Annotated in this window: 50 protein-coding genes and 1 pseudogene (1 of these 51 running past the window's edge); 31 read left to right on the top strand and 20 right to left on the bottom strand. The window is 70.0% G+C overall.

Annotation, left to right across the window (positions count from 1 at the left end; all coding sequences use genetic code 11):
* Window positions 1–590: the beginning of a SpoIIE family protein phosphatase gene (locus ABZT04_RS38945; RefSeq protein WP_356063521.1), read on the bottom strand. The gene continues 838 nt to the left of window position 1, outside the view; only the first 590 of its 1428 coding nucleotides appear in the window; it begins with the start codon at window positions 588–590; its stop codon lies off the left edge, out of view.
* 539 nt (window positions 591–1129) lie between these two features.
* Between ABZT04_RS38945 and ABZT04_RS38940 the strand changes: the two genes are divergently transcribed.
* Window positions 1130–3400, top strand: coding sequence for a M4 family metallopeptidase (locus ABZT04_RS38940; protein ID WP_356063518.1), 2271 nt, complete (start codon window positions 1130–1132; stop codon window positions 3398–3400).
* 866 nt (window positions 3401–4266) lie between these two features.
* Here the strand turns inward: ABZT04_RS38940 and ABZT04_RS38935 are convergent.
* Window positions 4267–4482 carry a hypothetical protein gene (locus ABZT04_RS38935; RefSeq protein WP_356063515.1) on the bottom strand — a complete coding sequence of 72 codons (216 nt, stop codon included), beginning with the start codon at window positions 4480–4482 and terminating at the stop codon, window positions 4267–4269.
* 199 nt (window positions 4483–4681) lie between these two features.
* On the opposite strand from ABZT04_RS38935, the gene ABZT04_RS38930 reads away from it, so the two are divergent.
* Together ABZT04_RS38930 and ABZT04_RS38925 are read left to right on the top strand one after the other, a co-directional pair.
* Window positions 4682–5095 carry an SsgA family sporulation/cell division regulator gene (locus ABZT04_RS38930; protein ID WP_356063513.1) on the top strand — a complete coding sequence of 138 codons (414 nt, stop codon included), beginning with the start codon at window positions 4682–4684 and terminating at the stop codon, window positions 5093–5095.
* Between the two features lie 139 nt (window positions 5096–5234).
* Window positions 5235–7259 (top strand): phosphocholine-specific phospholipase C, encoded by a 2025-nt coding sequence (locus ABZT04_RS38925; RefSeq protein ID WP_356063510.1) that lies wholly within the window; start codon window positions 5235–5237, stop codon window positions 7257–7259.
* On the opposite strand, the gene ABZT04_RS38920 is transcribed toward ABZT04_RS38925, so the two are convergent.
* Together ABZT04_RS38920 and ABZT04_RS38915 are read right to left on the bottom strand one after the other, a co-directional pair.
* Window positions 7249–8274 carry a Gfo/Idh/MocA family oxidoreductase gene (locus tag ABZT04_RS38920; protein ID WP_356063507.1) on the bottom strand — a complete coding sequence of 342 codons (1026 nt, stop codon included), beginning with the start codon at window positions 8272–8274 and terminating at the stop codon, window positions 7249–7251. The genes ABZT04_RS38925 and ABZT04_RS38920 overlap by 11 nt on opposite strands.
* A gap of 78 nt (window positions 8275–8352) precedes the next feature.
* On the bottom strand, window positions 8353–9453 hold the full coding sequence (locus ABZT04_RS38915) for a chemotaxis protein (protein WP_356063504.1): 1101 nt from the start codon (window positions 9451–9453) through the stop codon (window positions 8353–8355).
* A gap of 87 nt (window positions 9454–9540) precedes the next feature.
* Between ABZT04_RS38915 and ABZT04_RS38910 the strand changes: the two genes are divergently transcribed.
* The 3 genes from ABZT04_RS38910 (at window position 9541) to asnB (ending at window position 14394) form a co-directional block, all read left to right on the top strand.
* Window positions 9541–10971: a basic amino acid/polyamine antiporter gene (locus tag ABZT04_RS38910; protein WP_356063501.1), complete on the top strand. Its 1431-nt coding sequence runs from the start codon at window positions 9541–9543 to the stop codon at window positions 10969–10971.
* A gap of 30 nt (window positions 10972–11001) precedes the next feature.
* Window positions 11002–12264 carry an arginine deiminase gene (locus tag ABZT04_RS38905; protein ID WP_356063498.1) on the top strand — a complete coding sequence of 421 codons (1263 nt, stop codon included), beginning with the start codon at window positions 11002–11004 and terminating at the stop codon, window positions 12262–12264.
* Between the two features lie 288 nt (window positions 12265–12552).
* Window positions 12553–14394 carry an asparagine synthase (glutamine-hydrolyzing) gene (gene asnB / locus ABZT04_RS38900; protein ID WP_356063496.1) on the top strand — a complete coding sequence of 614 codons (1842 nt, stop codon included), beginning with the start codon at window positions 12553–12555 and terminating at the stop codon, window positions 14392–14394.
* Here the strand turns inward: asnB and ABZT04_RS38895 are convergent.
* The gene (locus tag ABZT04_RS38895) at window positions 14383–15972 is read right to left on the bottom strand and encodes an alpha/beta hydrolase (protein WP_356063493.1); all 1590 of its coding nucleotides are present in this window, start codon (window positions 15970–15972) and stop codon (window positions 14383–14385) included. The genes asnB and ABZT04_RS38895 overlap by 12 nt on opposite strands.
* A gap of 316 nt (window positions 15973–16288) precedes the next feature.
* Between ABZT04_RS38895 and ABZT04_RS38890 the strand changes: the two genes are divergently transcribed.
* Window positions 16289–16975, top strand: a complete 687-nt coding sequence (locus ABZT04_RS38890; RefSeq protein WP_356063491.1) for a chaplin — start codon at window positions 16289–16291, stop codon at window positions 16973–16975.
* Between the two features lie 77 nt (window positions 16976–17052).
* On the opposite strand, the gene ABZT04_RS38885 is transcribed toward ABZT04_RS38890, so the two are convergent.
* Entirely contained in the window at window positions 17053–17571 is a 519-nt protein-coding gene (locus ABZT04_RS38885; RefSeq protein WP_356063488.1) for a GNAT family protein, read from the bottom strand.
* 378 nt (window positions 17572–17949) lie between these two features.
* Here ABZT04_RS38885 and ABZT04_RS38880 point away from each other — a divergent pair, with 378 nt between their 5' ends.
* The gene (locus tag ABZT04_RS38880; RefSeq protein ID WP_356063486.1) at window positions 17950–18726 is read left to right on the top strand and encodes a GNAT family N-acetyltransferase; all 777 of its coding nucleotides are present in this window, start codon (window positions 17950–17952) and stop codon (window positions 18724–18726) included.
* Between the two features lie 57 nt (window positions 18727–18783).
* Complete coding sequence (locus ABZT04_RS38875) at window positions 18784–19599, top strand: NAD(P)-dependent oxidoreductase (RefSeq protein ID WP_356063483.1); 816 nt, start codon at window positions 18784–18786, stop codon at window positions 19597–19599.
* A 126-nt stretch (window positions 19600–19725) separates the two neighbouring features.
* Here ABZT04_RS38875 and ABZT04_RS38870 read toward each other — a convergent pair whose 3' ends face one another.
* Both ABZT04_RS38870 and ABZT04_RS38865 read right to left on the bottom strand, forming a co-directional pair.
* Entirely contained in the window at window positions 19726–20607 is an 882-nt protein-coding gene (locus ABZT04_RS38870) for a GNAT family N-acetyltransferase (RefSeq protein ID WP_356063480.1), read from the bottom strand.
* 101 nt (window positions 20608–20708) lie between these two features.
* Complete coding sequence (locus ABZT04_RS38865) at window positions 20709–20972, bottom strand: GlsB/YeaQ/YmgE family stress response membrane protein (protein ID WP_355902626.1); 264 nt, start codon at window positions 20970–20972, stop codon at window positions 20709–20711.
* A 231-nt stretch (window positions 20973–21203) separates the two neighbouring features.
* Between ABZT04_RS38865 and ABZT04_RS38860 the strand changes: the two genes are divergently transcribed.
* On the top strand, window positions 21204–22634 hold the full coding sequence (locus ABZT04_RS38860) for a hydrolase (RefSeq protein ID WP_356063477.1): 1431 nt from the start codon (window positions 21204–21206) through the stop codon (window positions 22632–22634).
* Here ABZT04_RS38860 and ABZT04_RS38855 read toward each other — a convergent pair.
* Window positions 22621–25371 carry an exo-beta-D-glucosaminidase gene (locus tag ABZT04_RS38855; RefSeq protein WP_356063530.1) on the bottom strand — a complete coding sequence of 917 codons (2751 nt, stop codon included), beginning with the start codon at window positions 25369–25371 and terminating at the stop codon, window positions 22621–22623. The two genes, ABZT04_RS38860 and ABZT04_RS38855, sit on opposite strands and share 14 nt — an antisense overlap.
* Window positions 25372–25473: 102 nt before the next feature.
* On the bottom strand, window positions 25474–26658 hold the full coding sequence (locus ABZT04_RS38850; protein WP_356063475.1) for an ROK family transcriptional regulator: 1185 nt from the start codon (window positions 26656–26658) through the stop codon (window positions 25474–25476).
* A gap of 164 nt (window positions 26659–26822) precedes the next feature.
* Here ABZT04_RS38850 and ABZT04_RS38845 point away from each other — a divergent pair, with 164 nt between their 5' ends.
* On the top strand, window positions 26823–28277 hold the full coding sequence (locus tag ABZT04_RS38845; protein WP_356063472.1) for an APC family permease: 1455 nt from the start codon (window positions 26823–26825) through the stop codon (window positions 28275–28277).
* A 310-nt stretch (window positions 28278–28587) separates the two neighbouring features.
* Here the strand turns inward: ABZT04_RS38845 and ABZT04_RS38840 are convergent, their stop codons facing one another.
* A complete protein-coding gene (locus ABZT04_RS38840; protein ID WP_356063470.1) occupies window positions 28588–29127 on the bottom strand; it encodes a hypothetical protein in 540 nt (179 codons plus the stop codon).
* A 25-nt stretch (window positions 29128–29152) separates the two neighbouring features.
* Between ABZT04_RS38840 and ABZT04_RS38835 the strand changes: the two genes are divergently transcribed.
* Complete coding sequence (locus tag ABZT04_RS38835) at window positions 29153–29914, top strand: phosphotransferase (protein WP_356063467.1); 762 nt, start codon at window positions 29153–29155, stop codon at window positions 29912–29914.
* Between the two features lie 104 nt (window positions 29915–30018).
* The gene (locus ABZT04_RS38830; protein WP_356063464.1) at window positions 30019–30789 is read left to right on the top strand and encodes a metalloregulator ArsR/SmtB family transcription factor; all 771 of its coding nucleotides are present in this window, start codon (window positions 30019–30021) and stop codon (window positions 30787–30789) included.
* Window positions 30790–30823: 34 nt separating this feature from the next.
* On the opposite strand, the gene ABZT04_RS38825 is transcribed toward ABZT04_RS38830, so the two are convergent.
* Together ABZT04_RS38825 and ABZT04_RS38820 are read right to left on the bottom strand one after the other, a co-directional pair.
* Window positions 30824–31264 carry an SPW repeat protein gene (locus tag ABZT04_RS38825; protein WP_356063461.1) on the bottom strand — a complete coding sequence of 147 codons (441 nt, stop codon included), beginning with the start codon at window positions 31262–31264 and terminating at the stop codon, window positions 30824–30826.
* A 94-nt stretch (window positions 31265–31358) separates the two neighbouring features.
* Window positions 31359–31967, bottom strand: coding sequence for a sigma-70 family RNA polymerase sigma factor (locus ABZT04_RS38820; RefSeq protein WP_356063458.1), 609 nt, complete (start codon window positions 31965–31967; stop codon window positions 31359–31361).
* A 103-nt stretch (window positions 31968–32070) separates the two neighbouring features.
* Here ABZT04_RS38820 and ABZT04_RS38815 point away from each other — a divergent pair, with 103 nt between their 5' ends.
* The gene (locus tag ABZT04_RS38815) at window positions 32071–33033 is read left to right on the top strand and encodes a MerR family transcriptional regulator (RefSeq protein WP_356063456.1); all 963 of its coding nucleotides are present in this window, start codon (window positions 32071–32073) and stop codon (window positions 33031–33033) included.
* Window positions 33034–33036: 3 nt separating this feature from the next.
* Here ABZT04_RS38815 and ABZT04_RS38810 read toward each other — a convergent pair whose 3' ends face one another.
* Window positions 33037–34410: a deoxyribodipyrimidine photo-lyase gene (locus ABZT04_RS38810; RefSeq protein ID WP_356063453.1), complete on the bottom strand. Its 1374-nt coding sequence runs from the start codon at window positions 34408–34410 to the stop codon at window positions 33037–33039.
* 80 nt (window positions 34411–34490) lie between these two features.
* Window positions 34491–36020, bottom strand: a complete 1530-nt coding sequence (locus ABZT04_RS38805; protein ID WP_356063451.1) for an SDR family oxidoreductase — start codon at window positions 36018–36020, stop codon at window positions 34491–34493.
* A 174-nt stretch (window positions 36021–36194) separates the two neighbouring features.
* Here ABZT04_RS38805 and ABZT04_RS38800 point away from each other — a divergent pair, with 174 nt between their 5' ends.
* Window positions 36195–36374, top strand: a complete 180-nt coding sequence (locus tag ABZT04_RS38800) for a hypothetical protein (protein WP_356063449.1) — start codon at window positions 36195–36197, stop codon at window positions 36372–36374.
* 16 nt (window positions 36375–36390) lie between these two features.
* Here ABZT04_RS38800 and ABZT04_RS38795 read toward each other — a convergent pair whose 3' ends face one another.
* Window positions 36391–37302 carry a LysR family transcriptional regulator gene (locus ABZT04_RS38795; protein ID WP_356063446.1) on the bottom strand — a complete coding sequence of 304 codons (912 nt, stop codon included), beginning with the start codon at window positions 37300–37302 and terminating at the stop codon, window positions 36391–36393.
* Between the two features lie 137 nt (window positions 37303–37439).
* Between ABZT04_RS38795 and ABZT04_RS38790 the strand changes: the two genes are divergently transcribed.
* From ABZT04_RS38790 to ABZT04_RS38760, 7 genes are all read left to right on the top strand, one after another.
* On the top strand, window positions 37440–37523 hold the full coding sequence (locus ABZT04_RS38790) for a putative leader peptide (RefSeq protein WP_350966533.1): 84 nt from the start codon (window positions 37440–37442) through the stop codon (window positions 37521–37523).
* 120 nt (window positions 37524–37643) lie between these two features.
* The gene (gene sfnG / locus ABZT04_RS38785) at window positions 37644–38765 is read left to right on the top strand and encodes a dimethylsulfone monooxygenase SfnG (RefSeq protein ID WP_356063443.1); all 1122 of its coding nucleotides are present in this window, start codon (window positions 37644–37646) and stop codon (window positions 38763–38765) included.
* 31 nt (window positions 38766–38796) lie between these two features.
* Window positions 38797–40014: an acyl-CoA dehydrogenase family protein gene (locus tag ABZT04_RS38780; RefSeq protein WP_356063440.1), complete on the top strand. Its 1218-nt coding sequence runs from the start codon at window positions 38797–38799 to the stop codon at window positions 40012–40014.
* Between the two features lie 77 nt (window positions 40015–40091).
* Window positions 40092–40646, top strand: coding sequence for an NADPH-dependent FMN reductase (ssuE, locus tag ABZT04_RS38775; RefSeq protein ID WP_356063437.1), 555 nt, complete (start codon window positions 40092–40094; stop codon window positions 40644–40646).
* Window positions 40647–40651: 5 nt separating this feature from the next.
* Entirely contained in the window at window positions 40652–41872 is a 1221-nt protein-coding gene (locus tag ABZT04_RS38770; RefSeq protein ID WP_356063434.1) for an SfnB family sulfur acquisition oxidoreductase, read from the top strand.
* Between the two features lie 34 nt (window positions 41873–41906).
* On the top strand, window positions 41907–43049 hold the full coding sequence (locus tag ABZT04_RS38765) for an LLM class flavin-dependent oxidoreductase (RefSeq protein ID WP_356063432.1): 1143 nt from the start codon (window positions 41907–41909) through the stop codon (window positions 43047–43049).
* 102 nt (window positions 43050–43151) lie between these two features.
* On the top strand, window positions 43152–44030 hold the full coding sequence (locus ABZT04_RS38760; RefSeq protein ID WP_356063429.1) for an oxidoreductase: 879 nt from the start codon (window positions 43152–43154) through the stop codon (window positions 44028–44030).
* A 19-nt stretch (window positions 44031–44049) separates the two neighbouring features.
* On the opposite strand, the gene ABZT04_RS38755 is transcribed toward ABZT04_RS38760, so the two are convergent.
* From ABZT04_RS38755 to ABZT04_RS38745, 3 genes are all read right to left on the bottom strand, one after another.
* Complete coding sequence (locus ABZT04_RS38755) at window positions 44050–45084, bottom strand: acyl-CoA dehydrogenase family protein (protein ID WP_356063426.1); 1035 nt, start codon at window positions 45082–45084, stop codon at window positions 44050–44052.
* Window positions 45085–45176: 92 nt separating this feature from the next.
* On the bottom strand, window positions 45177–46874 hold the full coding sequence (locus ABZT04_RS38750; RefSeq protein ID WP_356063528.1) for a hypothetical protein: 1698 nt from the start codon (window positions 46872–46874) through the stop codon (window positions 45177–45179).
* Between the two features lie 212 nt (window positions 46875–47086).
* Window positions 47087–48169, bottom strand: a complete 1083-nt coding sequence (locus tag ABZT04_RS38745) for a substrate-binding domain-containing protein (RefSeq protein ID WP_356063424.1) — start codon at window positions 48167–48169, stop codon at window positions 47087–47089.
* Window positions 48170–48286: 117 nt separating this feature from the next.
* Between ABZT04_RS38745 and ABZT04_RS38740 the strand changes: the two genes are divergently transcribed.
* The 9 genes and pseudogenes from ABZT04_RS38740 (at window position 48287) to ABZT04_RS38700 (ending at window position 56474) form a co-directional block, all read left to right on the top strand.
* On the top strand, window positions 48287–48751 hold the full coding sequence (locus ABZT04_RS38740; RefSeq protein WP_356063421.1) for a MarR family winged helix-turn-helix transcriptional regulator: 465 nt from the start codon (window positions 48287–48289) through the stop codon (window positions 48749–48751).
* An 84-nt stretch (window positions 48752–48835) separates the two neighbouring features.
* On the top strand, window positions 48836–49201 hold the full coding sequence (locus ABZT04_RS38735; RefSeq protein WP_356063418.1) for a YciI family protein: 366 nt from the start codon (window positions 48836–48838) through the stop codon (window positions 49199–49201).
* Window positions 49201–50397 carry an RNA polymerase sigma factor gene (locus ABZT04_RS38730; protein WP_356063415.1) on the top strand — a complete coding sequence of 399 codons (1197 nt, stop codon included), beginning with the start codon at window positions 49201–49203 and terminating at the stop codon, window positions 50395–50397. The genes ABZT04_RS38735 and ABZT04_RS38730 overlap by 1 nt, the downstream gene beginning before the upstream one ends.
* Window positions 50398–50503: 106 nt before the next feature.
* Window positions 50504–51832: pseudogene (locus ABZT04_RS38725) on the top strand (aldehyde dehydrogenase family protein); the annotation flags it as partial.
* 58 nt (window positions 51833–51890) lie between these two features.
* Window positions 51891–52256: a metalloregulator ArsR/SmtB family transcription factor gene (locus ABZT04_RS38720; protein WP_356063412.1), complete on the top strand. Its 366-nt coding sequence runs from the start codon at window positions 51891–51893 to the stop codon at window positions 52254–52256.
* 10 nt (window positions 52257–52266) lie between these two features.
* Window positions 52267–52914, top strand: a complete 648-nt coding sequence (locus tag ABZT04_RS38715) for an SRPBCC family protein (RefSeq protein ID WP_356063410.1) — start codon at window positions 52267–52269, stop codon at window positions 52912–52914.
* A gap of 68 nt (window positions 52915–52982) precedes the next feature.
* Complete coding sequence (locus ABZT04_RS38710; RefSeq protein WP_356063407.1) at window positions 52983–54077, top strand: NAD-dependent epimerase/dehydratase family protein; 1095 nt, start codon at window positions 52983–52985, stop codon at window positions 54075–54077.
* Window positions 54078–54161: 84 nt separating this feature from the next.
* Window positions 54162–55526, top strand: a complete 1365-nt coding sequence (locus tag ABZT04_RS38705) for an RICIN domain-containing protein (protein ID WP_356063404.1) — start codon at window positions 54162–54164, stop codon at window positions 55524–55526.
* 42 nt (window positions 55527–55568) lie between these two features.
* Window positions 55569–56474, top strand: coding sequence for an aldo/keto reductase (locus ABZT04_RS38700; protein WP_356063401.1), 906 nt, complete (start codon window positions 55569–55571; stop codon window positions 56472–56474).
* 13 nt (window positions 56475–56487) lie between these two features.
* Here the strand turns inward: ABZT04_RS38700 and ABZT04_RS38695 are convergent, their stop codons facing one another.
* Window positions 56488–56946 carry a pyridoxamine 5'-phosphate oxidase family protein gene (locus tag ABZT04_RS38695; protein ID WP_356063398.1) on the bottom strand — a complete coding sequence of 153 codons (459 nt, stop codon included), beginning with the start codon at window positions 56944–56946 and terminating at the stop codon, window positions 56488–56490.
* Window positions 56947–57137 lie beyond the last annotated feature (191 nt).

The raw sequence follows: 57137 nt of genomic DNA, 5'->3' as shown, positions 1-57137 counted from the left end.
CCGTCCGCGTCGAGCACGGGCTCGCCCATCATGTGCACGGTCCGTACGGCGCCGTCGGGCCGTACGATGCGGAACTCGCCGTCGATGGGCTTCGCGTCGACCAGGCAGTCGGTGACCATCGCGGTCAGCCGCGGCCGGTCCTCGTCGAGGATCAGGGACGGCAGTTCGTCGAGGGTGAGCGGGGGAGCGGCCGGGTCGCGGCCGAGGATCTGATACAGCTCCCCGGACCAACTCGCCTCGTCCGTCAGCAGATTCCACTCGGCGCTGCCGACCCGGCTGAGCAGTGACTCCTGCCGGGCCGCCTCCGGTACGGCAGTTGGCGAGAGCGGCGGCTCGACGGACGCCACCACGGACGGCGGGCCGTCCCGCAGTTGGCCCAAGTGCTCGTCGAGGTCGCTGAGTTGATGCAGCGCCAGATCGCACAGTGCGCGCTGCCACCGCTCACGCGGGTCCGAACCGTCCTGCTGCGCGTCCCGCCGTACGGCGTCCACGTCGCCCATGAGTCGGCGCGCCTGCGATATCAGCGCGTCGACCGAGCCGCGCGCGGGCGGCTGGGCCGCCGGGCGGTCCGCAGAGAGATGGGACGGCATGACGCACTCCGATGCGGGGACGGTACGACCAAGGCGGATGGAGGGACCGGTTACGACTGTCGCACAGCCTGCGACGCCCTGTAAGGGATTTGGCAACACCCGATCCGGTGGTGCTTCTGGCATATGCCAGCGTCTTCGCGGGCGGTTTGCGCCGAGCGAGTGGCGTAGCTGTCCTGGTGAGGCAAGTCCTGGACGCCGTACGTGAGTTGAGGGGTTGGATACCCCCTCCGGCCACCACTCAACCACCTGTTCGACGGCCCTTTGTTCAAGCAGGTCGCGCCGCCTGATGCCCGGCCGAAAAGTGTCGCCCAGGTGCGTGAACCGCAGTACGCAGCCGCCATTTTGAGCCGTTGCTTTGTTGTAGCCATGACAATCCTGTGGGTGTGATGCCACTCTGCTGTGCATCACGCTCACCGAGCGTTCACATTCCCCTCACCCTTCCACCTCTTTCACCCGCGCGCCGCCGGACGGCCCCACCACGGCCCGACCCGCTCTCCAGGACTCGACCGAGTCCGACCACCCCACACGAGGAGAACGCTTTGACCCGGCATGACCGTTATCCGCACCACCCCAGATACACCGCGGCCCTCGTGCTCACCGCGGTGGGCACCCTGCTGGCGGCCGGTATGCAGACCGGCGCCGCCTCCGCCGCCCCCGGCGACCACACCCCGACGAAGATCCTGGCCACTCCCCGGGCCGGAGCGGCCCCGGCCGCACTGACGCCGACGAAGCGCACCGCCCTCCTCAGGAGCGCGGGCGCGGCCGTCGGGGCCACGGCGAAGAGCCTCGGCCTCGGGGCCAAGGAGAAACTCGTCGTCAAGGACGTCGCACAGGACGCCGACGGCACCACCCACACCCGTTACGAGCGGACGTACTCCGGGCTGCCCGTCCTCGGCGGCGACCTGGTCGTCCACGCCAAGAGTGGCCGCCTCACGGTGTCGAAGGCCGCGACAGCGGAGCTGACCCTGCCGGACACCACCCCGAACGTGTCGTCGGCGACGGCGCGGACCAAGGCACTTGCCACCGCGGTGAAGGCGGGCGGCGAGCAGGCCAAGGCCGACGGCGCTCCGCGACTCGTCGTCTGGGCCGCCGGGACCAAGCCCGTCCTCGCCTGGGAGGCGGTGGTCGGCGGCTTCCAGGACGATGGAACCCCCAGCGAACTGCACGTGATCACCGACGCCGACTCGGGCAAGGCCCTCTTCCGCTACCAGGGCATCGAAACCGGCACCGGCACGGGCCAGTTCAACGGAACGGTCCCGCTCAGCACCACACTCTCCGGCTCGACGTACCAACTCGTCGACGGCGACCGCGCCGGACACCGCACCTACGATCTCAACCAGGGCACCTCGGGCACGGGCACCCTGTACACGGACGACAACGATGTCTGGGGTGACGGAACGCCGGCCGACCGGCAGACCGCAGGTGTGGACGTCGCCTATGGTGCCGCCGCCACCTGGGACTACTACAAGGATGTGTTCGGCCGCAACGGCATACGCAACGACGGCGTCGCCGCCTACAGCAGGGCCCACTACGGCAACAACTACGTCAACGCCTTCTGGTCCGACACCTGCTTCTGCATGACCTACGGCGACGGCTCGGGCAACACCCATCCGCTGACGGCGTTGGACGTGGCCGCGCACGAGATGAGCCACGGCGTCACCGCCGCGACCGCCGGCCTCACCTACTCCGGAGAGTCGGGTGGCCTCAACGAGGCCACCTCGGACATCTTCGCCGCCGCGGTGGAGTTCCACAGCGACCTGCCCGCCGACGTCCCCGACTACCTGGTCGGCGAGAAGATCGACATCAACGGCAATGGCACACCGCTGCGTTACATGGACAAGCCCTCCAAGGACGGTGCGTCCCGCGACTACTGGAGCTCGACACTGGGCAGCGTCGACGTCCACTACTCCTCGGGCCCGGCAAACCACCTCTTCTACCTGCTGTCCGAGGGCAGCGGCGCGAAGACCGTCAACGGCGTCGCCTACGACAGCCCCACCTACGACGGACTTCCCGTCACCGGCATCGGCATCGAGAACGCCCAGCGGATCTGGTACCGGGCGCTCACCACGTACATGACCTCGTCCACGAACTACGCCGGCGCCCGCACCGCGACACTCCAGGCCGCCGCGGACCTCTTCGGCACCTACAGCCCCACCTACCTCGCCGTGGCCGACGCGTGGGCGGCGATCAACGTCGGCAGCCGGATCGCCCTCGGCGTCAACGTGGCCCCGATCCCCGGCCAGCTCAGCGGAGTCGGCCAGGCCGTGTCCCTGCAGACGGCGGCGTACACCACCAACTCCGGTGCGGGCCTGACCTATTCGGCCACGGGCCTGCCGGACGGCCTGACCATCGACGACACCGGCCTGATCTCCGGCATCCCGACCAGCCTCGGGACCAGTGACGTCACGGTGACCGTCACCGACGCCACGGGCGCGACCGCCACCGTCGCCTTCACCTGGCGGGTCGCCAACATCTACGGCAGCACCACCCGCGTCGACATCCCCGACGCGGGCGCGGCGGTCGAGTCCCCGATCACGGTCACCGGCCGCGACGGCAACGCCTCGGCCGCCACCCAGGTCTACGTCAAGATCGTCCACACCTACCGTGGCGACCTCAGCGTCGACCTCGTCGGCCCCGACGGAACCGTCTACCCGCTCCTCAACCGCACCGGCGGCTCCGCCGACAACGTCGACCAGACCTTCACCGTCGACGCCTCCGCCCAACCGATCTCCGGCACCTGGAAGTTGCGGGCGCAGGACCACGACGCGCTCGACGTCGGCTACATCGAACAGTGGCAGCTCACTCCGTGAACCGGCCTGCGTAGCCCGGTAGTTCACGGGCACCGTCCCGCAGTTCACGACTGAACGACCAGTCCGAACCGGCTGAGAGGCGAGCCCGCACCAGAGTGAGCCTCTCAGCCGACCGGACGGACCTGCTTCTCCAACGCGGCGTCCCGGGACGGGTGTTGGGCCGCGTCGCGACACCCTCTCGCCGAGCAGCACCGCGCAGGCCGCGACGGTCATCAGGCCGCCGGTGAGGAACGTGCCCCGTACCTCCGCGAACGCGATGTCCGCGCGGCCCGGTGCGCAGTGCAGCATCGCGTGCTGGGGCGTCATGAAAACGGGACCGAGTGCGCCGCCCATGAGGACCAGGAACGCGACCGCTGCCACCGGGTTGCTACCGGCGGCGTACAGCCCGAGCATGCCCACCGCCTGGGTGGCCACTGCGGTGCCGAGGGCGGCCTGTGGGAAGCGGTCCAGTACTGCCCCGGTGACGCTCACGCCGACTCAGGCAGGCACCGCCGGACACCATCAACAGGACGCCGATCGCACCCTGTTGGAATCCGCTCGCACCGCCGAGGAACTTCACGACATAGGTGAATCCCGTGAACGCGCCGGTGGCGGACAGGATCCCGGCCGCCAGTACGGTCCCGAACCGGCGGGCGTCGGGGCGGGTTCTGTAGGCGGCCTGTTCCTCGTCCGGACGTGAGTCGGGAGCAGGACGGCGATCGTCTCCAGGGACACGTACCCGAGCGCCGCCGGTACGGCGATCGGTGCCGACCAGCCGTCGCGGTGGCCCAGCCGGGTACCGGCGGGGACGCCGAGCACGAGGGCCAGCGAACCCGCGACGGACAGCGCCCCGAGCACCCGCCCGCGGACCCCGGGAGCGAACAGACCTACCGCGACCGGTCCCATAGCGGCCCAGAACAACGCATGGGCCGCGCGGTCAGCAGCCGTGCCGCGAGGAGCGGCCAGTACGAGGTGGCCGATGCCGCGACGAGGCTGGACACGACGAACGCGGCCAGCGGTCCGGTGAGCACATGGCGGCGAGGCACACTCAGGGCCGCAAGCGCCGCCGTCCTGCGCCACATGGCCGGTCGCCCCTGCTCCATGGCCCCATCCATGTGCTCACCCCACATGTCTCACCCGCCCGACTGCAAACGGGATTCACCAGCAGCCCCACACCACGGCACCAGCATGACGCAGGTCACATCAATTCATTCGCGGTTCCGCGTAATGCGAGGGGCACCTGCGTGGTCGTACAGGCACACGGCAATTCGGCCGACCTCACGCCCGCAGGGGAGACCGCCCATGGACATCACTCTCGAACAGCCCACCCGGGCCCGGCTGATCACGGCCGACGACACGGAGCTACCCGTGTCCGCCACGCTCCGCTATCTCGCCTCGGACCCGCTGGCCGTGCACCTCGACTTCCCGCCCGAGGTGTCCCTCGACGGTGAGGGTGTCACCTGGACCTTCGGCCGGGCGCTGCTGGAGGAGGGGCTGCGCAGGCCGGCCGGTGGCGGTGATGTGCACCTGTGGCCGTGCGGCGGAACCCGTACGGTGCTGGAGTTCCACTCGCCGTTCGGCCTCGCCCTGCTCCACTTCCACACCCCGGAACTCCGCCGCTTCCTGCTGCGCACCTACGACGTGGTGGCCACCGGGCAGGAGGACATGGACGCGGTCGTCGACCGGGGGCTGAGCGCCCTGTTCGGCATCGTCTGAGCCCAACTCGGCGTCCCGGCGGCGGCTTTGACCTTTATTCACCTCCATCTCACCGACCAGGTATGGACCTTGATGAAGGCTCCGTGCAGCCTTGCGCCCGGTGTGCCGCTAGGGCACTCCTGTGACGAGGGCGGAGCGCATGACACCGATCAGCCGAAGAGGCTTCGTGGGGCTGGGTGCCACCGTGGCGGCGGGCATGGCGACGGGCGCCGGCGCACGGCCCGCGATCGCTGCCCAGCGGACGGCGACCGGCACGATCTCGGACGTGAAACACGTGGTGATCCTCATGCAGGAGAACCGCAGCTTCGACCACTACTTCGGGCGCCTCAAGGGCGTCCGCGGCTTCGACGACCGCAGTGGCATCACGCTGAGCGGGGGCTATCCGGTCTTCAACCAGCCGAACGGCGGCGGCCGTCAGTACCCCTGGAAGCTGAGCGCCACCCCGGCCGCGGGCGGCCAGGACGGCGAGACCCTAGCGCAGTGCAACGGCGATCTGCCGCACTCCTGGTCCTCACAGCACTCCGCGTGGAACAAGGGCCGCCTCGACAACTGGGTCTCGGGCGTCGGCAACGTGCGCTCGCTCGGCTACCTCGACCGCACCGACATCCCCTTCCACTACGCGCTCGCCGACAGCTACACCGTCTGCGACGCCTACTTCTGCTCCACCCTCAGCGCGACCGGCCCCAACCGCACCTATCTGTGGAGCGGCAAGGTCGACTCCTCCAGCTACGACGGCGGTGACGAGTCCGGCCTGACCTGGCAGACCTACGCCGAGTCACTGCAGAACGCCGGGGTGACCTGGAAGGTCTACCAGAACGCGGCGGACAACTACGGCGACAACGGCTGCGCCTACTTCAAGAACTTCGCCAACTCCAAGGCGGGCAGCCCCCTTTACGACCGCGGCATGTCCTCCGTCCCGGCCACGACCGGTTCGACCCCCGACGACATCGCCGCCGCCATCAAGGCCGACGTCGTCGCCGGTACCCTGCCGCAGGTCTCCTGGGTCGTCCCCAACCAGGCCTTCTCCGAGCACCCTTACGCCCCGCCCGGCGACGGCGCCCACTTCATCGGCCTCGTCTACCAGGCCCTCGCCGCCGACCCGGACGTCTTCGACTCGACCGTGCTGTTCCTCAACTACGACGAGAACGACGGCTACTTCGACCACGTCCCGCCACCCGTCCCGCCCGCGGGCACCGACGGCGAGTTCCTCAACGGCGTGCCGTACGGCTTCGGCTTCCGTGTCCCGATGATCGTCATCTCGCCCTGGACGCGCGGCGGTTGGGTTTCCTCCGAGGTCTTCGAGCACACCTCGGTCCTGCGCTTCCTGGAGACCTGGACCACGGCCCTGGGCAAGCCCGCCGCCTGCCCCAACATCAGCACCTGGCGCCGAAAGGTCAGCGGCGACCTGACGGGCGTCTTCGACTTCGCCCACCCGGTCTACGGCTCCGTCGCGCTCCCGGCGACCGGCGTCATCGGCCTCTCCACCTGCGGCCCGCTGCCCAACCCGGTACCGACGAACAACGCCCTGCCGATACAGGAGACCGGTACTCGGCCCGCCCGCGCGTTGCCGTACCAGCCGGGCGGGTACCTGGATCACCTGGAGTTCGGGTCGAGCGGCAAGATCCTCGCCTGGTTCGCGATGTCCAACCAGGGCGGCGCCGCGAGGAGCGCCGCCCATCTCTCCATCCACCCCAACGCCTACCGCGACACGACCCCCTGGCAGTACACGGTCGACCCGGGCGGCACCGCCTCCGACTACTTCAACATCGGTACCGGCTACGGCGGCGGCAAGTACGACCTCTCCATGGTCGGCCCCAACCGCTTCCTCCGACGCTTCCAGGGAGACGCCACGAAGGCGGGCAAGTCCGTTGAGGTGAGCACCCGTTACGCCGTCGAACCGGGCACCGGCAAGCTCGCGATCTACTTCAGGATGGCCAACTCGGGCTCCGCGTCGGTGAAGTTCACCATCACCTCCAACCACTACCGCGGTGACGGACCGTGGACCTACACGGTCGCCGCGGGCGCGTCGACGGAGGACTTCTTCAACGCCGTGGCGTACCAGAACGGTTGGTACGACTTCACGGTCACCGTCGACTCCGACGCGAGCTGGTCGCGCCGGTTCACCGGACACCTGGAGTCGGGCACGGCGAGCGTCAGCGGCTGACGTCGGTGTACAGATCCGGGCGCGGGGCGAGTTCGACGGTCACCCGGCCGCCGCTCTCCAGCGCCCGGACCCCGGCCTCGGCGACGGCGGAGGACGCGTAGCCGTCCCAGACGCCGGGGCCGGTGACGCGCCCCTGCCGGGTGGCGTCGACCCAGGACTGCACTTCCCGGTCGTAGGCGTCCGCGAACCGCACGAGATAGTCCAGCGGTACGTCCTCGTGCACGCTGCCCCATGTGGTGACGGCCATCGTGCGGTCCTCGCCGATCCGGGCGCTGCCCGCCTCGCACACGGCCTCGCAGCGCACCTGGTAGCCGAAGCCGGAGTTGACGAACACCTCGACGTCGACGAGGGCGCCGCCGTCGGTCTCGAAGAGCACGAGCTGCGGGTCGATCAGACCCTCCGGTGCGTTCGCCGACGGGCGCGGGCTGAGCACGGTCACCGCGGTCAGCTCCTGGCCGAGCAGCCAGCGGGCCGCGTCGATCTCGTGCGAGACCGAGCTGTCGATGAGCATCGCGGAGGTGAAGTAGGGCGGCGAGGACACATTGCGGTGGGTGCAGTGCAGCATCAGCGGACGCCCCAACTGCCCGTCGTCCAACAGGGACTTGAGCCGCTGGTACTCCGCGTCGTAGCGTCGCATGAACCCGACCTGCGCCAGCCGTCGGCCCAGCCGCGCCTCGGCCTCCACCACCCGGAGCGCTCCGGTGGAGTCGGGCACCATGGGCTTCTCGCACAGCACCGGCAGCCCGCGGGCGAAGGCGGCGAGCAGTGCCTCCTCGTGCGCGGGACCCGGCGAGGCGATGAGCACCGCCTCGACCCCGGGGGCGTCGAGCGCGGCCACGGCGTCCTCGTGCACCGTGACCGCGTCCAGACCGGCCACCGCCTCCTTGGCGCGCTCGGTGTCCGGGTCGGCCACCGCGGCGACCCTGGCGCCGCTCACCACCTGGTCGAGGCGTCGTATGTGGTCGGCTCCCATATGTCCCGCACCCAGCACGGCCACGCCCAGCAGGTCACCCACGTGTGCACTCCCTCTCCGTCGACGATCACGCCGTAGCGTACGCCGGAGGGGAGGAGCGGCCTCGGGAGCGCGAGGGTCTCAGTAGCGCAGCACGCCCGCGATACCGTCCGCGTCGTTCAGGGTGCCGTCGGGGACGAAGCGGACGTCGGCGCCGGTCTCCAGGCACTGTTCGACGATCTCGTCCACGATGTCCTCGCGGGCGTCGAGGTCGTCGCTGTCGGCCGGAACCAGATGGGCGCCGTGGTCGTCGCGGACCGTGACGCGGTAGTTCTCCTCGACGGCCAGCAGCCGGACCCGGCCCTCCCGGGCGTTCTGCCAGACCTCGTCGACGCCGGCTGCGAACTCCTTGCGCCCGCGCGCCGATTCGAGCTCCCGGGTCACGGTGACGGTGCTCTTGCGCGCCTCGGCGTCGACCAGTGGCCGTACGGCCTGCCACACGGCGTCGGGTGTGCCGTGCGCGAGGCCGCCGTGCGGGACGGGCACGGCGGCCTTCGTGGCGCCGCCGACCTCGTGCAGTGCGGACAGGGCCGCCTGGTCGCCGGTGATGTAGAGCGGCCGCCGGTGCTCGCGCAGGATCCGGCCCATCGCGGTGTCCGCCTCACGCAGGAAGTGGCGGGTGTCCTCGTCGCGGAAGGTGCTCGGCAGGTCGCCGATCCGCTCCTGCCGCTCGGCGTCGAAGTTGTCCCGAGTGTCGCGGGCCAGCGGGAAGCCGCCGATGCGCTCCTCGGTGACCCGGTCGACTCCGCCGTTCCACAGAGTGATGCGGTCGGCGGAGACCGACAGCACCCAGAACGACCGCTCGGAGGCCCGCGCGGAGACGAGATTGCGGGTGAGGAACGTGTCGGAGAGCACCACACGTTCGGGCACCGACCTGGCGAGGGACCACACCTGGTGCTCACCCGGTGCGGCGAAGATCACCAGCCCGTCCTCGGCGTGCGTCAGATCGACCTCCCCGAGGGCCTGGTCGAGTTGCCGGACGACGTCGATGCGCCGCTCCCGGGGGACCGCGGGATCGGCCTCCAACTGCTTCTTGGCCTCGGCCACCACATTGCGCAGCCGGACCGGATCCTGGGCGTTGTCGGGCTCGCGACGATGCGTCGGCGTGAGCACGGAGACCGCGGGGTAGGGACGCGGGCGCCGCAGCTCGGTGAGGGTGGCGGGACTCAGTGCGTGCTCCATAACAGCACGATAGGGCCGATTCGCGGATGGGGCATATGGGGGAAGCCCACCAGGCAATGGGGATAATTGGTTGCTAACGTCCCTCGGGTGACGCAAGCCGCCACCACTACCGAGACCCGGACCACGGCCGCCAAGCTGAGCCTGCCGACGTTGACCACCATGGTGGTCGGCTCGATGGTCGGGGCCGGGGTGTTCTCGCTCCCGCGCAGGTTCGCGCAGGAGACGGGTGTGGCCGGCGCCCTGATCGCCTGGGCCGTCGCCGGCACGGGCATGCTGATGCTCGCCTTCGTCTTCCAGACCCTCGCGGTCCGCAGACCCGACCTGGACGCCGGTGTCTACGCCTACGCCAAGGCCGGGTTCGGCGAGTACCTCGGTTTCTTCGCCGCCTTCGGCTACTGGGCCAGCGCCTGCGTCGGCAACGTGACGTACTGGGTGCTCATCATGTCGACGATCGGCACGATCGCACCCGCGCTCGGCGAGGGCGACACCGTCCTCGCGGTGGTCCTCTCCTCGGCCGGGCTGTGGCTCTTCTTCCTGCTGATCAGCCGCGGGGTGAAGGAGGCGGCGGCCATCAACCGGATCGTCACCGTCGCCAAGGTCGTGCCGATCCTGGTCTTCGTCGTCCTCGCGCTCTTCTACCTCAAGCCCCATGTCTTCGCCGAGAACTTCGGTGGCGCCGACTACGCGGGCTCCCTGTTCCAGCAGGTCAAGGGCACCATGCTGGCCACCGTCTTCGTGTTCCTGGGCGTCGAGGGCGCCAGCGTCTACTCCCGGCACGCCCGGCGCCGCGAGGACGTCGGCCGCGCGACCGTCCTCGGCTTCCTCAGCGTCTTCGCCGTCTTCGCGTCGGTGACGATCGTGTCGTACGGCCTGATGCCGATGGGTGAGATCGCCGAACTGCGCCAGCCCTCCATGGCGGGCGTGCTGGAGCACGCGGTGGGCACCTGGGGACAGGTCTTCGTCAGCGTCGGGCTGATCGTCTCCGTGCTGGGCGCCTATCTCGCCTGGACGCTGATGGCCGCCGAAGTACTGTTCGTGGCCGCCAAGGACGACGACATGCCGCGCTTCCTGAAGAAGTCCACGGCGGCCGACGTGCCCGTGCCCGCGCTGGTGATGACCACCCTGCTGAGCCAAGTCGTCCTGGTCGTCACCTACTTCTCCGACGACGCCTTCAACTTCGCCCTGGACCTGACCAGTTCACTGACCCTGATCCCGTTCCTGCTCGCGGCCGGCTTCGCCGTACGGATCGCGCTCGCCGAAACCCGGGCCAGACGCGGCGAGTTGGCGGTCGCCGTGCTGGCCACGATCTACACCGCGTTCCTCATCTACGCGGCCGGCTTCAAGTACCTCCTCGTCTCGCTCATCATCTACGCGCCCGCCACCTTCCTGTTCGTCAAGGCCCGCAGGGAACAGGGACGCACGCTCTTCTCGGCCCGCGAACTGGTGATCCTCGCCGTCTCGATCGCGGGCGCCGTCATCGGGATCACCGCCCTGACGCTGGGCTGGATCAGCCTCTGACCTCGCCCCCGACCTCCGGAAAGGTGCACCGTGACCAGGCAGGACAGCGTGAACCGACATGAGTACGGCGTCCACTCCGAGGTCGGCAGACTGCGCAAGGTACTGGTCTGCGCCCCGGGCCTGGCCCACCGCAGGCTCACCCCGACCAACTCCGACGACCTGCTCTTCGACGATGTGATGTGGGTCGAGAACGCCCAGCGCGACCACGCCGACTTCGTCAACAAACTCCGCGAACGCGGCGTCGACGTCGTCGAGTTGCACGAACTGCTCGCCCAGACCATGACGATCCCCGCCGCCAAGGACTGGCTCCTGGACCGGAAGATCGTCGCGAACGAGGTCGGCCTCGGCCTCATCGACCCGACCCGCGCCTACCTGGAGAGCCTCGAACCGGCCGAACTGGCCAAGTACTTGATCGGCGGCCTCGCCACCACCGACCTCCCGGACGACTTCCGCACCGACCACATCGCCCTCGCCCGCGAGTCGACCGGCGTCCGCGAATACCTGATGCCACCGCTGCCCAACACCCTCTACACCCGCGACACGACCTGCTGGCTCTACGGCGGCCTCACCCTCAACCCCCTCTACTGGCCCGCCCGGCACGACGAGACCCTCCTGATGAAGGCGATCTACACCTTCCACCCGGACTTCGCAGGCTCCGTCGTCTGGTGGGGCGACCCCGAACTCGACTGGGGGCAGGCCACGTTCGAGGGCGGCGACATCATGCCGGTCGGCAACGGCGTGGTCCTGATGGGCATGAGCGAGCGCACCTCGCGCCAGGCCATCACCCAGGTCGCCAAGGCGCTCTTCGACCTGGGAGCCGCCGAGCACGTGGTCGTCGCCGGTATGCCGAAGCTGCGCTCCGCGATGCACCTCGACACCGTCTTCACCTTCGCCGACCGCGACCTGGTGACCCTGTACCCGACCATCATGGACGCCGTCCACACCTTCTCCCTGCGCCCCGGCGACAAGGCGCCCGGCATCGACATCGTCGACGAGGGCCCGACCCCCTTCACCGACGTCGTCGCCAAGGCGCTCGGCCTGCCCGGACTGCGGATCGTGGAGACGGGCGGTGACGTCTACGCCTCCGAACGCCAGCAGTGGGACAGCGGCAACAACGCGGTCGCGCTGGAACCGGGCGTGGTCTTCACCTACGACCGCAATACCCAGACCAACACCCTGCTGCGCAAGGCGGGCGTCGAAGTCATCACCATCGTCGGCGCCGAGTTGGGGCGCGGCCGGGGCGGCGGGCACTGCATGACCTGCCCGATCGTGCGGGACCCCGTGGAGTTCTGAACTCCCGTTCGGGGCGCTGATATTGGGCAACTCTTTGCCCTTGGCCGATTCCTGACGAGTCCGCCCGGTGGAGCGCCGGTCCGGGGACCCCGGGGGCGCACAACGCGGCCGAAAGTGCGCGGGTGTGACGGCCATTCAGGTTACGGCTGTGTTGACCGGCTCTGTGCGGAGGCACAGGCTCGTCATGTAGGTGCTCGATACAACTGGTTCGCCGGGGTCCAGGCCACTCGTAAGGAAAGACACAGGTGGGCGACCTGTTTTCGGCGGGCCGGACGCAGGAGGTAACGCATGTGCGGCATCACCGGCTGGGTCTCCTTCGACCGTGAACTGCGTGCCGAGGCAGCGACATTGGATGCGATGACCGAGACGATGGCCTGCCGCGGCCCGGACGACCGAGGCGTCTGGGCCCAGGGTCCGGCAGCTCTCGGGCACCGCCGGCTCGCGATCATCGACCTGCCCGGGGGCCGTCAGCCGATGACCGCCGAGACGGCGGACGGCACAGTGGCGCTCGTCTACTCCGGAGAGACCTACAACTTCACCGAGCTGCGCCGCCAACTCGCCGACCGGGGACACCGGTTCACCACCGAATCCGACACCGAGGTCGTCCTGCGCGGCTACCTCGAATGGGGCGACGCGGTCGCCGAACGCCTCAACGGCATGTACGCCTTCGCGATCTGGGACGGCCGCCGCGACCAACTCGTCATGATCCGCGACCGCATGGGCATCAAGCCCTTCTACTACCACCCGACCCCTGACGGCGTCCTCTTCGGCTCCGAACCGAAGGCGATCCTCGCCAACCCGCTCGCCAGCGCCAGGGTCACCCTGGACGGCCTGCGGGAACTCTTCACCATGATCAAGACACCCGGACACGCCATCTGGAACGGCATGTCCGAGGTCGAGCCCGGCACCGTCGTCACCGTCGACCGCTCCGGCCTGCGCCGCCGCGTCTACTGGCAGTTGGAGACCCGTCCCCACACCGACGACCGCGACACCAGCGTCGCCACCGTCCGAAGCCTCCTCGACGACATCGTGCGCCGCCAACTCGTCGCCGACGTCCCCCGCTGCACCCTGCTCTCCGGAGGCCTCGACTCCTCCGCCATGACCGCGATCGCCGCCCGCCAACTCGCCGAACACGGCGAGAAGGTGCGCAGCTTCGCCGTCGACTTCGCCGGCCAGAGCGAGAACTTCGTCGCCGACCAACTGCGCGGCACCCCCGACACGCCGTACGTCCACGACGTGGCCCGTGCCTCGGACACCGACCACCAGGACATCGTGCTCGACGCGCAGACCCTCGCCGATCCCGACGTACGGGCGAAGATGCTCCGGGCGCGCGATCTCCCCCTGGGCTTCGGCGACATGGATTCCTCGCTGTACCTGTTGTTCCGCGCCATCCGGGACCAGTCCACGGTCGCCCTGTCCGGCGAGTCCGCCGACGAGGTCTTCGGCGGCTACCAGCAGTTCTTCGACGAGGAGGCCCGGCGTGCGGACACCTTCCCCTGGCTGGTGCGCTTCGGCCGCGAGTTCGGGGACGACTCCGACGTACTGCGCACCGACCTGACCAAGGCCCTGGACACCGAGTCCTATCTCGCGGACGGCTACCGCGATGCCGTCTCCGGCGTCCAACGCCTCGACGGCGAGAGCGACTTCGAGTACCGCATGCGGCGCATCTGCCACCTCCACCTCACCCGGTTCGTCCGCATCCTGCTCGACCGCAAGGACCGCGCGAGCATGGCCGTGGGCCTGGAGGTCCGGGTCCCGTTCTGCGACCACCGGCTCGTCGAGTACGTCTACAACACGCCCTGGTCCCTCAAGTCCTTCGACGGCCGGGAGAAGACCCTGCTCAGGGAGGCCACCACGGACGTCCTGCCGAAGTCCGTGTACGACCGGGTCAAGAGCCCGTACCCGTCCACCCAGGACCCCAAGTACGCCGTCGCCCTCCAGGACCACGCCAAGGACCTCCTCGCCCGCCCCTCCCACCCGGTCTTCGACCTCGTCGACCGGGAGAAGCTCCGGCAGACCGCCCACCGCGACGCACCCATCAGCACCCAGGCGGGCCGACGCGGGCTGGAACGCGCCCTGGACCTGGCGCTCTGGCTGGACCTCTACACACCCGAGATCTCACTCGCCTGAACTGTCCGCGGCACACGAACTCCCGCTCGGCGGCAGCGAGCCGTACAGCAGGAAGTCGTTGACCTTGGTGTGCACACACTTGGAAGACGCGTAACCGGTGTGGCCCTCGCCCTTGTTGTCGAGCACCACAGCCGACGCACCGAGCCGCTGGGCCGTCTCCACGGTCCAGCGATAAGGCGTCGCCGGGTCGCCCCGGGTTCCGACGAGCAGCATCTTGGATGTGTCCACGTCCTTGACGGCGTCGCGGATGTAGTCGGTGCCCTTGGGACGGCCGTAGCACATCAGTACTTCGGTGAGCCGGTAGCGGCCGAAGACCGGGGACGCCTGTTCGTACTCGGTGCGCAGTCGGCCGAGGTTCCTGGTGATCTGCTCGGCGGTGGGGCGGTCGGGGTCGTCGGCGCAGTTGATGGCCATCAGCGCGGCCGGGAGGTTGTCGAGCGGGACGTCCTGCGCGTCGACGAGCCCACCGCCCCCGCCGAGCCGGGGCAGGTCGCTGCCGCCGGACGAGAAGGCCATGATGGCGCGCGTGTCACCGTCCTCCACCAGCGCGGCGACGGCCCGCTCCAGCGTCGGCCACAACTGCCGGCTGTACAGCGCCTGGCTGATGGAGCCGACCAGGTCCTGGCCCGAGAACGGGTCGCCGAAGTCCGACTGCACCGGGTCCTGGTCGAGCGAGCGCACGAGCTGCACGACCCGGTCCGGAGCCGAACGCGCGTCGGTCCCGAACGGACAGGCGATGTCCCGCACACACCAGGTGAGGAAGTCCTCCAGCGCGGTCTGCTGTCCCTCGGCGCCCGCGACGCCCTGCTCGGAGAGCGGCTCGGTGAGGGTGTCGACCCCGTCGAGCACCAACCGGCCCACCTTCTTGGGGAATTGCGCCGCGTACACCGCCCCGAGCCGGGTGCCGTAGGAGAAGCCGAGGTAGTTGAGCTTCTTGTCGCCGAGGGCCTGGCGCATCACGTCCAGGTCCCGGGAGGCGTTGACCGTGCCTATGTGGGGCAGCACCGGGCCGGAGTACTTGGCACAGATCTCGGCGGCCTTCCGCAACTGCTTGAGGACGACCTTCGGATCAGCGCTGTCGATGTCCGCCGGTTCCTCGTCCGTAGCGGCCGAGCCCTGGTCGGCGCCCGCGCCACAACTGACCGGCGAGGACTGGCCGACGCCGCGCGGATCGAAGGTGACGACGTCGTAGCCGTTGGTCAGATCCATGAACTCCTTGCCGTCCGAGGCGAGTTCACTGACTCCTGCACCACCCGGACCGCCGAAGTTCAGCAGCACGGAGCCCCGCGACTTCCCGGTCGCCCGGTAGCGGGCCAGCGCGATGTCGAGCGTCGCGGCGCCGGGCCTGGCGTAGTCGAGCGGGACGGTGACCTTCCCGCACCGCAGATCCTTGGGCGCGTCCATGTCCTTGCACGCGGTCCACTTCACCTTCTGCCGGTAGAACCGCGACAGATCGGGCTGCGGCCGGTCGCCGGCGAGCGCGACTGCGGGCAGCCCCGCCCCGAGCAGAGCCAGTGTGAGGGCCCCGGTGAACGCGCGGCGCCGGAACGCGGGCCGCGATGACAGCTTGGCCAGCATCAGTGCCTCCAAGAACGCGCCGTGACCAGCGCCTCCGATCACGATAAGCGGGCCTCGCGGGCGCCGCCTCCCGGCGGGCGGAACGGCGAGAGGTGCCGTATTCTGCGCACCTTCAATAGGCCTAAGCGGTTGTCCGACTAATGCTGACCAATGGCTTTCGATCGGCTCGGGTCGTCGCAAGGCAGTTGTTACGAGTAGTTCGATAACCCTGACGCTCGATGGAGTGAAAGGCCGATAAGCCATAACTCGGATGGTGCGCCCGCGTTTTATCCGGTGCGGGTGTGTGCCCGCTACATCTCTGGAAGGCAGGGACCCTATGAAACGGGTTACCCGAAACGGTGTGATCGCCGTCGCCGCCGCATCCGGTGCGATGGCAGTGGCTGGGCCGGCGTTCGCCGATTACGCGGCGGACGGCGCCGCGGCCGGCTCGCCCGGGGTGATCTCCGGCAACACCATCCAGCTCCCGGTGCATGTTCCGGTGAACGTGTGCGGGAACACCGTGAACGTGGTGGGGCTCCTCAATCCCGCCGCGGGCAACAGGTGCGTCAATGAAGGCGGCGCGAAGAAGGGTGGGGGTGGCGAGAACCCCGACGGACCGCCCGCCGGTGCCGCTGCACAGAGCGACGGAAAGGATTCGCCGGGTGTGCTCTCCGGCAATGGTGTCCAGCTCCCTCTCCATCTGCCCGTGAACGTCACCGGCAATTCCGTGAGCGTGGTTGGCGTCGGCAACCCGAGCGTGGGCAACCACTCCGGGAACACCTCGGGCGACCACCCCCGCCACCACCCCACGCGGCCGACCCCCGAGCCGTCCACGCCATCGAAACCGCACCCCGCATCAGGACGGGGAGTGCGGATGGAGCCGCACCACACACCAGCCGTTGCCCAGGCGTCGCTCGCCCACACGGGTGCCGACGACATCGTCCCGGCCGCCGCCACGAGTGCGGCCTTTCTCCTGGGCGGCGCCGCCCTGTACCGGCGCTTCCGCCCCAGGGCGGGACGCTGACCCGAGCGCCCGCGCCAGGACGGAAGGCCCCACCGGGTACCTGACCGGTGGGGCCTCCGTCGTCCGACGCCGGTGGATCAGGTCAACTCGCCGCGCAGGATGCTGTACCGGACCCCGTCCCGCCACCGCCCGTCCCGGTACGCGACACTCCGCAGGACGCCCTCCCGGGTGAACCCGACCTTCTCCAGGGCCCGTTGCTCGGCGAGGTTCTCCAGCTCCGTGTCCGCCTCGACGCGCATCACCAAGGTGTGGGCGAACAGATAGCGCACCAACTGCCTTTGTGCCTCGGTGCCCACGCCCTTTCCGCGGGCCCCGGGCAGCAGGGTGATGCCCATGTTCCAGTAGTGGCACGTCGGAGTCGGCGTGACCTTCCGCCAGGCGACGAACCCCACCCGCTCCTCGCCCCGGACCACCATCAGATACGACCTGTCCGCACCGAGCAGTCGGTCCTCCGACCACTGCCGTCGCCAACGCCGGGCATCGCTCCAGCCGTACCACTGGAACTCCGACGCGGCCTCCGGGTCGCTGAGGAAGCGCTCCATGACGGCCAGGCCGCCCTCGTCCACCGGTCGCAGCGAGATGGTCTCCGAGCTCATACGGAACAAGGGTAGGGGATGCCAACTGCTGGGAATCGTCCGGTAGTTCGTCCACCTCCGCCTTCGGAGCCCGGAGCCCGGAGGCGATGGCAGTGCGGATCAGCCGGCCGGGGCGGAGACCGGCCGTCATGGCCGCGGCCCGTCCCACGGCGACGAACTCCAACTTGTCCTTCAGGGCCTGGATGACCGGACCGCCGGGCGCCGGGCGGCCGTCTGGCCGGGGGATCGACCCGGCAGAAGGCGGCCCAGAAGCAGACGGGGTGGTGCCGCTCCAAGCGGGGCACTTTTTCGACGCGGGTCACAAGCCGATCCGCCCCCCCCGGGCCGACGCCACCTAATCCCGTTGCCGGGTCGGTCCACGGATGGTGAGGTGGCCGTATGGATCACGCCAAGGTACTCGCCCTCCACGACCGCGACCTGCGCGAAGGCGCTCGACCCGACGGTCCCGGGGCGCGAGTCGAGCGGGCCGGGGGAGTGGTGCGCCAGGTCGCCGGCGAGCACGGCTGGAACGGTGTCCTGTGGTCGGATCCGGACGAGACGGACGCCGACGCGGCGATCGCCGAGCAGATCGCGTACTTCACCGGGCTCGGCCGCGCCTTCGAATGGAAGCTCTACGGCCATGACCTGCCGTCGGATCTCGGGCAGCGGCTGACGGCGGCCGGGTTCACGCCCGATCCGCAGGAGACCCTGATGATCGGCGAGATCGACGCGCTCACCCTCGACGCCCAACTGCCGGACGGCATCCGCCTGTTGGCCGCCACCGACCGCGCCGGCGTGGATCTCGTGGCGGACGTCCACGAAAAAGCCTTCGGCACGGACAGCTCCCGGATGCGCGCCCGCCTGCTCGACCGAATCGCCGCCTACCCGGACACGGTCGTCGCCGTCGTCGCCCTCGCCGGTGACGAACCGGTGAGCGCGGCGCGAATGGAACTCGTCCCCGGCACCCCGTTCGCCGGCCTGTGGGGCGGCGGCACGGTCGAGGGCTGGCGGGGCCGCGGCATCTACCGGGCCCTGGTCGCCCACCGCGCCCGCATCGCCGCGGACCGTGGCCACCGCTACGTCCAGGTCGACGCCTCCGACCAGAGCCGCCCCATCCTCGAACGCCTCGGCCTCGCCCCGCTCACCACGACCACCCCGTACCTGTACGAGCCGTAACGCCGCAGGTCAGCCCGGCGATGTCACATCCGCGCCGACCCCGTTCGTCGCATCGACATGACGACGAACCAGAGCCAGAACAGCGGCCGGAGCATCCTCCTCGCCGGCGCGAGCGGTGTCTTCGGCGGTCACCTCACCAAAGCCCTCACCGGCGCCGGCCACCAGGTCACCGGCCTCGGTCGAGGACCCGGCAACGGCATCCGCGCCGACCTCATGGACCGGGACGGGCTGCTCCGCGCGGTCGAGGGACACCACTTCGACACGGTCGTCCACGCCGCGACCGCCCTGCGCAAAGCGCCCGTGCGCCACCGCGACATGTACGCCACCAACGCCTTGCGCATCGAGGGCACCGCCCATCTCGTCGAGGCGGCCCGGGCCACCGGTGCCCGTCGGTTCATCACCGAGTCGATGGTCTTCGGCTACGGCTACGGGGACTTCGGCACCCGCTCCCTCACCGAGGACGACCCCTTCGGCCCGCGCGGCGCCACACCGGAACTGGAGAAGCACATCGAGGGCATGCGCACCAAGGAGCAACTCACCTTCGAGGCACCGGACATGGAGGGCATCGCACTCCGTTTCGGCCTCTTCTACGGGCCCGGCGGCACCGACGCCATCCTCCCCATGCTGCGCAAACGGCAACTGCCCGCCCCGGACGACCACGGCCGGGTCCTGCCCTGGATCGAACTCACCGACGCCGCCCGCGCGGTGGCCGCCGCCGTCGAACGCGTCCCGGCCAGGCGTACAACGTCACCGACCGCACACCGCTGGGATTCCGGGCCCATGTCCTGTGTGCGGCACGGGAGTTCGGGCTGCCGAAGCCGATCGCGCTGCCGCTGTGGGCGGTCCGGCCGATGGGGTACGCGCACACGATGATGACCAGCAGCCAACGGGTGTCGAGCGCGAAGGCCGAACGGGAGCTGGGCTGGACGCCCGTATACCCGTCCAGCCGCGAGGGCCTCGCCGCGCTGCGCGCCGCCCGGTGAGCCGTACGCGGGCCGCCTACAGGTCGAGTTGGTACTCCACCGCACGATGGGTCGGCACATACCCGAGCGCGTCGTTCACCGCCCGCATGGGCGCGTTGCCGTCCGCCGTGTCCGTGAGCAACCCGGCGAGCAGCGGGTGGAGTTCATGGGCCCGGCGGATCGCGGCCGCCTTCATCCAGCGGGCGAGACCGCGGCCACGGTGCGCGGGCAGTACGGCCGTACCGTAGTGCTGGGCGTCGCCGAGTCCGTCGCCCGGCACGACGAGTTCGGAGAATCCGACGATCTGGCCGTCGGCCGTGTCCACGGCGGCGACGGTGTGCAGGAGTTCCCCACGCCGTGCGACCGCCTCGGCCGCCGCGACCAGCCGCTCCACATCCCAGACGACGGTGCCGTAGTCGGTGCCCTCCATCGGCGTGTCGTCCATCGCGGTGCGCGCCCGCGCGCAGGAGAGGGCGAGTTCGTCCGGGACCGTGCCGTCCCACCGCGTCAACTCGTAGCCTGAGTGCGGGCGTTCGGCCTGTTCCCCGATCGCCGCGAGATCCGCGTCGGCCAACGACAGCCGTGCGTACGTCAGCGCCAGCACCGGACGGAAACCGCGGGCCGGCAGGAACTCGTCGGCCGGTGAACCCTGTTGGGCCTGGGCGACGACCGAGCGCCGGCCGTCCGCACGGGCCGCCGCGACCGCGGCCGCCAACAACCGTGTCCCGACGCCCTGTCGCCGCTCGGCGCCGTGGACCGCGACCTCCAGTTCGGCCAGATGCGCCTGCCCCTCCTTGAGGAACAGACGCAGAGAAGCCGACCCGACGGGTATGCCGTCGGCGTCCTGGGCCAGCCAGAGGAGACGACGGCTCGACGGGCCGGACTCCGGGTCGACGAGCGGGATGACACGTGGCGACAAGGGTTCTCCGTCAGGGGTGCGGGAAGCGGGGGAGCGGGCGGCGGGCCCGCAGAAGCTAGCCGCCGCCCGCTCTCACCCGCAACACATTTCCCGCGCACCCCTCAGCGGCGCACCCTCGTCCGGTCCAGCGCGGCGATGCCCACCGCCGCCAGGCCGATCTGGATGAGCCACTCGATCCAGTCGACGCCCTTGGTGTCGGCGACACCCAGGCCCGAAGCGATCGCCGCGCCGATCAGAGCGGCGACGATGCCGACGACGATCGTCAGGATGACGCCGATGTGCTGGCGCCCGGGGACGACGAGCCGTCCCAGCACGCCAATGATGATGCCGATGATGATGGCACTGATGATGCCCGAGATCTCCATCTCCGCCCCTCTTTGTCGATATCCCCGCTCTCACCTTGTGCCCGCTGGACGCCGAGCCACTCCGCCCGGGTTTTGTTGCCGGTTATTGCCGCGACTTTCTGTTCACCACCCCTTCATGCCATGTACCTTTCAATCGTTCAACGCGTGTAGAACTCCCCAACTACCGTTCTACGCGCGCAGATCAGGCGCCCGCACCGCAGCTTTCCCCATCCCCTCACGGAGGTTCGCCGGATGCTTGGATCAAGAAGATCCCGCCGCAGACTCACCACCGCCCTCGCCGGCCTGGGGCTTCTCGTCACGGGAGGCGCTCTCCAGGTCACCACCACGGCCACGCCCGCGCACGCGGCCACCACGCACCGCGTCCTGTTCGACGACGGCCACGCCGAGGAGGCGGGCAACGCGGACTGGATCATCTCCACCAGCAAGCCCGACCCGCTCTCCCAGGACTCCTCGCCGTCCTCGGAGACGGACTGGACCGGGGCGCTGTCGTCGTGGGGCGTCGCCCTGCAGAAGACCGGCAACTACAGCATGAAGACCGCCACCAGCGCGCTGACGTACGGCGGTTCGTCGACGACCGACCTGTCGAACTTCGACACGCTGGTCCTGCCGGAGCCCAACACGTTGTTCACGACGGCCGAGAAGACCGCCATCATGAACTTCGTGAAGGCCGGCGGCGGTCTGTTCATGATCTCCGACCACACCGGCGCCGACCGCAACAGCGACGGCTACGACGCGGTCGAGATCTTCAACGACCTGATGACGAACAACAGCGTCGACTCGACCGACCCGTTCGGCTTCTCCATCGACACCCTCGACGTCAGCTCCGGCTACCCGGCCGCGATCAGCGACAGCACCGACCCGGTCCTGCACGGCTCCTTCGGCACGGTCACCAAGAGCCTGATCGCCGACGGCACCACGGCCACCCTGAAGCCCACCGACAACTCCTCGGTCAAGGGCCTGCTCTACCGCAGCGGTTACTCCGGCAACACCGGCGCCTTCTTCGCCACCAGCACCTTCGGCAGCGGCCGCGTCGCCTTCTGGGGTGACACCTCACCGGTCGACGACGGCACCGGCCAGTCCGGCAACACGCTCTACGACGGCTGGAACGACACCGGCGCCACCAACGCCCCCCTCGCCCTCAACGCCACCGAGTGGCTGGCGGGCGCGAGCGACAGCAGCGGCGGTGGCGGTGGCGGGGGTGGCGGCACCTGCACCGCGGCCCAGATCCTCGGCAACCCCGGCTTCGAGTCCGGCAACACCACCTGGACCGGCAGCAGTGGCGTCATCACCACCTCCAGCAGCGAGGCCGCCCGCACCGGCTCCTACAAGGCCTGGCTCGACGGCTATGGAACGGCCCACACCGACACGCTGTCCCAGTCGGTGACCATCCCGTCCGGCTGCTCCGCGACGCTCAGCTTCTATCTGCACGTGGACACCGCGGAGACCACCACCAGTACCGCCTACGACAAGCTGACGGTCACCGCCGGATCCACCACCCTGGCCACGTACTCGAACCTCAACGCGGCCTCCGGATACGTCCTGAAGTCCTTCGACGTCTCCTCCCTGGCTGGCACCACGGCCACCATCAAGTTCAGCGGCGTCGAAGGGTCCACCCTCCAGACGTCCTTCGTCATCGACGACACCGCGCTCAACGTGAGCTGAGCCGACCGGACGGTCCCGGCGAGCCCGCCGGGACCGTCCGCTCCGGTGTGTTCCAGCCGGAGACCCGCACCCGTGGCACCGATCCGTGCAGCTCGGCCGTCCGGTAGGTCACCGTCAGCGTCCTCGACTCCCCGGGCCACAGGCTCACTTCGTTGTCGGACCACTTCACCGGCAGCACCGGTTTGCCCGCCGAGTCCACGAGATGGACATCGGTGAGGAGTGAAGGTGTCTTCCCTGTCCCCGAGTTGCGCACAGTGACCGTCGTGGTCGACGTCCCATGCGCGTCCGTGTCCGTCGACGCCGACGCCGAAACAGGTACCTGGGCCATCGAGTTGAGCCCCTTGAGGTCGGCGTAGCTCGTCGTCGGCGTGTAGTACCAGTCGGTGTGCGCCCAGTCGAGGGTGTCGGGCTCGGTGGAGAGCCAGTACACGTTCCGGCTCACCTCCTTCCCGGACGCGTCGGTGAGCGTCAGCCGTACCAGGTACGTGGTCGACAGTCCGTTCACCGACGAGGGCAGAGTGAGCGCGGTGGTGTGGGCGCCACCGCCGGAGACCTTCACCCCGGCCACCGTCCTGTCGTACTTCTGGGTCCCATCGGTGTTGAACAGCGTTGCCCGCGCGGTGAGTTGGCCCGCCGCCGCGTTCCGGTTGTTCACTACGACGACCGAGCGGTTGTCGTACGAGTACTGGATGTGCAGGGGCTCGTTCGCCTTCTTCGCGCCGAAGTAGGCGCCGCCCTGGTCGAGGTAACGGTCCATCAACTGCCAGTGCAGTGAGGTCCAGCCGCTGTTGAACATCCAGTAGACGACCCCGGTCGAGGGCTTCGAGGCGTCGGTGGCGTTGCGCTCGTACGCCTCGAACTGGGCGCGGACGTTCTCGTACTGCGCGAGCTGGGCCTTCCTGACGTAGTCGGTGAGGCTCGTCGGTGGGCCGTAGCGGCCGGTGAGGGCGTTGTCGTAGAGCCTGAGGGTGTTGAAGACGGGGGAGGGGGAGCGGTGGTACTGCTGGGCGGCCGGGTTCTTCCACAGGGTGGCCAGTTCGGCCGGGGTCATCATCCGGCGCAGGGTGTCGAGGGTGGGGATGTCGGGGCCCGCGCTGGTCTCGGAGTTGAAGCCGGTGGCGCCGCCCTCGCGTTTGGCGTACCAGTAGTTCGGCGGGATCCAGTCGTACGGGCCGGTCATCTTCATGCCCGAACTGCCGCTGGTCGGCGATGAGTTGTCGGACGCGGCCGCGACCACCGGGAGTTTCCAGTCGGCGGTCTTCAAGGCGTCCAGGTAGGTCTTCTCGATCGTCGCGTCGGGGGCGAAGTCGCTGCCGATGAGGAAGGAGATCACGCTCGGGTGGTCGCGGAGCCGGGCGGCCTCGGCGGCCATCGACGCCCTGGCGACGGGATAGTCGGCGGCGGTCCACTTGTCGCCGGTCTCGTCGCCGTTGACCTGCCCTTCCCACTTGTCGCAGCACTCCCAGCCCGGGAGGGTCAGGATGCCGTAGCGGTCGGCCAGGTCGAAGAACTCGTCCGGTTCGATGTGCCCTTCGAGCCGGATGGTGTTCAGGCCCAGGTCGAGGGCGTACTGGAGACGGTCCTCGACGTAGGTCCGGTCCCAGCGCAGGAACTCGTCGGGGGACCAACCGCCGCCCTTGATCAGCAACTTGCGGCCGTTGATCCGGTACTGCCGGTCGCCGGCGGAGTTCAGCGGGGCCTGGACGTCGCGGATGCCGAAGCTCTCGTGCGCGGTGTCGGAGGGGGTGCCGTGCACGGAGGCGGTGAGGTCGAGATCGTAGAGCGGTTGCCCGCCCATGCCCGCGGGCCACCACACCTTCGGGGAGTCGAGATGGAGGCCGAAGGTGATGGTCCGCGTCTCGTGGGCGGCCAGGGAGACGGTCTTTTCGAAGACCGTGCCGGCGACGCTGCCCCTGACCTGTGCGGTGACGGGCGTACTCGAGTCGTTGCGCGCCTGCGCCTTGACCGTCAGGTCGGCGGTGGCGAGCGAGGGCACGGCCAGTTTGGTCACCACATGTGCGTCGCGCAGCGCGACCGGGCCGCCGCGTCGGACGAGGACGTCACGGACGATGCCCATGTTCTGGTCGGGTGGCGGCTGGAGCCAGTCGATCCAGCCCATGGTGAGGTTCTTGTTCGGGTCGTTCGGGCGGATGCGGAAGGCGACCGTGTTGGTGCCCGAGCGGACGAGTGAGGTGATGTCCAACTCATGGTGTGTGTAGGCGCCGTTGACGTCGGTGGCTTGGGCGACGCGCTTGCCGTCGACATAGACGTCGGCCGCCGAGATCACCCCGCTGAAGTCGAGGTAGGTGCGTTGCGTGCGGTCGGTGACCGTGAAGTCGCTCCGGTACCACCACGGCACCTGGAAGTCGGCCTTCGGGATCTTTCGCTGGTTGGTGGAGTAGAAGGGGTCCGGGTAGACACCGTCGGCGATCAGGGCCGCGAGGACCGTCGAGCGCGCGCCGGCCGGGTACCAGCCGGTGGTCCGGTAGCCGGGGGAGGAGACGGTCGCGGGGGAGTCGGTGACCTTGGCGGACGACTGGATCGTGTAGCCGGACAGGGGGGTCGCGGCTCCGGCGGTCGAGCCCACGGCGGTCACCGGGGCCGGCGCGGGAGGCGGGGACGGCTCCCAGGCCCCCGCCCACGCGCCGGTGGTGAGGGAACCCAGCAGGCCGAGGGCGACCGCGGCCGTGGTGAGACGGCTCCTGAGGAGTGGGAGGACGGCGGGGCGGTGGAACACTGCGGTCTCCAGCCTCGTCAAGTTAGGAAGCTTTACTAACCGCGTCCGAAGGTAGGGTGCGCGATGGGGCCTGTCAATCACCGTTGAACGTGGGCGAGTTGTTCAGGACGCCGAATGCCGCTCGAAGACCAGGTCCCGCGCCGTGCCCAGGGCGGTGGCCACCGCGCCCAGCAGGACCGCGTCCTCGCCGAGCGCGCTCGGCACGATCTTCGGCCGGAGCGGAGTGAGCGCGCGCAGGTTCTCCCGCACCGGGCGCAGCAGCAGATCCACGCTGTGTCCGACCCCGCCGCCCAGGACGACCAGGTCCGGATCGAGGACGGCGGCGGCCGCCGCCACCGTGTGCGCGATCCGCTCGCCTTCCAGCTCAACGGCCTTGACGGCGGCGGGATTTCCTTGCCGGGCCGCGTCGAACACCGCCTTCGCGGTGAGCTGCTGCCCACTCATCCCGAACATCCGGGCCGCCTCGACGACCGCCACCCCGGACACGGCGTCCTCCAGCGTCTCCGGCTTCTGCTGTCCGGGCCACGGCAGGAACCCGATCTCCCCGGCCCCGCCGTGCGCCCCCGTGAACAGCCGCCCCTCGCTGACCACGCCCATGCCGAGGCCGGTGCCGATCATGATGTACGCGAACAGCCGACTGCCCGCGCCGACGCCGTACGTGTACTCGCCGAGCGCCGCGAGATTGGCGTCGTTGTGCACCTCCAGCGGGATCCCCAGCTCCTCCCGCATCCGGTCGAACAGCCCGGCTCGCCCCCACCCCGGCAGATGCATCGCGAACCGCACCCGCCGCCGCTGCTCGTCGTACACACCCGGCGTACCGACCACCGCGTGCACCACCGCGGCCGGTTCGACCTCGGAGTTGGCGACGACCTGGTGCGCTGTGGCGACCACCAGCTCGGCCATCGCGCCCGAGCTGCGGGCCCGGTTGCGGACGTCGGCCCGGGCCACCACCTCACCGTCCAGATTGGCGACCGCGACCCGCAGCCAACTCCGCCCGACGTCGATGCCGAGCGCGTACCCGGCGGACGGATCGGGGGCGTAGAGCACGGCGGTCCGGCCGCGCTCGGGGGCCTGCGTGCCGACCTCGTGAACGAGCCCCGCCTTCACCAGGGCGGCCAGCGCGCTGGAGACCGTCGGCTTCGACAGGCCGGTCTCGCGGGCGAGTTGGGCGCGCGAGGCGGGACCGGCGGTGCGCAGCCGGTCGAGCAGCAGCCGCTCGTTCGCGCTCCGCAGCCGCTGCCGGCTCCAGGGCTGTTCCTGCTGCTCTATGACGTCGCTGGCGGGCATCGCACCATTCTCACGCATCGGGGACACCCCCTTGACGAGTCTAGTAAGGCTCCTTAACTTTATCGCCCAGTCGGCCATGGTCGACCAGAGCCAGCCACCGGATACCGGCCCGCACGCCGCACCCTTCTCCCGCCCCCGAGTCACGCACACCCCCAGGAGCGCCCATGTCCGGTAGTCCGCCCCCAGGCGGCGGGTTCGTCCGCCGCGTCGGCCTCTTCCAGGCCACCGCCATCAACATGAGCCAGATGTGCGGCATCGGCCCGTTCGTCACGATCCCGCTGATGGTCGCCGCCTTCGGGGGCCCGCAGGCGGTGATCGGCTTCGTCGCGGGCGCGATCCTCGCACTGGCCGACGGGCTGGTGTGGGCCGAACTGGGCGCCGCGATGCCCGGCTCCGGCGGCAGCTACGTCTATCTGCGCCAGGCCTTCCAGTACCGGACGGGCCGGCTGATGCCGTTCCTTTTCGTCTGGACGGCGATGCTGTTCATCCCGCTGATCATGTCAACGGGTGTGGTCGGCTTCGTCCAGTACCTCGGCTATCTGGCACCCGACCTGGGCAAGACCTCCGGCGACCTCATCGGCCTCGGCGTCATCGCCCTGGTGGTCCTGCTCCTGTGGCGCGGCATCGAGAACATCGCCCGCATCACCGCCGTGATGTGGACCGTGATGATCGCCTCCGTGTTCCTGGTGATCCTGGCCGCCGCCACCCACTTCAGCGGCCACCTCGCCTTCACCTACCCGGCGAACGCCTTCGACCTGGGCAGCGACCACTTCTGGCTCGGCTTCGCGGGCGGCCTGACCATCGGCATCTACGACTACCTCGGCTACAACACCACCGCCTACATGGGCGCCGAGATCAAGGACCCCGGCCGTACGCTGCCGCGCTCCATCCTCTTCTCCATCGTCGGCATCATGGCGATCTACCTGATGCTCCAGATCGGCACCCTCGGCGTCATCGACTGGCACCGGATGACACACGCCAACGACATCGCCTCCACCTCGGTGGCCTCGGCGGTCCTGGAGAAGACCTGGGGCAAGGGCGCCGCCGACACGGTCACCGTCCTGATCCTGATCACGGCCTTCGCCTCGGTCTTCACCGGCCTCCTCGGCGGCTCCCGGGTGCCCTACGACGCGGCCCGCGAACGCGTCTTCTTCCGCCCCTACGCCAAGCTCCATCCCAAACACCGCTTCCCGATGCTGGGCCTCGCCACCATGGGCGTGATCACGGCGATCGGCTTCCTCATCGGCCGGCACACCGACCTCGCCACCCTGATCCAGCTCCTGACCACGGTCATGGTCATCGTCCAGGCACTGGCCCAGATCATCGCCCTCACGGTCCTGCGCAAACGCCAGCCGACCCTCCGCCGGCCCTACCGGATGTGGCTCTACCCCGTGCCGAGCATCGTCGCCTTCGTCGGCTGGTGCGTGATCTACGGCTACGCCGACAAGAACTCCCCGGGCCGCCACCCCATCGAGTGGTCCCTGGCCTGGCTCGCCCTGGGCTGCGTCGCGTTCGTCGTCTGGGCCCGCCTGGAGAAGGTCTGGCCGTTCGGCCCCAAGGAGATCACGGAGGAGTACCTCATGGAGACGGCCGCGGATCCGGAACCGGCCGGCGCCTAGGGGTTGTTGGGCCTTTCCCGCCGTCGCGCGCGCGACGGCGGCTCGGCGTCGGGGGGGCTTTCGCCGTGCAGGGAGCGGAACCTCGTACCGGACGCTCGGCGTCTGCGGGGGCCCGCACCCTTTCGGCAGTTGGGGAGCGTCCATAGTGTCGCGCGGCACGTTCGCCCCAGGCGTCCGGCACGCGCTCCGGTGCCGTGCCGGCCGGGAGAACTCGTACGGGGCGCACTTGGTCTTTCGCCCGGTGGTACGAGAGTGCGCGCCGCGCGTCGCAAGGTACTCGGGACTTTGCGGACCCTGAACCGGTCGGCGTCTAACGGCTGTTCACCCACCCCGTCGCCGCCAGCACCTCACCCGCGATGTCCACCACCGAGCGCCCGTCGGTCACCACCCGCACGGTGTCCGCGGGCGCCAGCTCTTCCAACAGCCGTGCCTTACGGGCACTGTTGGCCACCTCGCGCTCCAACTCGCTGCCGATCTCACGCCCGTTGAGCCGCACCGACGCGGTGGTGTCGGACGCGGTCAGCAGCACCCGTACGATCCGCACGTCCGCGCCCATCGCCCGACGGAACTGCCCCGCCGCTTCCCCGAGCACGCTCACGGTGTTCGTGTACACGAGCCGTCGATACCCCAGCGCCGCGTAATTGCCCCACACGGCCGTCAAATTGGCCTCGCCGATCGCCGCGCGGTGCGGATCGCCGTCCGGCGCCGGATGCACCTGCCCCATGAAGTCCCCGTCGATCACCGCATGGGCGACTTGAGCCGCGCGCAGCCGCGCCGACACCTCCCAGCCCACGGTCGTCTTCCCGACCCCGGCGCGTCCCCCGATGAGCAGTGCCTCCGTGTGATCCATACGAGCAGCGTGCCAAGCCATACTCGTGCGGTCGAACGAATTCGGGGAGGTGGGGCACGTGGAGGAGTCGGTGCTCGGCGGAGGGGCGGTCAACAAGGTCGTACGGGTCGGGGAGACCGTACGCCGTACGCCCTCCGAACGGTCGCGCCACGTCACCGGGTTGCTCGCGCTGTTCACGCGCCAGGAGTGGGCGGGCGCGCCGCGTTTCCTCGGTACGGACGAGCAGGGGCGCGAGGTGTTCCGGTACATCGAGGGCAGGGCGGCCGTCAGTCCCGAGGAGCGGTCGGCTGCCCGCACCGACGACGGTCTGGTGCGTGTCGCGCGTCTCGTCCGCGCCTTCCACGACCTGACACACGGCACACCGGAGGCCGGCGACCAGGACGTCGTGTGCCACAACGATCTGGCCCCCAAGAACACTGTCTACGACGCCAGTTGGCGCCCTGTCGCCTTCGTCGACTGGGACCTCGCCGCCCCGGGCGAGCGCGTCCACGACGTCGCCCACGTCTGCTGGCAGTACCTGGACCTCGGCCCGCGCATCACCGACGTGACCGAGGCCGCCCGCCGGATCGCGCTGATCTGCGAGGCGTACGGACTCGACGACACCGGCCGCCTCCTCGACACGGTCCTGTGGTGGCAGGACCGCTGTTGGCGGGGCATCGAGACCGGTGCCGAGCGCGGTGAGCGGGGCATGGCCGGCCTGTGGGCGAGTGGAGTCGTGGACGAGATCCGGGACGCCTACGACTGGGTGGCCGCCCACCGTCGCGAACTGGGCGCCCGGCTGGACTGAGGGGCCGTAGCCGATCCGAGCACACGGCGGACGGCACGGCCCGCCTTGACATGCAAGTAATTGCCTGCATAACGTTGAGTGTGCGATCCGAACACGACCCAGGGATGGACGCGGTCTTCAAGGCGCTGGCCGACGACACCCGCAGACGTCTGCTGGACCAACTGCACGAGCACAACGGGCAGACGCTCGCGGAGCTGTGCGGGCACATCGACATGACCCGGCAGGCGGTGACCCAGCATTTGGCCGTCCTGGAGGCCGCCAACCTGGTCAGCACGGTGCGGCGGGGGCGGGAGAAGCTGCACTACCTCAATCCGGTCCCGCTGCACGAGATACAGGACCGCTGGATCGACAAGTTCGAGCGCCCGCGACTGCGCGCGCTCGGGGACCTGAAGCGACGAGCCGAGGAAGCCATGACCGACAAGCCGACATTCGTCTACGTCACCTACATCGCGAGCACCCCCGAGAAGGTCTGGGACGCGCTCACCGATGCCGACCTGACCGCCGCCTACTGGGGCCACAGCAATGTGTCCGACTGGCAGGCGGGGTCGCGCTGGGAACACGTGCGCATCGACGGCTCCGGCATCGCCGACGTCGTCGGCACCGTGGTCGAGAGCGAGCGTCCGACCCGCCTGGTCACCACCTGGACCTCGCCGGAGAACGAGGGCCGGGAGGACACGTACTCCCGGGTCACCTATGACATCCGGCGGCACGAGGACATCGTGCGCCTCACGGTCACCCATGAGGACCTCGCCGACGAGGGTGAGCTGTCGGACGTCTCCGGCGGCTGGCCGGCGGTGCTGTCCAACCTGAAGTCCGTGCTCGAAACCGGCAGCCCCCTCCCGCAGGCGCCCTGGCTGGTGCCGGGCGACCACTGAAGGGGGCGTGGCTTCCTTCCGGAGCTCTGGGGTGCTACGGCCTGGGGGTGCTCCTCGCCGCCGTACCGGCACACACCAGGCCCATGAGTACGGCCAGTCCGCCGATGATGACGTTGTTCAGGATGACGCCCGTGTCGGGGCTGTCGCCGACGATCCACGGCGAGATGATCATCCAGACACCCAGGGCGCTCATCGCCCAGCTCAGGCCGTACATCCGCTCCGGCGCCCTGGTGAACCCGAGGGCCAGCAGGCCGATCGCGATGCCGATGATCAGGTTGTGCGGCACGAGCGCGGGCTGGCTCGTCGTGTAGTGGAGTATCCACGGGGATACGGCGCAGTACAGACCGAGAAGGAACACCGGTCCGTCCACGAGCGCCACATCGCGTCCACCGAGCATGCGGGCGTAGCGCGCCTGCATTTCGGAGACATCAGGGTGGCTCGATATGTCACCTCTGGTGTGCGAGACGTTGGCCATGACTCGTCTCCTTTGACTTGCCGGCCTGACCGCGTCCGATGCGTGCGGTGTGCGGTTAGTGCCGCTTTTCCTTCATTCTGCTCTTATTTTCCCTTTATGTGTAGAGGTCAGGCTGTCGGGCGCCCTGCTGCCGGAGGGCGCGCCGGAGCTGGTGGAGACCGCGCCGGGCATGGCTCTTCACCGTGCCGAGCGGCCAGCCGGTGCACTCCGCGATCTGGGACTGGGTGAGATCGTCGTAGAACGCCAGCCGCAGGACCCGTCGCTGGGGCGCGGGCAGGCGGGCCAGTTCGTGCCCGACCAGGACGCGGTCGAGTACCGCGTCGGGACTGCGGGCGGCCGGATCGGCGAGGGCCAGGGCCGCTCCGGCGGCGGTCACGAGTTCCGTGCGGCGCGTCCGGGCGGACAACGCGTCGACGATCTTCCGCCGGGCGATGCCGACGATCCAGCCGCCCATCGTGCCGCGCTCGGGGCGGAAGGTGCGCCGCCCGCGCCACACGCCGAGGAACACCTGCTGGGTCACGTCCTCGGCCTCCCGCGCGTCGCCGAGGGAGCGCCAGGCGAGCGTGTGCACCAGGGCCGACCAGCGCTGATACGCGGCGGCAAGACAGCTCTCGTCACCGGCGGCCAGCCCACGGGCCAGTTCCTCGTCGTCGAGCGACCCCTCCGTCGCCGCCCGCCGGACGGCCGTGTGCTGCGGGATCATGACGACGGCTCCTCACTCGGACGGGATTGCCCCGGTGTGTCCATCGTGCGAGCCGGAGATCGGCGGCTCAACTCGCATCGATTCTGCGTCGTATAGTCGCCGGGTGAGTGAGTCGCACATCGGAAGCGCCGCCGTCTCCCTGACGACCGGGGCGCTGGCCCGCAGGCTCGGGGTCTCGCCCACCACTCTCCGCTCCTGGGACCGCCGCTACGGCCTCGGCCCCGCCGTTCGCGCCGACGGACGGCACCGGCGCTGGGCCCCCGAGGACGTGGCGGTGCTGGAGACGATGTGCCGGCTCACCTCGTCGGGCGTGCCACCGGCGGAGGCGGCCCGGGCCGCGAAGGAGACCTCCGGACAGGCCATGGATCCGCCTGTTCGGCGTGGTTCGCGGGCGGCCGGCCCGCTGCCCCTGGGCGATGTGCGTCAGGAGTGCCGCGGCCTGGCCCGCGCCGCCGTACGCCTCGACGCACCGGCCGTGGAGCATCAACTGGCCACCGCCGTCGAGCGGTACGGCATCGCTGTCGCCTGGCAGGAGGTGATGGTGCCCACGCTGCACGCGGTGGGCCGCAAGTGGGAGTCGTCCGGGGACCGTTACGTCGAGGTGGAGCACCTGCTGTCGTGGCATGTGTCCACCACCCTGCGCCGGTGCACCCGGCCCCCGGAACGGCACCTGGGCGCCTCACCCACCGGGCCCGTCGTCCTGGCCTGCGTACCCGGTGAACAGCACACCCTGCCGATCGAGGCGCTCAACGCGGGACTCGGTGAACTCGGCCTGCCCACAAGGATGTTCGGCGCAGCCGTACCCGCCCAAGCGCTGACCGCCGTCGTACGGCGGTTGGGCCCGGCGGCCGTCGTCCTGTGGGCGCAGTCGCGCTCCACGGCCGACCTGCCGCTGGCCCGGCACGTCGTCGCCACCCGGTGGGGTGTGAAGGGCGCGCGCCGACAGCCGCTCGTCGTCCTGGGCGGACCCGGCTGGTCCGGTGCCCGGGTGCGCGGAATGCCACGGCCGACGAACCTCGGGGACGCCGTGGAGATCCTGGCCGGCATGTACGCGGCCGAGCCCTGAACCTCACTCGCGCCCGCGGGCCTTCTTGAAGCGTGCGAGACCCTCGGAGAGGTCGACGATCGGGTCCGGGTAGTCGGCGAGCGCGGCACGGTCCAACCCCCGGAGCTTCCACGGCTCGTGCACCAACGGCCCTTCCACGCCGGCGAGTTCGGGGACCCAGCGGCGGACGTATGTCCCGTCGGGATCATGCCGCTTGGCCTGGGTCACGGGGTTGAGGACCCGGTTGGGGCGGGTGTCGGTGCCGGTGCCCGCCATCCACTGCCAGTTGAGCTGGTTGTTGGCGATGTCGCCGTCGACGAGGAGGACGAGGAAGTGGCGGGCGCCGACGCGCCAGTCGACGTACAGGGTCTTGGTGAGGAAGCTCGCGGTCAGCAGCCGTCCCCGGTTGTGCATCCAGCCCTCGTGGCGCAGTTGGCGCATCGCCGCGTCGATCAGCGGATAGCCGGTGCGGCCCGCCCGCCAGGCCTCGATGTCCGCCCGTGCGGTGCGCTCGGACCGCCAACGGTCGTGCTTCGTACGGTAGTCGGCGTCGGCGGCGTCCGGCCGGCCCGCCAGCACCTGGCGGTGGAAGTCGCGCCAGGCGAGCTGCCGTACGAAGGCCTCGGCGCCCGGGCCACCAGCTCTCCGCGCCCGGTGCACGAGTTCCACGGGGGACAGGGTGCCGAAGTGCAGATGGGGCGAGAGCCGTGAGGTGGCGTCACCGGCTAGGTCGTCGTGCCGGCCCTCGTAGGCGGTGACTCCCGTGCGCAGCCATGAGGCCAACTGCCTGCGGCCCGTGGTCTCCCCGCCGGTCGGGAGGCCCGGCGACAGCCCCAACACGTCGGCGCGGGAAGGGAGTTCCTCGGAGCCGACGCCGTCCGGGACCCGTACGCCGCGCGGCGCGGGGAGGGGGTCTCGCAGTCGCAGTTCGGACCAGTGCCGGAAGTACGGAGTGAACACGGCGAAGTGGTCCGAGGAGGCCGGGGTCACCGCGCCGGGTGCGACGGCGGTGGTCACCGTCTCGTGGACGTGCAGCCGCCGCCCCTCCGCTTCAAGGGCGCGGCGCAGCCGCTGTTCGCGCCATCGCGCGTAGCCGCTGGCGTCGGCCGCCATGTGAATCTCGTCGGCGTCGGTCTCGGCGGCCACCTTGCACACCTCCTCGACGACGTCGCCGGAGCGGACCACCAGCCGGCCGCCCCGCTCGCGCAGACCGGCGTCGAGCTCGCGCAGGCAGTCGGCGAGGAACGCCAGCCGGTTGGGCGCCGCGAACCCGGCGTCCGCCACACCCCGGTCGCGTACGAAGAGCGGGACCACCTGACGGGCCTCCGCGGCGGCCCGCAGCGGGGGATGGTCGTGCAGCCGCAGGTCGGAGGTGAAGAGGACGATCGAGACGTTCATGACGCGAACTCCGGGAGGACGAGGGCGGGGAGGGTGGCCGGTGAGTGCTTCCGGCGCGGAGGGCCCGGCGGATGCGGAGGTCACCCGGCCGGCGTGTGCGCCCCCGCCGGTGAGGTGGGCGTCCGGGCCGCGGCTCCCGCGATGTTGCGTGCCATGCCGCCGAACACCACGGTGTGGAAGGGCGCGACGCTCCACCAGTAGGCGTGCCCCAGCAGACCGTGCGGATGGAACAAGGCCCGCTGCCGGTAGCGGGTGGTGCCGTCGTCGGCCGTCTCCGCGTACATCTCCAGCCAGGCCAGACCCGGCAGCCGCATCTCGGCCCGCAGCCGCAGCAGATGACCGGGGCGGATCTCCTCGACCCGCCAGAAGTCCAGCGAATCACCGACCCGCAGCCGGGCCGCGTCCCGTCGGCCCCGGCGCAGACCGACACCGCCCACCAGCCGGTCCAGTCGGCCCCGTACGGCCCAGGCCAGCGGGAAGGAGTACCAGCCGTTCTCCCCGCCGATCCCCTCGATCACCCGCCACAGGGCCTCGCGCGAGGCGTCGACCGACAGCTCCCGCCGGTCCGTATAGAGGCTGCCGCCGGCCCAGTCCGGGTCGGTGGGCAGCGGGTCGCTCGGCGCGCCGGGTACCGACGCCGACGACCAGCGGGTGGTGACCCGGGCGTCGCGGACGCGCTGGAGGGCGAGCCGTACCGCCTCGTCGAAGCCGAGCGGATGCCCGGGAAGGTCGGGCACATACCGCGCGATGTCGTGCTCGCGGCAGACGACCTCGTGGCGCAGCGACTCGGTCAACGGCCGTGCGATGGACGCCGGTACGGGCGTCACCAGGCCGACCCAGTGACTGGACAGACCGGGAGTGAGCACCGGAACGGGGAGGATCAGCCTGCGCGGGAGACCGGCGACGGCCGCGTACCGGGTCATCATCTCCCGGTAGGTGAGGACGTCGGGACCGCCGATGTCGAAGGCCCGGCTGACGTCGGCCGGCATCCGCGCGCTGCCGACGAGCACGCGCAGTACGTCACGCACCGCCACGGGCTGGATACGGGTGCGCACCCAGCTCGGCGTGATCATCACCGGCAGCCGTTCGGTGAGGTAGCGCAGCATCTCGAACGACGCCGAGCCCGACCCGATCACCACGGCCGCGCGCAGGACCGTGGTGGGCACGCCCGAGTCGAGGAGGATCCGGCCCACCTCGCTTCTCGACCGCAGATGCGGGGAGAGGTCCCGTTCCGGTACGCCCGAGGGGGTCAGGCCGCCGAGGTAGACGATGCGCCGCACCCCCGCGGCCCGCGCCCGCTCCCCGAAGATCCGTGCCGCCTCCCGGTCGGTTGCCTCGAAGCGGTCGCCGGTGCCGAGTGCGTGCACGAGGTAGTAGGCGACGTCGACGCCGTCCAGGGCCGCGGCGATGGACTCGGCGTCGGTGACATCGCCGCCCACCACGTCCACGTCACCCGCCCATGGGTAGTCCCGCAGCTTGCCGGGCGTGCGGGCCAGGCAGCGGACCCGATGGCCCGCGGCGACCAGCTCCGGAACCAGCCGGCCGCCGATGTAGCCCGTCGCCCCGGTCACCAGGCAGCGCAGGCCCGGTCCGGTGTCGTCAGCGTGCATCGATCCACGATCCTTCGCGTCGGTGGGCCCCTGGGATCACTTCCCCGCGCGCGGCCGTGCCGGATGCACGGTTCGACGGAGGATCACGCCACCGGCCCTGGCATGTACGTGCGGATCGCGGGCAGGCGGACAGTACGACCAGGTGTCGTGACGAGACGAAGGCCGGAACCGGAGGTGAGTGCCGTGACGGGCGCGAAGGTGCTGGAGCGGTTTCCCGCAGGAGCTCCGCGTGGGTCGTGGCCCGCGGAGGAGTTCGCGGCCCGACGTCGCGCCGAGGGGGAGCCCGCCAGGGTCGTCATGGACCTGAGGTCCGACGCGTTCCTCGTGGTGGTTCCGACGCGCGACGAGGACTGACCGGCGGCCTCCGGCCTCAGGCGCGCGTCCCGCCCAGCTCCCGGGCCCGGCGTACGAACGCCTCGTGCAGATCCCCGGCCGCCTGCGGCACGGACTCCGCACGACGACGGCGCAGCATCAGCAGCACCCGGGCCGTGGCACCGGCGATCGGCCGGTAGGTGATCGCGCCGAGCCGCTCCAACGGATCCCCTACGACGCTGAAGTCGGGCAGGACCGTCACCCCGAGCCCCTCCGCGACCATGAGCTTGCCCATCTCGGCGCCGTCGGTCGAGTACGCGAAGGCCGGGCCCCGACCATCGAGCAGCCGGTGCACATAGCGGTGCATCACATAGCCGGAACGCATACCGATCAGTGGCTCGGTGAGTAGCTCCTCCACAGTGACGCTCGGCCGGGACGCCAGCGGACTGTCGGGGCGCACACACACCACCGGCAGCCCGGACAGCAATTCGATGGACTCGAAGTCGGCCGGCATGTCGTCGCCGTCCAGGTGATTGACCAGACCGAGATCGAAGCCGCCCTCCGTCAACGCCCGGTGGATGTCGGTCTGTTGGGCGCCGACCACCTCCACCTGGGTGAGCGGATGCGAGGCACGGAAGTCGCGCACCACCGGCAGCAGCAGCGGCACGGTCGCCGCGTTGACCGTGCCCACCCGCACCATGCGACTGATCCGGTGCTGCTCGCCCGCCGCCGCCCGCAGCCGGTCCACCGCGTCGAGAACGTCGACGATCTTCGGCAGCAGCTCCCGGCCCTCCGCGCTCATCGTCGCGCCGGACCGTTTGCGTTCCAGGAGGTCGACGCCGAGTTCGCGTTCCAGATTCCGTACGGTCTCGCTCAACGCGGGCTGTGACAGGCGCAGTTCCTCGGCGGCCCGGCGCAGCGAGCCGAGCCGGGTCACGGCCGCGATGTATTCCAACTGTTCGGTCCGCATGCCCGCAGAATGCGGCCGATTTCCCGGGCCGTTCAAGGGTTTCCCTGTCACACCTTCGTGAAATTCAATGGTCCGCGATACGAGACCGGTCGGGTTTTCCTTGACGGTCCTCGCCGACGGCTGCCACGATCGACGGCATGAAGATGCGACTGGACCTCACGCGGCGACGCCATGTCGACCTCGCGCGCGTCTCCAGCGCCTCCTGTTGCACCGCGGCCTGATCCCCCTCCCTTCCGTCCTGCGATCCGCCGCGCCCTTTTCGCTCCCGCCTGAAATTCGCCGGATTTCGCTCCGGCCGGATTCGGCGTGCCCGGAAACATATTCCGCAACAGGAGTTCCGCATGCCCGCAGCGCCCGTGAAATTCGCCTACTGGGTCCCCAACGTCAGCGGGGGACTCGTCACCAGCACGATCGAGCAACGCACCGACTGGGGCTACGAGTACAACCGCGAACTCGCCGTCCTCGCCGAGAACAACGGCTTCGAGTACGCACTCAGCCAGGTCCGCTACATGGCCAGCTACGGCGCCGAGTTCCAGCACGAGTCGACCAGCTTCAGCCTCGCCCTCCTCCTCGCCACCCAGCGCCTGAAGGTCATCGCCGCCGTCCACCCCGGCCTGTGGCACCCCGGTGTCCTCGCCAAACTCGGCGCCACCGCCGACCACTTGTCGAACGGCCGCTTCGCGGTCAACGTCGTGTCCGGCTGGTTCAAGGGCGAGTTCACCGCGCTCGGCGAGCCCTGGCTGGAGCACGACGAGCGCTACCGCCGCTCCGAGGAGTTCATCCAGGCACTGCGTCAGATCTGGACCGAGGACCACACCGAACTCGCCGGTGACTTCTACCGGTTGCGCGACTTCTCCCTCAAGCCCAAGCCCCTCAACACCCCCGAACGCCCGCACCCCGAGATCTTCCAGGGCGGCAACTCCACCGCCGCCCGCGCGATGGCCGGCCGCGTCTCCGACTGGTACTTCTCCAACGGAAAGGACTTCGACGGAGTCACCGAGCAGATCGCCGACGTACGTCACTCGGCGGCCCAAGTCGGCCGCAGCGCACCGAAGTTCGGCCTCAACGGCTTTCTCATCGCGCGCGACACCGAGGCCGAGGCCCGCGACACGCTCCGGGAGATCGTCGCCAAGGCCGACCGCGAGGCCGTCGAGGGCTTCGGGGCCGCGGTGAAACAGGCCGGGCAGTCCTCCGCCGACGGCAAGGGCATGTGGCAGGACTCCACGTTCGAGGACCTCGTGCAGTACAACGACGGCTTCCGTACGGGGCTCATCGGCACCCCGGAACAGATCGCCGAACGGATCGTCGCCTACAAGAAGTTGGGCGTCGACCTGCTCCTGCTCGGCTTCCTGCACTACCACGAGGAGGTCGAGTACTTCGGCAAGCGGGTGCTGCCGCTCGTGCGTGAACTGGAAGCCCAACTCCCGGACACCGAGCCCGAGTCCGTCTCCGTCCACGCCTGAGCGCGCCCCACCGCGAGAGAGGTCGTCCGACATGAGCACCGTCACGCCCACCGACTGGCAGACCCGCCCGGCCCCGCGAACCGCCCAGGACTGGATCGCCCGCGCCGCCGAGGTCGCCGCCGTCCTCGACACCGACGCCGCCGCCCGCGACCGGGCCGGCGCCACCCCGTACGCCGAGGTCCAACTCCTCAAGGACTCCGGCCTCGTCACCCTGCTCGGCCCCAGCGAGCACGGCGGCGGAGGCCAGGACTGGCCCACCGCCTACCGGGTCGTCCGCGAGGTCGCCAAGGCCGACGGCTCCATCGGCCAACTCCTCGGCTACCACTACCTGTGGAACTGGGCCGCCCGCCTGGTCGGCACCCGCGAACAGTGGGAACACGTCGAGGCCGAGGCAGCCCGGGGCCGGTGGTTCTTCGGCGGCGCCGTGAACCCCCGCGACAAGGACGTCACCGTCACCGAGGACGGCGACGACCTCGTCTTCACCGGCCGCAAATCCTTCTCCACCGGCAGCAAGGTCTCCGACGTCACCGTCCTCGAAGGCGTCCTGGAAGGCACCGACCAGCATGTCTTCGCCATCGTGCCCTCCGAGAGCGAGGGCCTGACCTTCCTCGACGACTGGGACAACATCGGCCAGCGCCTCACCGAGAGCGGCGGCGTCATTCTCGACGGGGTGCGCACCCCGTGGTCCTCGGCGGCCGGCTACGTCGACAAGGAATTCCGGCCGCGCACGTACAACACCCTCAACGTCCCCACCATCCAACTCGTCTTCGCCAACTTCTACTTGGGCATCGCGGCCGGCGCCCTGGAGACGGCGGCCGGCTACACCCGCACCAAGTCCCGCTCCTGGCTGCACGGCGGCTACGAACGCGCCGTCGACGAGCCGTACGTCATCGACACCTACGGCGACCTCACCGCGAAGCTCTGGGCCGTCGAGGCGCTCGCCGACACCGTCGCCACCGAGGGACAGCGGCTGCACGACGACCCCGACGCCGTCACCGAGCAGACACGCGGCGCCTTCGAGGTACGGGTCGCCGCCGTCAAGGCACGCGCGACCGATGTCGCCCTGGAGATCGGCAACCGGATCTTCGAGGTCACCGGCGCCCGCTCCACCGCCACCACGGAGGGCCTGGACCGCTTCTGGCGCAACGTCCGCACTCACACCCTGCACGACCCCGTCGCCTACAAGCGACGCGAGGTCGGCCGCTGGGTCCTTGAGGGCGAACTGCCCGAACCCACTTGGTACTCCTGACCCGCAGCCCCGGGGCGCCCGCACATGTGGGGGCGCCCCACCTCCTCGCAAGAGGACGCATCCCCGAAAGAGGACCCATGGCCACCGTTCTGTCCGTCTCCGGCAGCCCCTCCGTCTCATCCCGCACCAACCGCCTCCTGCGCCACCTGGACAAGCGGCTGATCGCCCAGGGCCACGAGGTGATCCCGCTCGACGTGCGCACCATCCCAGCCGAGGCCCTGCTCGGCGCGGACTTCCGGCATCCGGCCATCGTCGAGGCGACCGATCTGTTCGCCCGCGCCGACGGCGTCGTCGTCGGCACCCCCGTCTACAAGGCCTCCTACTCCGGAGTCCTCAAGGCGCTGCTCGACCTGCTCCCGCAGTACGCCCTCACCGGCAAGACCGTGCTGCCCCTCGCCACCGGTGGATCCACCGCACATGTGCTGGCCATCGACTACGCGCTCCGCCCGGTGCTGAACTCCATGGGTGCGGCCCATATAGTCCAGGGCTGGTTCACCCTCGACAAGGACATCACCGCCCACGAGGACGGCTCGCTCACCGTCGCCCCGGGCTCCGCCGAAGCCCTCACCCAGGTCCTCGACCAGTTCTCTACGGCCCTCGGCCGCACCCCGCTCCTGGCAGCGGCGGGCTGACCACCATGGCCGACGACGCGACCACCCAGGGGCCCGACCGAGAGCCCGCCCATGTGATCGCCGACGACGCCGAGGCCCTCGTCCTTGCCGCCGCGCTGGCCGACGAGTTCCGGGCCGGCGCCTCCGCCCGCGACGCCGAACGCAGACTCCCGCGCGCCGAGTTGGACCGGCTCTCCGCGTCCGGACTGCTCGCCGTCACCGTGCCCGCCGAACACGGCGGCGCCGACGTCAGCGCCCGGACCCTCGCCGAGATCTTCCGCCTGCTCGGCTCGGCCGACGGCAGCCTCGCCCAGATCCCGCAGAGCCACTTCGCCTACGTCAATGTGATCCGCCGTCAGGGCACCTTGGACCAGCGGAAGTTCTTCTTCGCCGAACTGCTCGCCGGCCGCCGCTTCGGCAACGCCCAGTCGGAGGCCGGCACCCGACACGTCCAGGACATCCGCACCCGCCTGACCCCTCGGTCCGACGGCTCGTACGAGCTGACCGGCGTCAAGCACTACTCCACCGGCGCCCTCTTCGCCGACTGGATCCCCGTCCTCGCCCGCGCCGAGCACGACAACCTGCACGTCGCGTACGTCCCGAGCGACGCCGAGGGCGTCACGGTCGTCGACGACTGGGACGGAATGGGGCAGCGTACGACGGCCAGCGGCACGGTTCGCCTGGAGGCGGTCACCGTCCCGGCGGACCGGGTCCTGCCCCACCACCTCACCTTCGACGGCCCCCAACTCCACGGTGCCGTCGCCCAGTTGCTGCACGCGGCCATCGACACCGGGATCGCCGGTGGGGCGCTGGCCGAGGCCGCCGAGTTCGTACGGACGAAGAGCCGCCCCTGGTTCGAGAGCGGGGTGGAGACCGCCGCCGAGGACCCGCTGCTGATCCAGCGGTTCGGTGAACTCGCCGTCCAGGTGCGGGCGTCCGAGGCCCTGCTGATCCAGGCCGCAACGGCCGTCGACGCGGCGCGCGCCCATCTCAGCGACGACTCGGCGGCGGAGGCCTCCGTCGCGGTGGCGGCGGCAAAGGTGCACGCGGCGCAGACGGCCGTCGAGGTGGCGGGCGCTCTCTTCGAGGTGTCGGGAACCCGCTCGGCCCTCAACTCCCTCAACCTGCACCGGCATTGGCGCGACGCCCGCACCCACACACTGCACGACCCGGCGCGCTGGAAGATCCAGCACATCGGCAGATATGTGCTCAACGGCACCAGGCCACCCCGCCACGGCCTCCTCTAACCCACCCTCAGGACAGTCCGGATCGGAGACCCACGTGTCCCTCACCTTCCACTGGTTCCTCCCCACCAACGGGGACAGCCGCCATGTCGTCGGCGGCGGTCACGGCACGCCCGCCACCGCCTCCGGACGGGACCGGCCGCCGACGGTCGCCTACCTGAGCCAGATCGCCCGCGCGGCGGAGGACCTCGGTTTCGTGGGCGCACTCACCCCCACGGGCGCCTGGTGCGAGGACGCGTGGCTGACCACCGCGATGGTCAGCCAGCACACCGAACGCCTGAAGTTCCTGGTCGCCTTCCGACCCGGCTTCGTCTCCCCGACGCTCGCCGCGCAGATGGCGTCCACGTTCCAGCGGCAGACCGGCGGGCGGCTCCTGCTGAACGTCGTGACCGGAGGCGAGAGCCACGAGCAGCGGGCCTACGGCGACTTCCTCGACAAGGGCGACCGCTACCGTCGTACCGGCGAGTTCCTGGACGTCGTACGGCAGTTGTGGGACGGCAAGACCGTCGATCTGACCGGCGAGCACCTGCGCGTCGAGGACGCGAAACTGGCGCGGCTCCCCGAGCCGGTGCCCGAGGTGTACTTCGGGGGCTCGTCGCCGGTTGCCGGGGAGATCGCCGCCAAGTATGTGGACGTGTACCTCACTTGGGGTGAGCCGCCGGCCCAGGTCGCGGAGAAGATCGCCTGGATCAGGGGGCTGGCGGCGAAGGAGGGACGGACGCTCCGGTTCGGTATCCGGCTCCATGTGATCACGCGGGACACGTCCGCGGAGGCCTGGGCCGAGGCGAACCGGCTGCTCGAAGGGTTCGACTCCGACACCGTGAAGTCCGTACAGGCGGGGCTCGCCCGGAGCGAGTCCGAGGGACAGCGGCGCATGCTGGCGCTGCACGGAGGGAGCCGGGACGGGCTGGAGATCCACCCCAACCTGTGGGCGGGGATCGGGCTGGTCCGGGGCGGTGCGGGCACGGCGTTGGTCGGCAGCCACGAGGAGGTCGCCGAGCGCATCAAGGAGTACGCGGCGCTGGGGATCGACGAGTTCGTGCTGAGCGGATATCCGCATCTGGAGGAGGCGTACTGGTTCGGGGAAGGGGTGCTTCCTCGACTGGCCGCGGAGGGAGTCTGGCGGCACCCGGTCGGGGAACGGAAGGCGTCTTCGGCACAGGTGCCGTTCGCGAGTTGATGTCTGGGGCAGCGGGTGGCTATTTAGGTACAGTGTGCTGTACTTAAATTGTGGGTCCCCACAACCAGTCCCCACAACCAGCACGTCAACGAAAGGTGCGACATGACCACCGTGACTCCAGGGGGTTCCCTGGCCCTGGCCGACGACCTCATCCTGAGCCGGATGGGCTTCGGCGCCATGCAGTTGGCCGGCCCCGGGGTGTTCGGTCCTCCCAAGGATCGCGCTCAGGCGCTGGCCGTGCTGCGCGAGGCGGTCGAGCTGGGCATCACTCATATCGACACCAGCGACTTCTACGGTCCGTTCGTCGTCAACGAGCTCATCAAAGAGGCCCTGCACCCCTACCCGGCCGGCCTGCACATCGTCACGAAGGTCGGGGCCCGACGTGACGAGACCGGCGCCTGGACCATCGCACAGCGCCCCGCCGACCTCACCGCCCAGGTCCACGAGAACCTCCAGCACCTCGGCCTCGACGCCCTGGACGTCGTCAACCTGCGCATCCCCTCCTTCGACGGCCCCAGCGACGACTCCATCGCCGAGCCGTTCGGCGCCCTGGCCGACCTGCGCCGGCAGGGCCTGATCCGCCATCTCGGGCTGAGCGGCGCAAGCGACACCCAGCTCACCGAAGCACAGACCATCGCTCCGGTCGTCACCGTGCAGAACCTCTACAACCTCGCCGACCGGCACGACGAGGCACTCGTGGACCGTTGTGCCGCCGAGAACATCGCCTACGCCCCGTACTTCCCCCTCGGCGGCTTCAACCCGATCCAGTCGCGCGCCCTCGCCGATGTCGCCGCCCGGCTCGACGCCACACCGCAGCAGGTCGCCCTCGCCTGGCTGCTCCAGCGCTCTCCCGCCATCGCCCTGATCCCCGGCACCTCCTCCCCGGCCCACCTCCGCGAGAACATCGCCGCCGCCGACCTGGTCCTGCCCGCCGACGCGGTCGCCCGACTCGACGGCATCGGCGGCAGCGGGCCGGCCTGAGGAACACCCCGCGCTCCTCCTAGGCGAGACCACCGGCCAGTGTCCTCAGGTGGGCCCTCCTCGATTCCGCCGTCTGGCCCTGGACCAGGAGGAACAGGGCCTCCCGCGCGAGGCGTTGGGCCCTGCTCGTCAGCGAAAGGGATCTGCCGCCTCCGGCCACCACCGCTGCCGTGGTCGCTGTCATCAGCAGCTCGTACGCCCGGGTCCTGAGCGCCAGCCGTTCCGTCAAGTACTCGTGCGGCACGGGGTGTTCGGCCAGGGTGTAGGCCTGTCGCCGTACGTCGTCGAGGCGGGTGCGCAGCGGGCCGGAGGTCTCGTCGTCCAGCAGGCTCAGCGCCGCCTCCGCGACCCCGAAGACCGCCGGTGACGCGTTCGTCGGCTTCGGGCGGTCGGTCGCCGCCCACTCCTCGTACGGTGCGCGCAGGGCCACGGCTTCCTCGGGCAGCCACAGCCCGTCCAGCTCCAGCGACACCGTCCGGGACGCCGTGAGGGCGGCCAGCCGCATCGGTTCGGACGCCCGCATCCCCTCCTGCTCCCGCGCCTCCGTGAACGCGAACAACGCCTCGTCCGCGTCCGTCACCCCCGCGAGCAGCATCACGTCGTTCAGGCCCCAACCCGTGTACCAGGGCACCGTCCCGTCGAACCGCCAGCCGCCCCGCTCCCGCGTCACCCGCACCGGGACCCGGGGATACGCCCGCAGGTGCGCGTAGGCCACCCCGGACATCAACTCGCCCCGCGACAGCGGTCCCAACAGCCTTTCCCGCACCGGCAGTTCACTCTTCGCCAGGGTCATGACCGGCGTGTGGTGCTGGGTCTGCACGAACCAGGTCGAGCAGCACGCCCCGGCCAGGATCTCCGCCGTCTCCCGCGCCACCGTCCCGGGCGCGGCCGAGCCGCCGTAGGCCACGGGCGCGTTCACGCCCAGCAGGCCGGACCGCTTGATCGCCGCGATGTGGCTTGTGGGGACGCCCTCCTGGTCGACCTGTTCGGCGTGCGGGGCGAGGAGGTCGTCCGCGAGTCGGCGGGCGCGGGCGACGAGAGAAGGGGAGGTCATGCGGGTGATTCTCCCGATCTGCCGCGCCGATCACACGCGTCGCTCCGGCCCGTGTCGCGGGACACGGGCCGGAGCGGTGGAGAGCGCGGTGATCAGTCCGCCGAGCGTACGGCCGGCATCGCGAGGTCCACCGGACCCGTGGCTCCCGGCCCGCTCTTGCAGGAGTCGTGGCAGTCCTTCTCCAGGCTGCAGCACAGGGAGCAGATCGCGCCCGCGTGGAAGGGGCAGTTGGCCACGTCGGGGCGTTCGAAGGCCGTCGTGCAGACCGTGCAGGTCAGTTCCACGGCCGAGGGGAGACCGTCGGGGCCGAGGAGCGGCTCGTCGAGGTCGTCGAGGCGGGCGATGTAGTACTTGCCCTTCGTGAGGGCCGCGAACAGTGGCGAGAGGACCATCGCCAGGAACAGGGCGATGAAGGGGGAGTAGGCCTTGCCGTAGTCGCCGAACGCCTCGAAGTACGCGGTGATCGAGACGGCCGAGGCGATGAGCATCGAGCCGAAGCCGACCGGGTTGAAGTTGTACAGGTGGGCGCGCTTGAACTCGATGTACGAAGGGCTCAGCCCCAGAGGCTTGTTGATGACCAGGTCGGCGACGACCGCGCCGATCCAGGCGATGGCCACGTTGGAGTAGAAGCCCAAGACCGTGTTGAGGAAGCCGAAGACGCCGCCCTCCATCAGGGCCAGGGCGATGCCGACGTTGAGGAAGATGTAGACCACGCGCCCCGGGTGACGGTGTGTCAGGCGGGAGAAGAAGTTCGACCAGGACAGCGAACCCGAGTACGCGTTCGTCGAGTTGATCTTCACCTGGGACAGGATCACGAAGAACGTGGCGAGGCCCAGGGCGACCGGGGCGGCGAAGGTCTTGAAGCCGGAGACGTACTGCTGGATGGGCTCGTTGGCCTTGGCGAGGCCCACGCTGCCGGCGATGTAGAAGGCCAGGAACGCGCCGCCCATCTGCTTCGCCGCGCCGAGGACCACCCAGCCCGGGCCCGCCGAAAGCACCGCGCCCCACCACTTCTTGGCGTTCTGCGGGGTCTTGTCGGGCATGAAGCGCAGATAGTCGACCTGCTCACCGATCTGCGCGATCAGCGACAGCGCCACACCGGCGCCCGCGCCGACACCGAGCATGCTGATGCTGGAACCGGTGGGGGAGTTGCCCGCGAAGTGGGTGAACTGCGAGAACTTGCCGGGCTCTTGGATGGCGATGGACACGAACGGCGCGACCATCAGCACCAGCCACACCGGCTGCGTCCACACCTGCATCTTGGAGAGCGCGGTCATGCCGTAGATCACCAACGGCAGGATGATCAACGAGCAGATCAAGTAGCCGACGGCCAGCGGGATATGCAGGCCCAGGTCCAGGGCCTGCGCCATGATCGAACCTTCGAGGGCGAAGAAGATGAAGGTGAAGCTGGCGTAGATGACCGACGTGAGCGTCGAGCCGAGGTAGCCGAAGCCCGCACCCCGGGTCAACAAGTCCATGTCGATGGAGTACTTGGCCGAGTAGTACGAGATCGGGATGCCGGTGAGGAAGATCGTCACCGCCGCCGCGAGGATCGCCACCATGGCACTGGAGAAGCCGTTCGAGATGGCGATCGAGCCGCCGATGGCGAAGTCGGCGAGGTACGCGATACCGCCGAGTGCGGTGGTGGCCACCACGTAGGGCGTCCAGCGCCGGAAGGACTTCGGCGCGTAGCGAAGCGAGTAGTCCTCCAACGTGTCGTTCTGCGCCCAGTCGTTGTAGGTCCGTCCGGCTGCCGTTGCCGGCGCCTCTTTGTCGACGATCTCCGTCACGACGCTTCCCTCTTCCACGGGTGTGGTCACCTCCCGGACGACCCGGGGGAGTTGGACGGAAGAGTCACGCCGAATTGTTTCCCGGCCGTTTCGCGGGCTTTAAATGGAGGAGTTTTCAAAATTCTTTTGGCGACGCGCGTAGATTTAATCAATGCTTCCTGTGGAAACTATTCCTGGGGGAAGGTAGTCTCGATCGGAGCAGGTGGGAGAGGTCAGAGTTGGGCGACGATGTCGAAGTCGAAGGCGTCCGCCCGTGCCAGGTACAGCCGTTGGCGGAGGTGATTGCCGTGCAGACGCAGTACGCCTCTCGGGCCCTCGTAAGAAACGGTGCCGCCCAGTGCGCACATGGCGCCCACGTCGAGCGACCGCGCCTGCTCGGCCAAGGCCGCCAGCAGCCGTACGCCCTCGAAGCACGACTCGCCGAGGCTGCCCACGACGGGTGCCTCCACGCCGAACCGGGCCGCGTAACGCCCGCTGAAATCAAGGCTTTCGGCCGTGGCGAGGGTCTCGAAGTAGCCCGCCGCCGCCCACAGTCCCTCGGTGGCCTCCGCGCCGGTGGCCAGCAGGATGTTCTCGTCCATGTGCGTGCTCAGCCGCAGACACCGCTGGTGCAACCCGCGTGCGGCGAACGCCCGGTTGAAGCGCGCCGCGTCGTCCCCGACCAGCAGCATCAGCACGGCGTCCGCCTCGCACCGCTCGATCCGCCGCAGCACCGGCCCGAACTCGTACGTCCCCAGCGGCACGAACACCTCGCCCCGCACCCGGCCCCCGGAGTCCCGGGCGTAGCGGCGGGCGGCCCGGGCGGTGACGCGCGGCCACACGTAGTCGTTGCCCACCGTGCACCAGCGGCGCGCGCCGGTCTCCTCCGCCAACAGCCGCATCGCGGGCTGGAGTTGAGCCGCGTCGGTCTCGCCGGTCAGGAACACGCCCGGGGTACGCTCGCCGCCCTCGTACTGCGCGGTGTAGACATACGGCACCCGGCCCGCGATGCGCGGCACCAGCGCCTTGCGAACCGCCGAGGTGTGCCAGCCCACCACCGCGTCCACCGCGCGCATCGACACCAGGGCCTCGACCTCGGCCGCCACCTGCTCCGCCGGCGCGCCGCCGTCCACCACGATCAGCCGGACCTCAAGGCCCAACACCCCACCTACGGCGTTGAGTTCCTCCACGGCGAGTTGCGCGGCAAGCTCACAGGACGGGCCGAAGACGCCCGCCGGCCCCCGCAGGGGTACGACCAGCGCCACGACCAGGGTCCTGGTCGGGCCGCTGATCCGCCCGGGCGGCAGGGGATGCACCGGAGCACCTCCGTGAGGGTGTGAGGGCACGGATACCGGTCCCGGCCCCGGCCCCGGCACCCTCGCAGAGGCTCGTAATCTGAACCGCACAGTAGACCTACCGGAAGGACAGCGGCAATGTCGTCCGTACCGTCGCCGGGCCTCGCCCACCTGCTCGCGCACGCCGAGCGGCGCCTGGGCCGGCGTATGGCCGTCGTACTGGCCGAGGAGGACTGCTCGGTGGAGCGGTGGCGCGTCCTGTCGATCATCGCGGACGGCAAGGGGCACCCGATGACCGAGATCGCCGACCAGGTCCTGATGCCGGCCCCGAGCCTGACCAAGCTGGTGGACCGGATGGTCGCCGACAACCTGGTCCACCGCCGCCCCGACCGGGCCGACCGCCGCCGGGTCCTGCTCCATCTCACCGCCCGCGGCCGCACCCTCCACGAGCGCGCCGCGCACCGCCTCCTCGCCGACCAGACCCGGCTCCTCGACGCGATCGACGACCACGGCGATCTCGTACGACTGCTCGCCCGGCTCACGGCGGTGCTGGACCAGGAGCCCGCGGACGAACCTGCGGAGAAAGTCCTGCCGGTTTCCTGAGGCGCGGTGTCGATCCGGGCGCGCGGCGTTCGTGTAGGAGGTGAGAGAAGCCCCACCGCGAAACCCGATGACCTGGAGGACGTCATGCAGCACTACCTGCTCAGCGTGATCACACCGACCGACGGACAGATGCCCTCGACCGAGGAGATGGCGGAGATCGGCCGCAGGCTGGAGATCTTCCACGGCGAACTCCAGGCCGCCGGTGCCTGGGTCTTCGCCGGCGGACTGCATGGCCCGGAGACGGCCACCGTGCTGCGCCCCAAGGGCGGCAAGGACGGCGACGTACTGATCACCGACGGCCCGTACGCCGAGGGCAAGGAGTACCTGGGCGGGATCTGCCTGATCAAGGCGGCCGACCTGGACGCGGCCCTGGAGTGGGGCAGGCGGGCGACCTGGGCCACCACGCTGCCCATCGAGGTGCGCCCCTTCGTGAACACGTCCGAGGACTGATGTCGTTCACCACCGACGTCGAGGCCGTCTTCCGTGCCGAGTACGGGCGCGCGGTCTCTGTCCTGGTCCGTTTCCTCGGCGACATCGACCTCGCCGAGGAAGCGGTCCAGGACGCCTTCACCACGGCCGTACAGAAGTGGCCGGAGACCGGTGTGCCGCCGAGCCCGGCCGGGTGGATCATCACGACCGCCCGCAACCGCGCGATCGACCGGCTGCGCCGCGAGTCCTCGCGGGAGGCCCGGCACGGCGAGGCCGCCCTGCTGTACGCGTCCGACGCGCCCGCCGAGGAGGGACCCGTGCGCGACGACCGGCTCCGCCTGATCTTCACCTGCTGCCACCCCGCGCTCGCCACCCAGGCACAGGTCGCGCTCACCCTGCGGCTGCTCGGCGGACTCACCACCGCCCGGATCGCCCGCGCCTTCCTGGTGCCCGAGCCGACGATGGCCCAGCGCCTGGTCCGCGCCAAGGCCAAGATCCGCGACGCGAGGATCCCGTACCGGGTGCCCCGCGATGCAGACCTCCCCGACCGACTCAAGGGCGTCCTGGCCGTCGTCTACCTGATCTTCAACGAGGGGTATACGGACTCGCCCGAACTGTGCGCCGAAGCCCTGCGCCTCGGCCGCCTCCTGTCCGAGCTCATGCCCGACGAGCCCGAGGTGACCGGTCTGCTCGCGCTGATGCTGCTCGTCGAGTCGCGCCGGGCCGCCCGGGAGGGCCCGGACGGTGCGCTGGTGCCGCTGCCCGACCAGGACCGCGCGCGCTGGGACGGCGAGCTCATCACCGACGGCCAGTCACTCGTCCGGCGGTGCCTGCGGCTGAACAACCCCGGGCCGTACCAGATCCAGGCCGCGATCAACGCCGTGCACAGCGACGCGCCGACCGCCGACGCGACCGACTGGCGACAGATCCTCCAGCTCTACGACCAGCTCATGGCCCTCGCCCCGAGCCCGGTCGTCGCCCTCAACCGGGCCGTCGCGGTCGCCGAGGTGGACGGCCCGGGGCAGGCCCTCGCCCTCGTGGACGAGCTGGCCCTCGACGACTACCACGTCCTGCACGCGGTCCGCGCCGACCTGCTGCGCCGCCTGGGCCGTGACACCGAGGCCGTGCGGGCGTACGAGGCGGCCATCGCCCGCACGGAGAGCACGGCGGAGCGCGGCTACCTCGAACGCCGCCGCGAGGAACTCGTCCGCGTGTGACAGCCTCGGTGCGGAGAGCGACCTTCTCAGCGCCGGAATTTATCCCTGCCCATCAATGGTTGGTATATACACCTGACCGTCGAGATTCCCCACGCACCACCAGCGAGGCACCGTGAACCAGTCCAGCCCCGAGCAGCCCGCCGACATCGTGTCCCGGCTGCGCGCCACCTTCCGCACCGGGCGCACCAAGCCCGTCGCCTGGCGCACCGCCCAACTGCGCCGCCTGCGCGACCTGCTCACGGAACACGGCGACGACCTCGCCGCCGCCCTCCACGCAGACCTGGGCAAGAGCGCCGCCGAGTCCCAGCGCACCGAGATCGGCTTCACGATCCGCGAGATCGACCACACCCTCGACCATCTCGACGAGTGGCTGAGCCCCGAGTCCGCCCCCGTGCCGGCCCACCTCGGCGTCGACGCCACGGCCTGGACGCAGTACGACCCGCTGGGGGTCGTCCTGGTGATCGCTCCCTGGAACTATCCGCTCCAGCTCCTGCTGACCCCGGTCGTCGGTGCCCTGGCCTCCGGTGACGCGGTGGTCGTCAAGCCCAGCGAGATGGCCCCGGCCACCTCCGCCGCCATCGCCCGGCTGCTGCCCGCCTACCTCGACACCGACGCGGTCGCCGTCGTGGAGGGCGGTGTCCCCGAGACCACGGCCCTGCTCGCCGAGCACTTCGACCACATCTTCTACACCGGCAACGGCGCAGTCGGCCGTATCGTCCTGCGCGCCGCGGCCGAGCACCTGACCCCGGTCGCCCTCGAACTCGGCGGCAAATCACCGGCGTTCGTCGACCGCGACGCCGATCTCGCCGTCGTCGCCGACCGGTTGGCGCGCGGCAAGTTCCTCAACGCCGGCCAGACCTGTGTGGCCCCCGACTATGTGCTGACCGACCCGGAGACCGCCGCCGCGCTCGAACCCCTGCTGGCGAGTGCGGTCGAGAAGGTCTACGGCGCCGACCCGCAGACCTCCGGCGAGTACGGCCGTATCGTCAACGAACGTCACTTCGACCGGCTCGCCGGACTGCTCGACTCCGGCCGGGTCGTCGTCGGCGGACGCAGCGACCGCACGGACAAGTACATCGCGCCGACCGTGCTCGCCGACGTGGACCCGAAGGCGCCCGTCATGGCGGAGGAGATCTTCGGTCCGATCCTTCCGATCGTCACCGTCCCCGGCCTCGACGCGGCGATCGACTTCATCAACGACCGCGACAAGCCCCTCGCCCTGTACGTCTTCACGGACTCCGACGACACCCGCGCCCGGATCGCCGCCGAGACCTCCTCCGGTGCCGTCGGCTACGGCCTCCCGCTCGCCCATCTCACCGTCTCCGACCTGCCGTTCGGCGGCGTGGGGGAGAGCGGCATGGGCAACTACCACGGCCGCTACTCGATCGAGACGTTCAGCCACCGCAAGGCGCTGCTCGAGAAGCCGCTGGTCTGAGCTGCCCCTCACGTATCACCAGTCGCTTATATAAGTGGATGGTGATACGGTGGTGTTCATGCACGCCTTCGATGTGCTCGGGGACCCCGTGCGCCGCCGCATCCTGGAACTGCTCGCCGAGGGCGAGCAGTCCGCGGGCACGGTCAGTGATGTCGTCCGGCGGGAGTTCGGGATATCGCAGCCCGCCGTCTCACAGCATCTGAAGGTGCTGCGGGAGAACGGTTTCGCGACGGTACGGCCGGACGGCACCCGGCGCCTGTACGCGGTCGACTCCGAGCCGCTGCGGGACATCGACGCCTGGCTCGACCGCTTCCGTCGTTTCTGGACCCCGCATCTGGACGCTCTGGCCACCGAGTTGGCCCGGGGCAAGCGTGAGCGCCGGCTCCGTGACACCGACGACACCCCCGATTCTCCGACGAGTTGAGGTGCACCCCATGATCGACGTGACCCATCAGATCAACTCCGTGAGCCGCCGGGTCGGCCGACGCGACTTCAAGGCCGGCGAGGCCCGCGTGGTCACCATCGGCCAGTCCTACGACGCACCGCCCGAGGACGTCTGGGACGCCTGCACCGACCCAGAGCGCATCCCGCGCTGGTTCCTGCCGGTCACTGGTGAACTGCGGCTCGGCGGGCGCTACCAGTTGCAGGGCAACGCGGGCGGCACCGTCGAGCGCTGCGACCCGCCCAAGAGCTTCTTCGCGACCTGGGAGTTCGGCGGCGAAGTCAGTTGGATCGAGCTGCGGTTGACACCGGAGGGCGAGGGCACGCGCTTCGAGTTGGACCACATCTCCCATGTCGACGACCAGAAGTGGGCCGAGTTCGGGCCGGGCGCGGTCGGTGTCGGCTGGGACTCGATCCTGCTCGGGCTCAGCGGCCACCTCTCGGGCGGCGACTCCGTGAAGCCAGAGGACGCCATGGCCTGGCTGATGTCGGAGGAGGGGCGCCGCTTCGTCACCGAGAGCAGCGAGGCGTGGTTCGCGGCGAACGTCGCGAGCGGCGAGGAGGAGGCGGTGGCCCGCGCCGCCGCGGACCGGACGACGGCGGCCTACACGGGGGCCGATGCCGAAGAACGTACCGACTGAACCGCAGACCTGGAGCCGATCACCGTTGTAGCGTGCGCGCTGGACGTCACGGGTGATCGGAGCCAGGGATGAACGACGGCGAGACGGTGTTGGTGACCGGCGGCAGCGGATTCGTCGGCAGCCATCTTGTCCGGCACCTGCTGGAGCGCGGCTACCGGGTGCACACCACCGTGCGGTCCCTCGGCAACGAGGCGAAGGTCGCGCCGCTGCGGGCCATGCGGGACCAATTCCCGGGCGCCCTGGCGCTGTTCGAGGCGGATCTGCTGGCGGCGGGTTCCTTCGACGCGGCCATGGACGGCTGCCGGGTCGTGTTCCACGTCGCCTCGCCATTCCTGATGCCGGAGAAGATCAAGGACGGTCACAAGGACGTCGTCGAACCCGCGCTCACCGGCACCCGAAACGTCCTCGCCGCCGTCGAACGCACGCCCACCGTCGAGAAGTTGGTGTTCACCTCGACGGTCGGCACTATCTTCGGGGACTACGCCGACGTACGGGCGATGAAGGACGGGATCCTCACCGAGGAGTACGTCAACACCACCAGCACGGTCGAGAACAACCCGTACCACTACGCCAAGACGGTCGCCGAACGTGCCGCCTGGGACGCGGCACAGGCGCAGGACCGCTGGCGCATGGTCAGCGTCAACCCCGGTCTGATTCTGGGCCCTTCGCTCACTCCCGCCTCGGATTCCGGCAGCCTGTTCCTCCTCGACGAGCTGTTCAAGGGCTACTTCTTCTACGGGGCGCCCGACTTCAGCTTCACCGTCGCCGATGTGCGGGACGTCGCGGACGCGCACATCGCGGCGGCCGAACTCCCCGACGCGCACGGCCGGTACATCGTGGCCGCGACCCGCATGGCGTCCTTCCTCGACATGTCACGAGCCCTGCGCCGGCGCTTCCCGCGCAACTACCGTCTGCCCCGGCACGGCCTGCCGCACTGGCCGGTGCGCATCCTGGGGCCCGCGTTCGGGCTCACCCAGGACTACATCCGCAAGCACCTCGGGATCAGGTTCACGGTCGACAACCGGCGGAGTGTGGAGGAACTGGGCATCGTCTACCGGCCGTTGGAGGAGACACTCCTCGATCACTACCTGGCGTGGCGGCAGTTGAGGGAACGCGCTGACCGTTCTCGGCTGTTCACCGCGACGACCGGTCATGGCTCTTGACTGGTTCAGACCAAAGGCGTTTGGGTGTGGCTCGATCATCTTTTCGGTGTCATGAGCCTGACCACACTCGACCGAAGGGCACTCATGCGAACCCCCCACGCCCTGCTCGCCATCACCGCCGCGCTGGCCGCGGTGATCACCGCCCCGCCGGCCGGCGCCGCCGACGCGGCCCCCTCCCCGGGCACCTACTACGTCCAGAGCGCCACGACCGGGCTCGACGCGGCCGACAACGGGGGAGCGGTGGAGCAGCACAACCCGAAGGGCAACGAGGACCACCAGCAGTGGACCCTCCGGACGAGCGGATCCTCGTACGTCCTGGAGAGCACCGACACGGCCGGAAGCTGCCTGGGCCGCTCGGGCGGCCAGGCCCGGACCGTCGCCTGCACGAGCGCGGACGCGGCCTGGCAGATCACGCCGGTCGGCGGTGACCAGTACACGCTCCAAGTCCCGGGCACAGCAAGCTACTTGACCGTGGGCGCCAAGCCCTCCGGCGCCAACTACCCGGCCCAGTTGGTCATCGGTTCGTCCGGCGGCCTCGCCTCCTGGTACCTCACGCCGGTCACCTCGCCCACCAGCCCGATCCCGGCACAGGACCAACGCACCCTGGACCAGGTCACGTTCCTCACCGCGCACAACGCCTACGCCAACGGCGTGGACGGCGGATTCGCCCCGCCCTTCGTGAACTTCTTCCCCAACCAGTCCCGGGGCATCAACCAGCAACTCTCCGACGGAGTACGGGGGTTCATGCTGGACATCCACCAGACCTCCGACGGTGCGATCCTCTGCCACGACAGTTGCACCTTGGTCAGCAAGCCCGTCGCTCTCAACGTCGACCTCCAGCGCATGGTGGACTTCCTCAAGGCGCACCCCGACCAGTTCGTCACCGTCTTCCTGGAGGACTACGTCGACCCGGGCGTCCTGCGCGATGAACTCGCCCGTGTCAACGGCCTGTACGACGTCCTCTACCGCCCCGACCAGACCGGGGTGAAGCAGAACGGCTGGCCGAAGATGGCCGACCTGATCGCGGCCAACCACCGGCTGCTGATCTTCACCGACCACAGCCGCGCCTCCGACGAGTCCGCCGGACTGACCCGGGACAGCTTTGGCGTGATGTACCAGCGCGAGTGGACCGTCGAGAACTACTGGTCCATGGGCTCCGGCGCGAGCTCCTCCGACTGGTCCTGCTACAGCCGCTGGTACGGCAGCGACCTCAACGTCCCGCTCACCCAGACGTATCCGGGTTTCCGCCCGCTGTTCGTCATGAACCACTTCCGGGACGCCACCGTTGCCGGCACCGCACAGACCGACAACACCAAGGTCCTCGACCGGGCCCAGCGGTTCTGCCAGCCGGCCGCCCGCAAGAAGCCCAACTTCCTCGCGGTGGACCGCTACGACCTCGGTGACCCGGCCTCCGCGGTCAACTCCCTGAACACGTACACGTATCCGTAAAGCGATGGCGGCCGTGCGCTGGGGATGTGCGAAACTCCGCTGATGACTTCGGAGAAGATCACCGCGGCCGCCGCGGGCACCTGGAAACTCGGCGACCTGACCGTCAACCGCGTCGGCTTCGGCGCGATGCGGCTGACGGGCAGCGCCGCCTTCAACCTCGGGGCACCGAGCGACCGCGACCGCTCGATCGCCGTGCTGCGCAAGGCCATTGAGCTGGGTGTGAACCACATCGACACGGCCGCCTTCTATTTCTCGTCGCTGCGCTCCGCGAACGAACTCATCAACACCGCGCTCGCCCCCTACCCGGACGACCTCGTGATCGCCGCGAAGGTCGGCCCCTTCCGCACCTACTCGGGGGAGTGGGGCACTTCGGCACGCCCCGACGACCTGCGCGGCCATGTCGAGGAGAACCTGCGCCAGCTCGGGCGCGACCACATCGACGTGGTCTATCTGCGCCGGATGGGGCAGGACTCGATCGCCGAGCACTTCGGCGCGCTCGCGGAACTCCAGGAGGAGGGCCTGGTCCGGCATCTCGCGCTCTCCGACGTGGAGCCGCGGCACCTCGCCGAGGCGCAGCGGATCGCTCCCGTGGTGAGTGTGCAGAATCGGTTCGGGCTCGACTCCTCCCGACCCGAGACCGAAGACATGCTGCGGCTCTGCGGCGAACAGGGCATAGCCTTCGTGCCGTTCTTCGCCATCGCGGGCGAGGGCGGGGCCAAGGGCGCCACCACCGCCCACGACGACGAGGTACTGGCCATCGCGGACGCCCACGGCGTGACCCCGGCCCAGATCCGCCTGGCCTGGTCCCTCGCCCAGGGACCGCACGTCCTCGCCATCCCCGGCACGGGCAACCCCGACCACCTCGTCGAGAACGTGGCCACGGGCGCGATCCGGCTCGCCGAGGACGAGCTCGACCGCCTCAACGAGCTGCACAGGAAGGCCGGTTGAGCGAGGACGTGGCTCAGGCCGGCCAGGTGCCGTCCCGCATCAGGTGGCGCCCGGGCAACTCGTGTTGCCCGTGCCACGCCTGGACGGCCAGCGGTCGTATCCGGAAGAAGGAGTAGGGCGCGCGTTCCTCGCGGGGATCCCAGCCGTACTTCGCGCGCAACGCCTCGACCGCGGCGGCCGGGACGTCCTCGGCGGCGAACGCCGTCGCCTCGCCGTCGATGAGCACGACGTCCCGGGTGTCCGCGAACGCGAGCCGGGTCCGCCGCCCGTCGGCGAGATTGCGGCCCGTGGGGTTCGTGGGCCGGGTGGACAGCCAGACCGCCCGCCCGTCCCACACGAACCACAGCGGAACCAGACAGGGCAGCCCGTCGGCGTCCGCCGAGGCCACCCAGACGTCCGACTCCCGCTCCAGCCGGGCCAGTACGTCATGCCTGCGTTCCTCGGGGCCGCGGGGCGGCACGGTGATCGTCATGCCGGGGACGCTATCGGCGGGGTTCGCGTGGCGCCTCGGGCCAGGGGCGTAGGACTTCCGGCCCTGTCGGCACTTTCCCGTCGTCCGGCCGGTGCTGCCGTGGATGTTCCCCTCCCGTGTCCCAAGGGCGTGCGAGGTGTACCCACCCGCCGGACCGGGACCGGACCGCCCTGCTCGCATGCCGCGTCGAG

The organism is Streptomyces sp. NPDC005492 (assembly GCF_040605995.1).
Taxonomy (GTDB): domain Bacteria; phylum Actinomycetota; class Actinomycetes; order Streptomycetales; family Streptomycetaceae; genus Streptomyces.
Note: the sequence above shows the minus strand (reverse complement) of the source record. Positions and strands in the feature narration are given on the sequence as shown.

What these genes read in the sequence shown, in the direction of transcription:
- ABZT04_RS38830 (WP_356063464.1), top strand. Translation starts at nt 30,019, where the DNA reads ATGGACGCGGTCTTCAAGGCGCTGGCCGACGACACCCGCAGACGTCTG.
- ABZT04_RS38730 (WP_356063415.1), top strand. Translation starts at nt 49,201, where the DNA reads ATGTCGTTCACCACCGACGTCGAGGCCGTCTTCCGTGCCGAGTACGGG.
- ABZT04_RS38795 (WP_356063446.1), bottom strand. Translation starts at nt 37,302, where the DNA reads ATGCGGACCGAACAGTTGGAATACATCGCGGCCGTGACCCGGCTCGGC.
- ABZT04_RS38810 (WP_356063453.1), bottom strand. Translation starts at nt 34,410, where the DNA reads ATGAACGTCTCGATCGTCCTCTTCACCTCCGACCTGCGGCTGCACGAC.
- ABZT04_RS38695 (WP_356063398.1), bottom strand. Translation starts at nt 56,946, where the DNA reads ATGACGATCACCGTGCCGCCCCGCGGCCCCGAGGAACGCAGGCATGAC.
- ABZT04_RS38825 (WP_356063461.1), bottom strand. Translation starts at nt 31,264, where the DNA reads ATGGCCAACGTCTCGCACACCAGAGGTGACATATCGAGCCACCCTGAT.
- ABZT04_RS38790 (WP_350966533.1), top strand. Translation starts at nt 37,440, where the DNA reads ATGAAGATGCGACTGGACCTCACGCGGCGACGCCATGTCGACCTCGCG.
- ABZT04_RS38895 (WP_356063493.1), bottom strand. Translation starts at nt 15,972, where the DNA reads ATGCTGGCCAAGCTGTCATCGCGGCCCGCGTTCCGGCGCCGCGCGTTC.
- ABZT04_RS38700 (WP_356063401.1), top strand. Translation starts at nt 55,569, where the DNA reads ATGACTTCGGAGAAGATCACCGCGGCCGCCGCGGGCACCTGGAAACTC.
- ABZT04_RS38925 (WP_356063510.1), top strand. Translation starts at nt 5,235, where the DNA reads ATGACACCGATCAGCCGAAGAGGCTTCGTGGGGCTGGGTGCCACCGTG.
- ABZT04_RS38840 (WP_356063470.1), bottom strand. Translation starts at nt 29,127, where the DNA reads ATGGATCACACGGAGGCACTGCTCATCGGGGGACGCGCCGGGGTCGGG.
- ABZT04_RS38805 (WP_356063451.1), bottom strand. Translation starts at nt 36,020, where the DNA reads ATGCACGCTGACGACACCGGACCGGGCCTGCGCTGCCTGGTGACCGGG.
- ABZT04_RS38705 (WP_356063404.1), top strand. Translation starts at nt 54,162, where the DNA reads ATGCGAACCCCCCACGCCCTGCTCGCCATCACCGCCGCGCTGGCCGCG.
- ABZT04_RS38780 (WP_356063440.1), top strand. Translation starts at nt 38,797, where the DNA reads ATGAGCACCGTCACGCCCACCGACTGGCAGACCCGCCCGGCCCCGCGA.
- ABZT04_RS38885 (WP_356063488.1), bottom strand. Translation starts at nt 17,571, where the DNA reads ATGAGCTCGGAGACCATCTCGCTGCGACCGGTGGACGAGGGCGGCCTG.
- asnB (WP_356063496.1), top strand. Translation starts at nt 12,553, where the DNA reads ATGTGCGGCATCACCGGCTGGGTCTCCTTCGACCGTGAACTGCGTGCC.
- ABZT04_RS38760 (WP_356063429.1), top strand. Translation starts at nt 43,152, where the DNA reads ATGACCACCGTGACTCCAGGGGGTTCCCTGGCCCTGGCCGACGACCTC.
- ABZT04_RS38875 (WP_356063483.1), top strand. Translation starts at nt 18,784, where the DNA reads ATGACGACGAACCAGAGCCAGAACAGCGGCCGGAGCATCCTCCTCGCC.
- ABZT04_RS38735 (WP_356063418.1), top strand. Translation starts at nt 48,836, where the DNA reads ATGCAGCACTACCTGCTCAGCGTGATCACACCGACCGACGGACAGATG.
- ABZT04_RS38740 (WP_356063421.1), top strand. Translation starts at nt 48,287, where the DNA reads ATGTCGTCCGTACCGTCGCCGGGCCTCGCCCACCTGCTCGCGCACGCC.
- ABZT04_RS38845 (WP_356063472.1), top strand. Translation starts at nt 26,823, where the DNA reads ATGTCCGGTAGTCCGCCCCCAGGCGGCGGGTTCGTCCGCCGCGTCGGC.
- ABZT04_RS38880 (WP_356063486.1), top strand. Translation starts at nt 17,950, where the DNA reads ATGGATCACGCCAAGGTACTCGCCCTCCACGACCGCGACCTGCGCGAA.
- ABZT04_RS38710 (WP_356063407.1), top strand. Translation starts at nt 52,983, where the DNA reads ATGAACGACGGCGAGACGGTGTTGGTGACCGGCGGCAGCGGATTCGTC.
- ABZT04_RS38890 (WP_356063491.1), top strand. Translation starts at nt 16,289, where the DNA reads ATGAAACGGGTTACCCGAAACGGTGTGATCGCCGTCGCCGCCGCATCC.
- ABZT04_RS38715 (WP_356063410.1), top strand. Translation starts at nt 52,267, where the DNA reads ATGATCGACGTGACCCATCAGATCAACTCCGTGAGCCGCCGGGTCGGC.
- ssuE (WP_356063437.1), top strand. Translation starts at nt 40,092, where the DNA reads ATGGCCACCGTTCTGTCCGTCTCCGGCAGCCCCTCCGTCTCATCCCGC.
- ABZT04_RS38935 (WP_356063515.1), bottom strand. Translation starts at nt 4,482, where the DNA reads ATGGAGCAGGGGCGACCGGCCATGTGGCGCAGGACGGCGGCGCTTGCG.
- ABZT04_RS38770 (WP_356063434.1), top strand. Translation starts at nt 40,652, where the DNA reads ATGGCCGACGACGCGACCACCCAGGGGCCCGACCGAGAGCCCGCCCAT.
- ABZT04_RS38820 (WP_356063458.1), bottom strand. Translation starts at nt 31,967, where the DNA reads ATGATCCCGCAGCACACGGCCGTCCGGCGGGCGGCGACGGAGGGGTCG.
- ABZT04_RS38860 (WP_356063477.1), top strand. Translation starts at nt 21,204, where the DNA reads ATGCTTGGATCAAGAAGATCCCGCCGCAGACTCACCACCGCCCTCGCC.
- ABZT04_RS38930 (WP_356063513.1), top strand. Translation starts at nt 4,682, where the DNA reads ATGGACATCACTCTCGAACAGCCCACCCGGGCCCGGCTGATCACGGCC.
- ABZT04_RS38915 (WP_356063504.1), bottom strand. Translation starts at nt 9,453, where the DNA reads ATGGAGCACGCACTGAGTCCCGCCACCCTCACCGAGCTGCGGCGCCCG.
- ABZT04_RS38755 (WP_356063426.1), bottom strand. Translation starts at nt 45,084, where the DNA reads ATGACCTCCCCTTCTCTCGTCGCCCGCGCCCGCCGACTCGCGGACGAC.
- sfnG (WP_356063443.1), top strand. Translation starts at nt 37,644, where the DNA reads ATGCCCGCAGCGCCCGTGAAATTCGCCTACTGGGTCCCCAACGTCAGC.
- ABZT04_RS38720 (WP_356063412.1), top strand. Translation starts at nt 51,891, where the DNA reads ATGCACGCCTTCGATGTGCTCGGGGACCCCGTGCGCCGCCGCATCCTG.
- ABZT04_RS38865 (WP_355902626.1), bottom strand. Translation starts at nt 20,972, where the DNA reads ATGGAGATCTCGGGCATCATCAGTGCCATCATCATCGGCATCATCATT.
- ABZT04_RS38850 (WP_356063475.1), bottom strand. Translation starts at nt 26,658, where the DNA reads ATGCCCGCCAGCGACGTCATAGAGCAGCAGGAACAGCCCTGGAGCCGG.